The 54,375-nt window shown below is 68.4% G+C and carries 59 protein-coding genes (1 of these 59 only partly in view); 18 read left to right on the top strand and 41 right to left on the bottom strand.

The window, feature by feature from the left end:
- Window positions 1-383, top strand: partial view of a hypothetical protein gene (locus AC3WLN_RS11555; RefSeq protein ID WP_055958904.1) — the 3' portion only. 217 nt of this gene lie to the left of the window's left edge; the window shows 383 of its 600 coding nt (coding positions 218-600); the start codon falls outside the window, past its left edge; it ends in the stop codon at window positions 381-383.
- A gap of 50 nt (window positions 384-433) precedes the next feature.
- Here AC3WLN_RS11555 and AC3WLN_RS11550 read toward each other — a convergent pair whose 3' ends face one another.
- Window positions 434-775 (bottom strand): hypothetical protein, encoded by a 342-nt coding sequence (locus tag AC3WLN_RS11550; RefSeq protein WP_055958907.1) that lies wholly within the window; start codon window positions 773-775, stop codon window positions 434-436.
- A gap of 307 nt (window positions 776-1,082) precedes the next feature.
- On the opposite strand from AC3WLN_RS11550, the gene AC3WLN_RS11545 reads away from it, so the two are divergent.
- Window positions 1,083-1,418 carry a hypothetical protein gene (locus AC3WLN_RS11545; protein ID WP_055958910.1) on the top strand — a complete coding sequence of 112 codons (336 nt, stop codon included), beginning with the start codon at window positions 1,083-1,085 and terminating at the stop codon, window positions 1,416-1,418.
- Window positions 1,419-1,784: 366 nt separating this feature from the next.
- Here AC3WLN_RS11545 and AC3WLN_RS11540 read toward each other — a convergent pair whose 3' ends face one another.
- Window positions 1,785-3,221: a YncE family protein gene (locus AC3WLN_RS11540; protein ID WP_055958914.1), complete on the bottom strand. Its 1,437-nt coding sequence runs from the start codon at window positions 3,219-3,221 to the stop codon at window positions 1,785-1,787.
- Window positions 3,218-3,673 (bottom strand): CopM family metallochaperone, encoded by a 456-nt coding sequence (copM, locus tag AC3WLN_RS11535; protein WP_055958917.1) that lies wholly within the window; start codon window positions 3,671-3,673, stop codon window positions 3,218-3,220. The genes AC3WLN_RS11540 and copM overlap by 4 nt, the downstream gene beginning before the upstream one ends.
- 182 nt (window positions 3,674-3,855) lie before the next feature.
- Here copM and AC3WLN_RS11530 point away from each other — a divergent pair, with 182 nt between their 5' ends.
- From AC3WLN_RS11530 to AC3WLN_RS11510, 5 genes are read left to right on the top strand one after another with little or no spacing between them, the layout of a single operon-like run.
- Window positions 3,856-4,239 (top strand): COG4315 family predicted lipoprotein, encoded by a 384-nt coding sequence (locus tag AC3WLN_RS11530; protein WP_055958920.1) that lies wholly within the window; start codon window positions 3,856-3,858, stop codon window positions 4,237-4,239.
- A 13-nt stretch (window positions 4,240-4,252) separates the two neighbouring features.
- On the top strand, window positions 4,253-4,762 hold the full coding sequence (locus tag AC3WLN_RS11525) for an RNA polymerase sigma factor (protein WP_055958922.1): 510 nt from the start codon (window positions 4,253-4,255) through the stop codon (window positions 4,760-4,762).
- Window positions 4,759-5,568 carry an anti-sigma factor family protein gene (locus AC3WLN_RS11520; protein ID WP_492481276.1) on the top strand — a complete coding sequence of 270 codons (810 nt, stop codon included), beginning with the start codon at window positions 4,759-4,761 and terminating at the stop codon, window positions 5,566-5,568. The genes AC3WLN_RS11525 and AC3WLN_RS11520 overlap by 4 nt, the downstream gene beginning before the upstream one ends.
- On the top strand, window positions 5,565-6,455 hold the full coding sequence (locus AC3WLN_RS11515) for a LysR family transcriptional regulator (RefSeq protein WP_055958927.1): 891 nt from the start codon (window positions 5,565-5,567) through the stop codon (window positions 6,453-6,455). Before AC3WLN_RS11520 ends, AC3WLN_RS11515 begins: the two co-directional genes overlap by 4 nt.
- The gene (locus tag AC3WLN_RS11510; RefSeq protein ID WP_055958930.1) at window positions 6,452-6,823 is read left to right on the top strand and encodes a YidH family protein; all 372 of its coding nucleotides are present in this window, start codon (window positions 6,452-6,454) and stop codon (window positions 6,821-6,823) included. The genes AC3WLN_RS11515 and AC3WLN_RS11510 overlap by 4 nt, the downstream gene beginning before the upstream one ends.
- A 3-nt stretch (window positions 6,824-6,826) precedes the next feature.
- Here the strand turns inward: AC3WLN_RS11510 and AC3WLN_RS11505 are convergent, their stop codons facing one another.
- From AC3WLN_RS11505 to AC3WLN_RS11475, 7 genes are all read right to left on the bottom strand, one after another.
- Window positions 6,827-7,912 carry a molybdopterin-dependent oxidoreductase gene (locus AC3WLN_RS11505; RefSeq protein ID WP_055958933.1) on the bottom strand — a complete coding sequence of 362 codons (1,086 nt, stop codon included), beginning with the start codon at window positions 7,910-7,912 and terminating at the stop codon, window positions 6,827-6,829.
- Between the two features lie 90 nt (window positions 7,913-8,002).
- A complete protein-coding gene (locus AC3WLN_RS11500) occupies window positions 8,003-8,986 on the bottom strand; it encodes a beta-propeller fold lactonase family protein (protein WP_055958936.1) in 984 nt (327 codons plus the stop codon).
- A 185-nt stretch (window positions 8,987-9,171) separates the two neighbouring features.
- Entirely contained in the window at window positions 9,172-9,510 is a 339-nt protein-coding gene (locus AC3WLN_RS11495) for a c-type cytochrome (RefSeq protein WP_055958939.1), read from the bottom strand.
- Between the two features lie 11 nt (window positions 9,511-9,521).
- The gene (locus AC3WLN_RS11490) at window positions 9,522-10,745 is read right to left on the bottom strand and encodes a molybdopterin-dependent oxidoreductase (RefSeq protein WP_055958942.1); all 1,224 of its coding nucleotides are present in this window, start codon (window positions 10,743-10,745) and stop codon (window positions 9,522-9,524) included.
- A gap of 244 nt (window positions 10,746-10,989) precedes the next feature.
- Window positions 10,990-12,051, bottom strand: coding sequence for a YeiH family protein (locus AC3WLN_RS11485; RefSeq protein WP_055958946.1), 1,062 nt, complete (start codon window positions 12,049-12,051; stop codon window positions 10,990-10,992).
- Window positions 12,052-12,233: 182 nt separating this feature from the next.
- On the bottom strand, window positions 12,234-12,872 hold the full coding sequence (locus tag AC3WLN_RS11480; protein WP_055958948.1) for a 2,3-bisphosphoglycerate-dependent phosphoglycerate mutase: 639 nt from the start codon (window positions 12,870-12,872) through the stop codon (window positions 12,234-12,236).
- Between the two features lie 369 nt (window positions 12,873-13,241).
- A complete protein-coding gene (locus tag AC3WLN_RS11475) occupies window positions 13,242-13,397 on the bottom strand; it encodes a hypothetical protein (RefSeq protein WP_156375892.1) in 156 nt (51 codons plus the stop codon).
- Between the two features lie 338 nt (window positions 13,398-13,735).
- Here AC3WLN_RS11475 and AC3WLN_RS11470 point away from each other — a divergent pair, with 338 nt between their 5' ends.
- A complete protein-coding gene (locus AC3WLN_RS11470; protein ID WP_055958950.1) occupies window positions 13,736-16,342 on the top strand; it encodes an AAA family ATPase in 2,607 nt (868 codons plus the stop codon).
- Window positions 16,343-16,571: 229 nt separating this feature from the next.
- On the opposite strand, the gene AC3WLN_RS11465 is transcribed toward AC3WLN_RS11470, so the two are convergent.
- From AC3WLN_RS11465 to AC3WLN_RS11445, 5 genes are all read right to left on the bottom strand, one after another.
- On the bottom strand, window positions 16,572-16,817 hold the full coding sequence (locus AC3WLN_RS11465) for an SDR family oxidoreductase (RefSeq protein ID WP_055958954.1): 246 nt from the start codon (window positions 16,815-16,817) through the stop codon (window positions 16,572-16,574).
- A 257-nt stretch (window positions 16,818-17,074) separates the two neighbouring features.
- Window positions 17,075-17,818 (bottom strand): hypothetical protein, encoded by a 744-nt coding sequence (locus tag AC3WLN_RS11460; protein ID WP_146180524.1) that lies wholly within the window; start codon window positions 17,816-17,818, stop codon window positions 17,075-17,077.
- 168 nt (window positions 17,819-17,986) lie between these two features.
- Window positions 17,987-18,652 (bottom strand): hypothetical protein, encoded by a 666-nt coding sequence (locus AC3WLN_RS11455; RefSeq protein WP_056149076.1) that lies wholly within the window; start codon window positions 18,650-18,652, stop codon window positions 17,987-17,989.
- Complete coding sequence (locus AC3WLN_RS11450; RefSeq protein ID WP_082473294.1) at window positions 18,649-19,251, bottom strand: type II TA system antitoxin MqsA family protein; 603 nt, start codon at window positions 19,249-19,251, stop codon at window positions 18,649-18,651. Before AC3WLN_RS11450 ends, AC3WLN_RS11455 begins: the two co-directional genes overlap by 4 nt.
- Entirely contained in the window at window positions 19,248-19,565 is a 318-nt protein-coding gene (locus AC3WLN_RS11445) for a type II toxin-antitoxin system MqsR family toxin (protein WP_055958963.1), read from the bottom strand. The genes AC3WLN_RS11450 and AC3WLN_RS11445 overlap by 4 nt, the downstream gene beginning before the upstream one ends.
- Window positions 19,566-19,953: 388 nt before the next feature.
- Here AC3WLN_RS11445 and AC3WLN_RS11440 point away from each other — a divergent pair, with 388 nt between their 5' ends.
- The 3 genes from AC3WLN_RS11440 (at window position 19,954) to AC3WLN_RS11430 (ending at window position 25,056) form a co-directional block, all read left to right on the top strand.
- A complete protein-coding gene (locus AC3WLN_RS11440) occupies window positions 19,954-20,352 on the top strand; it encodes a hypothetical protein (RefSeq protein WP_243214755.1) in 399 nt (132 codons plus the stop codon).
- 139 nt (window positions 20,353-20,491) lie between these two features.
- Window positions 20,492-21,799: an efflux RND transporter periplasmic adaptor subunit gene (locus tag AC3WLN_RS11435; protein ID WP_055958966.1), complete on the top strand. Its 1,308-nt coding sequence runs from the start codon at window positions 20,492-20,494 to the stop codon at window positions 21,797-21,799.
- 11 nt (window positions 21,800-21,810) lie between these two features.
- On the top strand, window positions 21,811-25,056 hold the full coding sequence (locus AC3WLN_RS11430; protein WP_055958969.1) for an efflux RND transporter permease subunit: 3,246 nt from the start codon (window positions 21,811-21,813) through the stop codon (window positions 25,054-25,056).
- A gap of 222 nt (window positions 25,057-25,278) precedes the next feature.
- On the opposite strand, the gene AC3WLN_RS11425 is transcribed toward AC3WLN_RS11430, so the two are convergent.
- Window positions 25,279-25,680 carry a MerR family transcriptional regulator gene (locus AC3WLN_RS11425; protein ID WP_055958972.1) on the bottom strand — a complete coding sequence of 134 codons (402 nt, stop codon included), beginning with the start codon at window positions 25,678-25,680 and terminating at the stop codon, window positions 25,279-25,281.
- A 99-nt stretch (window positions 25,681-25,779) separates the two neighbouring features.
- On the opposite strand from AC3WLN_RS11425, the gene AC3WLN_RS11420 reads away from it, so the two are divergent.
- Window positions 25,780-27,963 (top strand): heavy metal translocating P-type ATPase, encoded by a 2,184-nt coding sequence (locus tag AC3WLN_RS11420; RefSeq protein ID WP_055958976.1) that lies wholly within the window; start codon window positions 25,780-25,782, stop codon window positions 27,961-27,963.
- A 232-nt stretch (window positions 27,964-28,195) separates the two neighbouring features.
- Entirely contained in the window at window positions 28,196-28,462 is a 267-nt protein-coding gene (locus AC3WLN_RS11415; RefSeq protein ID WP_055958979.1) for a hypothetical protein, read from the top strand.
- A 92-nt stretch (window positions 28,463-28,554) separates the two neighbouring features.
- Here AC3WLN_RS11415 and AC3WLN_RS11410 read toward each other — a convergent pair whose 3' ends face one another.
- Both AC3WLN_RS11410 and AC3WLN_RS11405 read right to left on the bottom strand, forming a co-directional pair.
- The gene (locus tag AC3WLN_RS11410) at window positions 28,555-29,298 is read right to left on the bottom strand and encodes a DUF4396 domain-containing protein (RefSeq protein ID WP_492481267.1); all 744 of its coding nucleotides are present in this window, start codon (window positions 29,296-29,298) and stop codon (window positions 28,555-28,557) included.
- 5 nt (window positions 29,299-29,303) lie between these two features.
- A complete protein-coding gene (locus AC3WLN_RS11405; RefSeq protein WP_055958985.1) occupies window positions 29,304-30,053 on the bottom strand; it encodes a MauE/DoxX family redox-associated membrane protein in 750 nt (249 codons plus the stop codon).
- 137 nt (window positions 30,054-30,190) lie between these two features.
- Between AC3WLN_RS11405 and cueR the strand changes: the two genes are divergently transcribed.
- Window positions 30,191-30,664 (top strand): Cu(I)-responsive transcriptional regulator, encoded by a 474-nt coding sequence (cueR, locus tag AC3WLN_RS11400; RefSeq protein WP_055958989.1) that lies wholly within the window; start codon window positions 30,191-30,193, stop codon window positions 30,662-30,664.
- Window positions 30,665-30,692: 28 nt separating this feature from the next.
- Here cueR and AC3WLN_RS11395 read toward each other — a convergent pair whose 3' ends face one another.
- The 7 genes from AC3WLN_RS11395 to AC3WLN_RS11365 form a co-directional block, all read right to left on the bottom strand.
- Window positions 30,693-31,025 carry a four-helix bundle copper-binding protein gene (locus tag AC3WLN_RS11395; RefSeq protein WP_055958992.1) on the bottom strand — a complete coding sequence of 111 codons (333 nt, stop codon included), beginning with the start codon at window positions 31,023-31,025 and terminating at the stop codon, window positions 30,693-30,695.
- A gap of 160 nt (window positions 31,026-31,185) precedes the next feature.
- A complete protein-coding gene (locus tag AC3WLN_RS11390) occupies window positions 31,186-34,362 on the bottom strand; it encodes an efflux RND transporter permease subunit (RefSeq protein ID WP_492481264.1) in 3,177 nt (1,058 codons plus the stop codon).
- Window positions 34,359-35,885: an efflux RND transporter periplasmic adaptor subunit gene (locus tag AC3WLN_RS11385; RefSeq protein ID WP_055958997.1), complete on the bottom strand. Its 1,527-nt coding sequence runs from the start codon at window positions 35,883-35,885 to the stop codon at window positions 34,359-34,361. The genes AC3WLN_RS11390 and AC3WLN_RS11385 overlap by 4 nt, the downstream gene beginning before the upstream one ends.
- On the bottom strand, window positions 35,882-36,286 hold the full coding sequence (locus AC3WLN_RS11380) for a FixH family protein (protein WP_055959001.1): 405 nt from the start codon (window positions 36,284-36,286) through the stop codon (window positions 35,882-35,884). The genes AC3WLN_RS11385 and AC3WLN_RS11380 overlap by 4 nt, the downstream gene beginning before the upstream one ends.
- A gap of 81 nt (window positions 36,287-36,367) precedes the next feature.
- Window positions 36,368-36,763, bottom strand: coding sequence for a hypothetical protein (locus AC3WLN_RS11375; RefSeq protein ID WP_055959004.1), 396 nt, complete (start codon window positions 36,761-36,763; stop codon window positions 36,368-36,370).
- A 286-nt stretch (window positions 36,764-37,049) separates the two neighbouring features.
- Entirely contained in the window at window positions 37,050-37,280 is a 231-nt protein-coding gene (locus AC3WLN_RS11370) for a GDCCVxC domain-containing (seleno)protein (RefSeq protein WP_055959007.1), read from the bottom strand.
- Window positions 37,281-37,288: 8 nt separating this feature from the next.
- Window positions 37,289-37,726, bottom strand: a complete 438-nt coding sequence (locus AC3WLN_RS11365) for a mercury transporter MerT (RefSeq protein WP_162238978.1) — start codon at window positions 37,724-37,726, stop codon at window positions 37,289-37,291.
- Window positions 37,727-37,770: 44 nt separating this feature from the next.
- Between AC3WLN_RS11365 and AC3WLN_RS11360 the strand changes: the two genes are divergently transcribed.
- Complete coding sequence (locus AC3WLN_RS11360; RefSeq protein ID WP_055959010.1) at window positions 37,771-38,184, top strand: MerR family transcriptional regulator; 414 nt, start codon at window positions 37,771-37,773, stop codon at window positions 38,182-38,184.
- A gap of 127 nt (window positions 38,185-38,311) precedes the next feature.
- Here AC3WLN_RS11360 and AC3WLN_RS11355 read toward each other — a convergent pair whose 3' ends face one another.
- The 6 genes from AC3WLN_RS11355 to AC3WLN_RS11330 form a co-directional block, all read right to left on the bottom strand.
- Complete coding sequence (locus AC3WLN_RS11355) at window positions 38,312-39,289, bottom strand: arsenic resistance protein (RefSeq protein WP_055959013.1); 978 nt, start codon at window positions 39,287-39,289, stop codon at window positions 38,312-38,314.
- Complete coding sequence (locus AC3WLN_RS11350; protein WP_055959016.1) at window positions 39,286-39,672, bottom strand: ArsR/SmtB family transcription factor; 387 nt, start codon at window positions 39,670-39,672, stop codon at window positions 39,286-39,288. Before AC3WLN_RS11350 ends, AC3WLN_RS11355 begins: the two co-directional genes overlap by 4 nt.
- A gap of 113 nt (window positions 39,673-39,785) precedes the next feature.
- Window positions 39,786-40,958, bottom strand: a complete 1,173-nt coding sequence (locus AC3WLN_RS11345; protein ID WP_055959019.1) for an MFS transporter — start codon at window positions 40,956-40,958, stop codon at window positions 39,786-39,788.
- 7 nt (window positions 40,959-40,965) lie between these two features.
- A complete protein-coding gene (locus AC3WLN_RS11340; protein WP_055959020.1) occupies window positions 40,966-42,261 on the bottom strand; it encodes an arsenic transporter in 1,296 nt (431 codons plus the stop codon).
- Window positions 42,262-42,297: 36 nt separating this feature from the next.
- Complete coding sequence (arsC, locus tag AC3WLN_RS11335; protein ID WP_055959023.1) at window positions 42,298-42,723, bottom strand: arsenate reductase (glutaredoxin); 426 nt, start codon at window positions 42,721-42,723, stop codon at window positions 42,298-42,300.
- Window positions 42,723-43,070, bottom strand: coding sequence for an ArsR/SmtB family transcription factor (locus tag AC3WLN_RS11330; RefSeq protein ID WP_055959026.1), 348 nt, complete (start codon window positions 43,068-43,070; stop codon window positions 42,723-42,725). Before AC3WLN_RS11330 ends, arsC begins: the two co-directional genes overlap by 1 nt.
- A 47-nt stretch (window positions 43,071-43,117) precedes the next feature.
- Here AC3WLN_RS11330 and arsH point away from each other — a divergent pair, with 47 nt between their 5' ends.
- Window positions 43,118-43,870: an arsenical resistance protein ArsH gene (arsH, locus tag AC3WLN_RS11325; protein WP_055959029.1), complete on the top strand. Its 753-nt coding sequence runs from the start codon at window positions 43,118-43,120 to the stop codon at window positions 43,868-43,870.
- Window positions 43,871-44,387: 517 nt separating this feature from the next.
- Here the strand turns inward: arsH and AC3WLN_RS11320 are convergent.
- The 3 genes from AC3WLN_RS11320 to AC3WLN_RS11310 all read right to left on the bottom strand — a co-directional run bounded on the left by AC3WLN_RS11320 (window position 44,388) and on the right by AC3WLN_RS11310 (window position 47,645).
- Entirely contained in the window at window positions 44,388-44,741 is a 354-nt protein-coding gene (locus tag AC3WLN_RS11320; protein WP_056251355.1) for a DUF4376 domain-containing protein, read from the bottom strand.
- Between the two features lie 599 nt (window positions 44,742-45,340).
- Window positions 45,341-46,579 carry a hypothetical protein gene (locus AC3WLN_RS11315; RefSeq protein ID WP_055959032.1) on the bottom strand — a complete coding sequence of 413 codons (1,239 nt, stop codon included), beginning with the start codon at window positions 46,577-46,579 and terminating at the stop codon, window positions 45,341-45,343.
- 802 nt (window positions 46,580-47,381) lie between these two features.
- Window positions 47,382-47,645 carry a helix-turn-helix transcriptional regulator gene (locus AC3WLN_RS11310; protein ID WP_146180523.1) on the bottom strand — a complete coding sequence of 88 codons (264 nt, stop codon included), beginning with the start codon at window positions 47,643-47,645 and terminating at the stop codon, window positions 47,382-47,384.
- A 205-nt stretch (window positions 47,646-47,850) separates the two neighbouring features.
- Here AC3WLN_RS11310 and AC3WLN_RS11305 point away from each other — a divergent pair, with 205 nt between their 5' ends.
- Entirely contained in the window at window positions 47,851-48,483 is a 633-nt protein-coding gene (locus AC3WLN_RS11305; protein ID WP_162238979.1) for a hypothetical protein, read from the top strand.
- Complete coding sequence (locus AC3WLN_RS11300) at window positions 48,480-49,346, top strand: phage antirepressor (RefSeq protein ID WP_055959042.1); 867 nt, start codon at window positions 48,480-48,482, stop codon at window positions 49,344-49,346. The genes AC3WLN_RS11305 and AC3WLN_RS11300 overlap by 4 nt, the downstream gene beginning before the upstream one ends.
- A 263-nt stretch (window positions 49,347-49,609) precedes the next feature.
- Here AC3WLN_RS11300 and AC3WLN_RS11295 read toward each other — a convergent pair whose 3' ends face one another.
- The 7 genes from AC3WLN_RS11295 to AC3WLN_RS11265 all read right to left on the bottom strand — a co-directional run bounded on the left by AC3WLN_RS11295 (window position 49,610) and on the right by AC3WLN_RS11265 (window position 54,158).
- Window positions 49,610-49,930, bottom strand: coding sequence for a hypothetical protein (locus AC3WLN_RS11295; RefSeq protein WP_055959045.1), 321 nt, complete (start codon window positions 49,928-49,930; stop codon window positions 49,610-49,612).
- Between the two features lie 2 nt (window positions 49,931-49,932).
- A complete protein-coding gene (locus AC3WLN_RS11290) occupies window positions 49,933-50,724 on the bottom strand; it encodes a metallophosphoesterase (protein ID WP_055959048.1) in 792 nt (263 codons plus the stop codon).
- Window positions 50,699-51,058 (bottom strand): hypothetical protein, encoded by a 360-nt coding sequence (locus AC3WLN_RS11285; RefSeq protein ID WP_055959052.1) that lies wholly within the window; start codon window positions 51,056-51,058, stop codon window positions 50,699-50,701. Before AC3WLN_RS11285 ends, AC3WLN_RS11290 begins: the two co-directional genes overlap by 26 nt.
- Window positions 51,045-51,644: a hypothetical protein gene (locus tag AC3WLN_RS11280; protein WP_055959056.1), complete on the bottom strand. Its 600-nt coding sequence runs from the start codon at window positions 51,642-51,644 to the stop codon at window positions 51,045-51,047. The genes AC3WLN_RS11285 and AC3WLN_RS11280 overlap by 14 nt, the downstream gene beginning before the upstream one ends.
- A 52-nt stretch (window positions 51,645-51,696) precedes the next feature.
- Window positions 51,697-51,963, bottom strand: coding sequence for a hypothetical protein (locus tag AC3WLN_RS11275; protein WP_056149081.1), 267 nt, complete (start codon window positions 51,961-51,963; stop codon window positions 51,697-51,699).
- Between the two features lie 27 nt (window positions 51,964-51,990).
- A complete protein-coding gene (locus AC3WLN_RS11270) occupies window positions 51,991-53,679 on the bottom strand; it encodes an AAA family ATPase (RefSeq protein ID WP_055959062.1) in 1,689 nt (562 codons plus the stop codon).
- A gap of 185 nt (window positions 53,680-53,864) precedes the next feature.
- On the bottom strand, window positions 53,865-54,158 hold the full coding sequence (locus AC3WLN_RS11265; protein ID WP_055959065.1) for a helix-turn-helix domain-containing protein: 294 nt from the start codon (window positions 54,156-54,158) through the stop codon (window positions 53,865-53,867).
- Window positions 54,159-54,375 lie beyond the last annotated feature (217 nt).

The raw sequence follows: 54,375 nt of genomic DNA, 5'->3' as shown, positions 1-54,375 counted from the left end.
AGCCCAGCGACGAGGCGATCCCCGCCCTGCCGCCGCTCATCGCCGCGTGGCTCGACAGGCTGACGCGCGAGCAACTTTTCGCGGCGTGGCGCGCGCCGGCGCGGATCCTGGAGCAGCATGTCCTTGGCGGTCCCGAAGGCCGCATGCGGTGCGAGCTCGGCCTCGTCACGCCCGCGGCGATCGTTGCGCTCCCGATCCAGACGGCGGCGGGCAAGGACGGCGCGGCCGGCAAGGGCGGATCGTCCTCGGGCGGCAACAGGAACAAGCCGGCGGCTGAGGCGGCGGCGCCCGCGCAGGAGATGGACCTCGTCGACAAGCTGGCCTTGGCAGGCCTCACGATGGAGGAGTGCTACGCGAGCGCCCCGGCTGGCCCCCGCCGCTGACGCCTCGGACCCTGCCGACGACCGAGCCCGCCGGATCGCCCCGGCGGGCTTTACTGTGCCCGGATGCGGCCGTCGCGGACGGCCTCGACGAGGCGAGCGAGGTTCGCCTCGGCCCGGTCGGCACGGGCGCGCTCGCCGTCGACGGCGCGCTCCAGGGTGGCGACCTCGGCGCGCGCGGCGGCGGTCTCGGCCTGCGCGGCAGCGAGTAGCCGGCGGACGCGGTGGAGCTCCCGGGCGACGGCCTCGACGGCGCCGAGGTCGGCGAGGTCGCGCTGGCGCTGGAACTCGCGCAGGCCGTCGAAGGCCCCCGCCACGGCGGAGTGCCCGAGGGCGAGGCCCTGCGCGACGCGGAAGGAGCTGTCGACGGTGAAGGAACGGGTCTCGTGGGACATCGGCTTCTCTCCGGGCGGGGCGATCTCACGACTCAATTCGCGCCTGGCCGGGACTCCCCGTCAACCCGAAGTCGAAGGGATCCACACGGCATGGTGAACGATCCGTTTCCGGGGGTGCTGCAGCACGCGTCCTGAGTGATTGCGGATTTCGCTCTTGATGAATCGCCGATGTGGAAAACTGAAACGCCCAAAAATATGCTGAGGAAATGCTGCGCTCAGCACGAGGTGCGCACGAGGGCGTGCCGAGAGGGTGTCGAGGGCGTGACATGTCATGGTGCCTTGCACCTCGTCACGGCATCATCCGCCCATGAGCACTCCCCGCCCCTCATTCTCGGCCGCCCGTGCACGCGAGGCCAACCGCGCCGCCAAGGCTGCCTCCCGCGCCCGGGCAGCGGAGGCGGGCGCGCCGGATCCGGCGACGCTCGACCGCGCGATCGCCGACGGGCTGGCGGTCGTCATTGCAGGCGCTCCCAAGGGGTACCGCCTCGCGAGCCCGATCGACGCGGGTGCGGTCATCCTAGCGGCGGCGGCCGCGCTCAAGGCACGCACAAAGCGGGGCCTAGCAGCCGGGAAGAACCCCGTCATCTACCGCCGGGAGGCCGTCTCAGCGGCCCTGGCGGCCCGTCTCGGGCTGGATCCCTGAAGCCTGAAAGTTCGCAATTTCCGCGTTACACTGGATAGGAGTAACGGGGGGAGGAGATGAGCTGGTCGAAAGCACTCGACTGACGCGTCGCCTCTTCGCGGCACCTTCCTCTACGCTGGAGAAGCTGCCGGTCGGGGCGTGTCCCGATCTAGTGGTCCGAACCTGACGCTTGGTACCCACCTGCGAAGTCGCAACTGGTGGGAAGCGGACCCTGACCCTTCGCCCTGAAGCGGACGTTCCGCCTCCGACCCAACTAGGTCATAGGAGCAATCTAACGGCGGCCTCGAAAGCAGACGTTGCAGCCGGACGCGCGCTGCGAACGCATGCTCTCGGATTCCCGCTTCCCGCGCTCGTGAGGCCGCCCGTTCAATCCACAGTCTGCATCTGGACGACGCCGCCGAGTTCACCGGGCTTGCCCGAGACCACCACGAGGTAGCGCCGGCTCGCGCCGGCATCCGTGCGGGTGATCTGGCGGATCGGGCCGATGGCGTTGACGATGGCCGCGCCGGCCGGGTTGGTCATGAAGGCGGCGAGCGGCTCCAGGCCGGCGGCCCCCTTCGGATCGGCGGCGAGCGCCAGGACGAACGGCGTCTTCGGCGCCAGTCCCGTGACCGCGGCCTGCAGGGTCTGCAGCACGCCCTGGTCGAACAGGGTCACCTGCGTCGCCGGCTTGCCATCGGTGCCTGCGAGCGTCAGCGCGCTGGTCTTGCCGGCTGCGCCCAGCGGCTGGAGGTTCTGCTTTCCGTCCCCCTCCGGCACGGCGTTCGGGACGTAGGCCACGCCCTGCGGCCCCTGGCCGATCGGAACCTCGGCGATCACGGTGTTCGATGCGGTGTCGATCACCGCCGCCTTGTCGGCGTTCTCTAGGCCGACATAGACGCGGCTGCCGTCGCCCGAGGGCCAGAGCCCGTGCGGCAGGGCGCCGGTCGGGATGGTGGCGACCTGGGTGAAGTCGTCGGTGCGGAACACCTTGACCTGGTTCAGGCCGCCGATCGTCACGTAGGCGAACTGGCCGGCCTTGGTCGAGACGATGTTGACGTGGTTGGTGATCGGCCCGGTCTCGATGGTCTTCAGCGGCGCGAAGGGCGGCGTCGCAGAGAACACCTGGGTCCGGCCGACATCCTTGAGGGTCAACCACACCTGCTTGCCGTCCGGTGTCGCGGCGATGTCGGGGCAGAACGGGCTCTCCTGCTTCACGCGCCCGACGATGGTGTGGGTCTTCGTGTCGATCACCACCGTCTCGGGGCTGAAGCTGGAGCAGACATAGCCGTAGGCGCCGTCCGGCGAGAAGATCGTCATGCCGGGCCCGTTCGGCACGGTGATCCGGCGCGTCTCCTTGGCGGTCGCGGCATCGAGTACGGCGATGTAGTCCTCGCCGCGCACGCTCACCCAGGCCTCCCGGCCGTCCGGCGTGAAGAAGGCCTCGTGCGGCGCGCGGCCGACATAGGCCGTGTGGCGGACCGTGTTGGTCGCCGTGTCGATGAAGCTCACGGAGTTCGAACCGATCGAGACCGCGAGCAGCGTCCTGTGGTCGGGCGAGAAGCCCATGCCGTGGACGAGGAGCTGGCCGCGATAGAGCGGGCTCAGGTTCATCGGCGTCGGGTCGCCGAGCCGGATCACGCCGAGCAGGACGTTGGCGGCGGGATCGACCACCGAGACCGTGTTGGAGAACTGGTCCGAGGTGTAGAACCGGTCCCTGCCGCTGACCGGCACGTCCGGTGCGGAGGCTGCGCCCGGGGCCTGCCCGGCGAGAGCCGAGCCGGAGAGCAGCGCGAGCGCGAGGAGGGTGAGGGCGGTCTTCATCGGCAGATCTCCGAAGGCATCTCGGCGGCAGGGGCCGTGCCATGGTGGTGAAGGTGGGCGGCTGCGGCGGACGAATCCGGCGCGGGAGGGAGATCGGCGAGCGCCCGGCGCATCACCGCGATCTCCTGGCCCTGTTCGACGATGATCCCCTGCGCGAGGCGGCGCAGGACCGGATCCTTGCCGTAGAGCAGCTCCGCCTGGGCCATCGCGATCGCGCCCTCGTGGTGCGGGATCATCATCGCGGCGAAGTCGCGGTCCGGATCGCCCGAGGGCGGGACCATCATGTCGGCATGCATCCGCGTCATCGACTGCGCCATCACCGCGTCGAAGGACGCGGAGACGACGGCCGGCGGCTCGGCAGCGGCCAGCGTCGGGGGCATCATCATCCGGCCGCCGACGAGGCCGCCGGCCATCACGGCGGCCGTGAGCGCAAATCCCAATGCTCCGCGCATGAGCCGTCCTCCCTGTTCGTTGTCGAGGGGAGAGATGCCGGGGAAACGGTTTTATTCCCTGGCCGGGGACGAATTCGCGGCCCTGCCGATGTGATCGATCTTTTCCAAATGTCAGTGGAATAGACGCGCCCGTTCGGCATCTCTCCCAATGCGGTCATGGTCGACCGCCGGAGACCTCACTCATGCGCACCATGCTGATCCGCGCCGCCTTTGCGGCCTTCGCCTTCTCCGCCGTCGCCGCCCAGGCCGCTGCGCCTGCGATGACGGCCGAGACTGCCAAGGGGCCGGCGCTCGTCGATGCCAAGAGCATGACCCTCTACACCTTCGACAAGGACATGGGCGGCAAGTCGATGTGCAACGGCCCCTGCGCCGCCAACTGGCCCGCCCTGATGGCGGCGCCCGGCTCGGCTGCTAGTGGCGACTGGACGATGGTGACGCGGGACGACGGCACGATGCAGTGGGCCTATAAGGGCAAGCCGCTCTACACCTTCGCCAAGGATACGAAGCCCGGCGACATCACCGGCGACGGATTCCTCAACGGTGCATGGCACATCGCCAAGCCCTGATCGGTAAAGCCTCGTGGACGAGATCGCTGCCCTCATCGAACCGCAGATCCCAGCGTTGCGGCGCTACGCCGTCGCGCTGTTACGGGACCGCGAAGCGGCGGACGACCTCGTCCAGGACACTTTGGAGCGGGCGTTGTCCGGCTGGTCCGGACGCCGCCGCGACGGCGACCTGCGGGCCTGGCTGTTCACGATCGAGCGCAACCTGTTCCTCGGCACTGTTCGACGCCGGGGCCGGCGCGGCGTCGATCTCGGCGCGGAGGCTTTGGAGCAGGTGCCTGATCCGGGTGCCGACCCCGAGACCGCTATGGGAGCCCGTGACGTGCTCACCGGGCTCGATGCGCTGCCCGAGGAGCAGCGCTCGGTGCTGCTGCTCGTCGCGGTTGAGGATCTGTCTTATGCGGAAGCGGCCCAGGTGCTCGGAGTACCGCTCGGCACGGTGATGTCGCGGTTAAGCCGAGCCCGGGAGCGGATGCGAAGTTTTCTGGAAACGGGCCGAACCGGCTTGTTGAGGAGGGTAAAATGAGCGGGGATCCGCGCCCGGTCGGCGAGGACGACCTGCACGGCCTGATCGACGGTCGTCTGGAACCGGAGCGGCAGGCGCTGGTCGAGGCATGGCTCAGGGGAAATCCCGCGCGGGCGGCCGAGGTCTCGGCGGATCGCGCCTTGCGCGAGCGCTTGCGTGCCCGCCTCGCGCCGATCGCCGAGGAGGCGATCCCGGCGCGGCTCAGGGTCGCCAATATCCGCTCGCGACATCGCCCGATAACCGGGCGCTGGCTTCCGGTCGCGGCTGCGGCCGTGCTCTGCCTCGCGGTCGGCGGTGCCGCCGGCTGGTTCGGCCATGCCGTGCGGCAGGTACCCACGGTCACGCTCGCGCGAACCGAGCCGGCGACCGACGACGCAGTGGCGGCCTTCCGCACCTACGTGGTCGAGGCGGTGCATCCGGTGGAGGTGCGCGCCGACGAGAAGCCGCACCTCGTGACGTGGCTCTCGAAGCGCCTCGGCCGGGCGGTGACCACCCCCGACCTCACGGCCTACGGCTTCCGCCTGATGGGCGGCCGGCTGCTGCCGGCGGGTTCCGAATCCGCCGCGATGATGATGTACGATGACGATCACGGCACCCGGCTGACGCTCTACAGCCGCGTGGGCGATGCGGATGGCCGCACGGTGTTCCGCTTCGCCCGCGAGGGCGATGTCGCTGCCTTCTCCTGGGTCGATGGCGGCATGTCCTACGTCGTGACGGGTCGCACCGACGAGGCGCGGCTGTTGACCGTCGCGCAGGCGGTTGACGCGCAGGTCCGTGGATTGCCGGTTCCGCCGCGGCAACCATGACCCTCGACCAACTCCGCATCTTCGTGGCCGTGGCGGAGCGGCAGCACGTGACCCGGGCTGCAGAGGCGCTGAACCTCGTCCAGTCGGCAGTCAGCACGGCGATCGCCAACATCGAGGGGCGGCACGCCACCAAGCTGTTTCACCGGGTCGGCCGCGGGATCGAGCTGACCGAGGCGGGACGCGTGTTCCTCGTCGAGGCCCGCGCCGTACTCGCCCGGGCCGAGGCCGCCGAACTGGTGCTCGCCGACCTCAGTGGCATGCGACGCGGGACGCTGGCCCTCTATGCCAGCCAGACCATCGCCAGCGACTGGCTGCCGCGCCACCTCGTCGCCTTCCGCCGGGCCTACCCTGAGATCGCCATCCGGTTGGCGGTGGGCAACACCACCGACGCCGCCGACGCGGTGCGCGCGGGGCAGGCCGAACTCGGCTTTGTCGAGGGGGCGCTGGACGACCCGACGCTCGCGAGCACGACCATCGCGCAGGACCAACTGGTCCTCGTGGTCGCCCCTGGCCATGCCTTCGCCGAGGCGACCCACCTCGAACCCGAAAACCTCGCCGGGGTCGATTGGGTGCTGCGCGAGGCGGGATCGGGAACCCGCTCGGCCTTCGAGGCGGCCCTGGGTGCGGCCGGCCTCGCAGCCGCCCAGCTTCGGGTCACGCTCGAACTGCCCTCTAACGAGGCGGTCCGCGCCGCCGTCGAGGCCGGGGGCGGGGCCGCCGTCCTGTCCGAGACCGTGGTCGCCGCCGCGCTTCGGGCCGGGACCCTGGTCCGGGCGGCGTTCGACTTACCGAGCCGGCCGTTCCGGGTGCTGCGCCACAAGGAGCGCTACCGCAGCCGGGCCGCCGACGCGCTTCTCGACCTGATCGCGACAGCGAATGCCGGATGAGCGAGCTCGCGAAACCCGTGCCCCCCGACGATCCCCGGGTGAGACTCGCCGAGGATCGGACGGTTCTAGCGGCCGAACGCACCTTCGTGGCGTGGCTTCGCACCGGGCTCGCGTTCCTAGGCGTCGGCCTCGCCGCGCAGCGCTTCCTGCGGGAGGTGCTCGCGGTCTGGCCGCTGAAGGTATTGTCGCTGACGCTGATCGGCTGCGCGCTCGCCTCATTCGCCGGCGCCGTGTGGCGGGACCGGGCGATCCGGGCACGGCTCGCCCATTCCGAGATCCCGATGATGCCGCGCCTCCTCACCGTCGGGATTGCGGCCCTGCTCATCGCGATCTCCGGCCTCGCGGCCACCGCCCTGCTCTGGGCGTGAGGGTCAGGCCACCGTCACTCGCACCCGGTGCCAGGCGGCGCTGAGGTAACCCTTGTAGTTCCAGGTGTCGTCGGGGGCGGCCGGCTGGGTCTGGCCGGCGGAATCCCAGGCCCGCACCGCGAGCTCGTGCTCGCCCGCGGTCAGTTCGCGCTCGATCTCCCAGAACGTCCAGGCGTAGGGCGCGTCGGCATCGCGCTTGATCCGGGCTTGCGCCCAGCTGCGGCCGCCATCCGTCGAGACGTCGACGCGGGCGACCGCGCGGTCGCTGGCGATGGCGTAGCCGCGGATCGCGTGCCGGCCGGCCTTCAACGCAGCGCCGCGGGCGGGCTCGCAGATCGCGCTGTTCAACGGCATCGCCTCGATGGTGATGCCGTGGGCCGGGTCGGCGGTCTCGGCCGTCACGTCGGGCGGAAACAGCTTGTAGTCGTCGGCCTGCATCGGGTTGTCGGAGGGCCGGTCCTGCACCGTGATCCGGGCGAGCCATTTCGGGCTGCGGATGCCGGCAAAGCCCGGCACCACCACGCGTAACGGATGGCCGTGCTCGGGGGCGAGAGGCTCGCCGTTCATCGCGAAGGCAAGCAGCGTCTCGGGCGCCAGCGCCTTGGCGAGCGGGATCGAGGCGCCGAAGCGCGTGTCCGTGTCCGCGATCCGGTCGTGGCTCTCGAAGGCGACGTGGCGCTCATCATCCGCTTTGATGCCGGCCGCGCGCAGCACGTCGGCGAGCCGCACGCCGGTCCATTCCGCATTACCGATGGCGCCGGGCGCCCACGGGTCGCCGGAGACCGGGGCCACCGCCAGCATGTCGGCCCGGCGGTTGCCGGCGCATTGCATCACCGCCGTCACGGTGACGGGCGCGAAGCGTTCTTTGAGATCGGCGAGGGAGAGGTCGAGGGGCGTCGCGACCATCCCGTCGACGGTCAGGCGGTAGCCGTCGGCGTCGAGGTCCGGGATGTCGCCGTGGCTGCGGACGTAGAAGTCGGCTTGATCAGTCAGGAAGGCGGCCCGCAGGCGATCGAGCGGCGGCTCGGCGTTGTAGGGCGTCTTTCCGTGGACGATGAGGCGGTCCTTGCGCTGGAACAGGCCGAGCATGGGGTCTTTGTCCTGCGTTCGCGACGTGTCGAGATCGAGAACGCGCCCGGCGCCGAAAGGCACCCCCCCCCCCCCCCCCCCCGCGACGCTTCACGGCTTCATCGTCGAAACCACCGCGTTCTTCGCGCGGTCGACCACGGCCACGCTGAGGTCGCGGTTGAGGACGTACGCGTGGGCGTTGTCACTGGAGAATGCGATCGCCTGGCGCGGCTCGTTCAGCCCGGTCACCGTGGCGACGACCTTGAGCGTGTCGGTGTCGATCACCGAGAGCGAGTTGTCCTTGAGGTTGCCCGAATAGACGAAGCGCCCGTCCGGGGTCAGCGCGGCACCGTAGGGGTCCTTGCCCACCGCGACTTCTGACGTGACCTTGCGGGCGGCGACATCGACCACACTGACGGTGTTGCGGCCGCTGTTGGCGGCAAACAGCGTCTTGCCGTCCTTGGTGATCGAGATGGCGCGCAGCTTGTCGAACCCGGCGATCTCGCTGGTGATCTTGTTGGTGGCGGTGTCGACCAACGTGATCTTGTCGCCGAGGAAGTTCGTCACGAACACGGTCTTGCCGTCCGGCGACAGCTTCACGCCTTGGCGCGGCTGCGCAAAGCCGGGGATCACGGCGACTGCGAGCATGGTCTTGGTGTCGAACACGGTCAGCGTGCTCGCGGCCTCGTTGTTGACGTAGAGCTTTGTCCCGTCGGCCGAGAGCACCGTGCCGAACGCACCGGGGCCCGCGGCAAGAACGCCGGCTTCTTTGCCGGTGCCGGTCTCGTAGACCGTGATCCGGCCCGTGCCGCTGTCGGAGACGTAGAAGCGGGCGCCGTCCGGCGCGAACACGATGTTGCGCGGCGTGACGAAGCCGTCGAGGCGGCGGAGCACCGTGCCCTTGGCGACGTCGTAGACGATGACGGCGCTCTCCTCGCTGTTCGACACCGCGGCGACCGTGCCGGCGGCGTTCAGGGCGAGCGCGTTGTTCTTGATTGCGCCGTCGAAGCCGGCGGCGAATCCAGGTTGGTTCTGGGTGAGGAGCAAGGCAGCTCCGGCGAGGAGGGCGCGGAGGCTGGTACGGACGTGGGTCATGAAGCGTGTCTCTCGGGCATGCGCCCTCGTTCGACGGCCTGGGGCCGGCCGTGCGGGCGAGTTCGAAATCGGATTGCGTCGTGCGGGACCGGTCAGGCCGTGCATCGCCTTAGGGAGATGCCAGCGAGGGCGGTCTATTCCCCGAGGCCGGCGAAAAAAGCACGGCGGCCTCGGGATTCGAGGGTTCAGGGCGTGGGCTTCAACGCCGTGAGGTAATCGACGATGGTCTGCACATCGGCCTGATCGACCGGCGCTTTGTAGACGTGGACCATCTTGTTCACGGTCTCGGTCCACTGCGCCTTCGTGAGCTTGGGCTGGGTCAGCACCATCCCGGCCGAGTGGCAGGCGAGGCAATTGTTATTGACCGCCTCGGCTCCCGGCCCGTCCGGAAAGATCCGGTCGGACGTCGGAAATTCGATCGATTGCGAACTGAAGCGCATCGGCTCGGGAGCAGGCGCCGCGAGCGCCACCAGGGGAGACAGGATGAGCGCGGCGATGAGGGCCGCAGGGCGAATTGTGTTCATGGCTGTTCTCCTCAAGCGGCCTGGAAGGACACGGTCTCGATGCCGTTCTGCATGAAGCCGTTGGCGTTCCAGACTCGGTCCATGCCTTGCGCGACGCCCTTGGTATTGGTGCAGCGGACCCTGACCGTGTGGGTCCCGGCGGCCAGCGCCGGCAGGCTGCCGTCGAAGCGGCGGAAGCTGTAGGGGCCCTCGTCGGCACCGAGTTGCGCCGGGAACCACGTCGCCCCGCCGTCGCCGGAGAACTCGACCGCCTTCACCCCACAATCGCCGCCGAACGCGATGCCGCGGATGGCCACCGGCGTTCCGGCCGCCACCTTGGCGCCGTCGGTCAGGTTGGTGACGAACGAGCGCGGCACCATCCTGTTAATCGGCACTGTCTTGAACCCTGTCTGCCCGGGCTTGATGTTAGCACCCGGCACGTCGGGAATACGGTAGGCGGTCTTCATCCAATATTGTTCGTCGGGCTTGTCCAGCACCTCGATGTCGGACAGCATCTTGACCCAGTAGGTTGAGTACCAGCCCGGCACCACGAGCCGGAGCGGGAAACCGTTGAGCAGCGGGAGCTGCTCGCCGTTCATCGCGTAGGCGATCATCACCTCACCATTGTTGGCGTGGTCGAGATCGAGGGACTTCTTGAAGTCCGGCGCGTCGTCGACCACGGGCTCGTCGAGGCCGTTGAAGCGCACCTGCACGGCACCGGCCTTCACCCCGGCCTTTTCGAGCACGTCCTTGAGGCGCACCCCGGTCCAGCGGGCGTTGCCCATTGAGCCGTTGGCCCATTGCGCGCCGGGCACCCGCGGCTCGAACAGCCCGCGTGAATTGCCCGAGCACTGGTTGACCGCGGCGATCTCGAAGCGCGGCAGGCCGGCGATGGCATCGAGGGAGAGCGAGAGTTCCTTCTCCACATGGCCGTGGACCTTGAGCCGGAAGGTGCCGGCATCGACCTCGGTCGGGATCGAGGCCCAGTGCCAGCGCACGTAGAAGCGGTCGTTGGGGGTGAACACGCCCGCGTCGAACACCGAGAACGGCGTCTCCAGCAGCGGCGGATGGGTGCGCTGGAGGATCATCTCGCCCTTGCCCGGAAAGGCGGTGGTCAGCGCCCGCTCGTCCGGGCCGCCGGGCAGCGGCAGCTTCACCGAGCCCGCGGCCCAGGCCGGCAACGCGGCGCCGAGGCTGCCGAGCCCGAGTCCACCCAGGACGAGGCGGCGGTTCGTCGGTCTGTCCAATCCGTGCATGGTCTCTCCCCTTGAAGAATGTCGGCGTCGATGCGTTCGAGCGCATCGGGCCTCGTGGCGATTCCTCGCGACAAGGGAGATGCTACGGAAAGCGATTTATTCCCTCCAACGGTCTTTCGCGATGCGAACGATCTCCCGGTGCGATGATTCGAGAATTTTCAATCTCCCGCTTAATCCGGATTTCTTCGGGGCATCGCGCCGGATGAAAACCTGGATCGGTGGTGGAGCCGGATCCACACCCGGATCAGACAAGGCCCAGCACGTGGATCAGGCCGAGGCTGACGGCGCCGAGCGCGAGGAGCGAGGCGACTACCGCCAGCGTCACCCGCGCCCCGGCCTTGGCGACGCTGCGCACGTCGACCCCGAGGCCGAGCGCCGCCATCGAGACCACGGTCAGCACGTTGGCGGTCTCCGACATCGGCGCGAGCGCGACCTGCGGGATCAGCCCGGCCGAGCGAAGTCCCGCGAGCGCGAGGAATGCGAGGATGAACCACGGCACCAGGCGGTGGATCGCGAGGCTGGCGCGGGCCGGGCGGTCGCCGGCTGTGACGCCGGGGGCGGCCTCGTCGGTCTTCTCGCCCAGCCGGCTCGCGCCGAGCGAGAGCACCAGGACGACCGGGCCGAGCATCAGCACCCGGACGAGCTTCACCAGGGTTCCGACCTGGACGCTGAGTGCCGCGACCGGCGCGGTGGCGGCGAGAACCTGCGGAACAGCGTAGACGGTGAGGCCGGCGAGCACCCCGTACTGCATCGGCGAGAGACCGAGCAGGGGCACCAGTAGCGGCAGCCCGAGCACCACCAGCACGCCTAGAACCGCGGTGAAGGCGATGGAGGCGGCGACGTCCTCGCCGTCGGCACCAATCACCGGCGCCGTGGCGGCGATGGCCGAGTTGCCGCAGATCGAGTTACCGCAGGCGACGAGGATCGCCATGCGCGGGTGCAGCCCGAGCGCCCGACCGATGCCGTAACTCGACAGGATCGCCACCGTGACGACGCCCGCGATGCCGAAGAGCAGACCCGGACCGGCCGCCAAGATCGTCGCGAGGCTGAGCGAGGCCCCGAGAAGAACAACCGCGATCTCCAGTACGGTCTTGGCCCCGAAGGCGATGCCGGGAAAGAAACGTTGCGACGGGGTCCAGGCCGTGCGGATCGCGCTGCCGAGCAGGATCGCCAGCACCAGGGCTTCGAGCCAGGCGCGACCGAACAGATGCGCCTCGACGGCCTCGAAGCCGACCGCTGCGGCGGTGACCGCCACGCAGAGGCCCAGTCCCGGAAGGATGGCTTTCGTGCCGGCCAAGGCGCCCATCGATCGAGGGTGGGAGAAAAGTCTGGGCATGGACATGGATGGCTCCGATGTGATGCCAGAGAATCCCATGTCCCTTTCATTCACTCCAACGGAATGATCAGATGTTTCCCATCAACGGAATAGATGAAAAGGGGCCCCTTCGCGGCTTGCGGAGATCCATTCTGGGGGGCCGACAAGCGCATTCACCCGTCAATCCAGCGTGCCTTGATCGTCGTGTCCGCGGCAAACTCATAGATCCTGACGGAGCCCGTCGCGAGTTCGAGGTGCTCGACCTCCGCCGGGTTGAGGTCTTCGAGCGCCATCACAAGCGCCCGCAGGCAATTACCGTGGGCGACGACCAGCACGTCCCCGCCCATGACCGCCGGTAGGATGGATCGGAGGTAGCAGGGCACGATGCGCGCGACAGTGTCGCGCAGGCTCTCACCATTCGGCGGCGCATCAGCGTAGGAGCGGCGCCAGGTCTCAATCCGCACCGCCCCCCAGCGCGCATCGGCGGTGGTCTTGTCGAGCCCGCTGAGGTCGCCGTAGTCTCGCTCGTCGAGCGCGGCGAAGCGTTGGGGGATTAATCCGGGTTGCCCGAGCGCATCGAGGATAAGCCGGCCGCTCACGACGGCCCGCGTCAGCGTCGAGGTGAAGGCAACAGAAAAGCGCCAGCGGCGCTCGGCCAAACGCCGGCCGGCTGCCTCGGCTTCCATCCGGCCCTGCTCGGTCAAGGGCGAGTCCAGCAATCCCGTGAACAGGCCGGATCGGTTGGCTACGCTCTGGCCATGCCGGACCAGCACGAGACGTCGCGTGACCGGGGCTTTGCAATCGTGAATCACGCTGTCTCCCGAGGCAGAGCACTTTCGCGCCGGTGGCATCGCCTCTGATGAAGTCGGCATCCGGCTTTAACAAAATTCGACCCTGAGATGAGTTGGACCGACCGTCCGGAGACGGTGATTCATCCTTGGTCCGCTTTAGAACGTCTTGCGACTGAAAGCAGCCAAGCTGCTTGCCACCCTTCTCGGACGTTCACGGATGAGTACCAAGCGTCAGGTTCCGACCACTAGTACGACTGTGTCACGAAGCCCATAACAGACTGCAGAACCTGCGTTTTTCTCTCGCTGCCGCGCCGAGAAAGAGTGAGCAATATCAGGAACATAGAAAATTTTGTGACACAGCAGTACTAGGTGCCCGGCCCTCAACTCGGTCTAGCCGTGGGAATCCTTTATCCCCTCGCGGTAGCTGAGGCGGCACGGCTTGGCCGAGGGAACGACCTTCTTCACCCGCTCGCAGAAGGCGTCCATCGTGCCGGCATGAGCGACGGCGAGTTGCTGGGCCGCGTCGTCGCGGGTCCGGTCGGCCATCGCCGCGCCCCGGGACGCGTCGTAGCTCTTGATGATGCGGTCGTTGCGGATGCCGAGGAGGCGGCGGGTGGCTGAGATGACCTGGGCGGCTTGGGCGCGGGCGACCTGATCGACGAAGTGTGGGTAGCGTGACGCTCTAAAAGAAGCCCTTTGACGCTCTAACGCCGCGCAGGAAGATGGACATGCGCTTGAGCCACGTGAACTTCTTCAACAAAGTGGACAAGGCCTATAGGCGGCGACCCGAGGACTAACGGGGCGGAGCCCGCGACGACGTCGGCGCCCCTTACAGATCCGTGGCCTGCTGCTAAGCTCGAACCCATGCGGGGGAATGGGTCTCGATGGCGGCGACGGGTTCGGTCTTCGAGATCATCCTACAATGGTCGAGGAATAAGCCTGACTGGCAGCGGGACGCTCTGCGTCGCATCGTGGCAAAGCGCACCCTCGACGCCGACGATCACCGCGAGCTTGCGCTACTCTGTAAGAGGGGATGCGGCTTCCCAGGGATCGAGGTGACCCCGTCGCCCTTTGGCGTCGAGCATGTTCCGTCCATGGCCACCACTAGCGAGAAGGTGGCGCTAACCTCGATCAGGGACGTCATGGGTGTCAATCGGCTGGCTCCCGGCCAGGAACTCCAGTTTCAACCCGATGGGATCACGATCGTCTACGGCGACAACGGGGTGGGGAAATCCGGGTACGCCCGCATCCTGAAGCGGGCGTGCCGCGCGCGTTCCCCCGGCGAGATCCTGCCGAACGCCTTCGGCGGCGGTGCCGATGCGGGATCCGCCACGATCGGATGCGTCGTATCGGGCGATCCGATCGCGCCGCTGGCCTGGACCGACGCGGGCTCTCCCCACGCCCTCCTTTCCAGCGTCAGCGTCTTCGACCGCGAATGCGGAATGGTCCATGTGCGCGAGAGGAACGAGGTCGCGTTCCGTCCGTTCGGGCTCGACATCCCCGATGAGCTCGCCGGCGTCTGCCAAGCGATCCGCACGGCGCTGACGGCGGAACAGGGGGCGCTTGAGCAGGCGCGGGATTCGGCGTTCACGGAACCCGCGTTCGGGTCTGGGACCCGGGTCGGGCGGCTTCTCGGCGCGCTCGCTCCGGGTACCGACCTCGGACCCCTGGAGAAGCTGTCGAACCTGTCAGCGGAGGAGCGCGCAAGGCTTCGCCGGCTTGAGGAGGACCTGGCCCGCGACCCGGTCCGGGCCTCGGGGGAGCAGCGCGAGCTGGCCCGGGCCGTACGCCGCCTCTCCGAGGAGCTTGATAGGGTCTTCGGGGCGGTGTCGGATGCGGAGCTCACGCAGCTTGCGGCGCTCGCCGGGACCGCCCGCTCCAAACGCTCCGCCGCCTCGCTCGCGGCCGAACGCGCCTTCGGCGGAAGCGCCCTGAAGGGGGTCGGGGAGGCGACCTGGCGAGCCCTATGGGACGCGGCGCGGCATTACTCGGAGCATGTCGCCTACGAGGGGCACGACTTCCCGCGGACGGACGCGGAAGCGGTCTGCGTGCTCTGCCACCAGCCGATCTCCGAAGGGACCGGGGATCTGAAGCTGACCTTTGAGGAGTTCGTGAAGGCCGACAGCGAGCGCGAGGCGCGGAAGGCCGAGGTGGCCTACGAGGAGGCCCTGGGGAAGCTGTCGGGTCTGTCGCTGCGGATGTCCGGGTTTCCGCTGCGCCGCCAGCTGTCGGTGACCCATCCGGATGTCGCCGCCGCGATCCTGCGCGGGCTGGCGACCGTCCGGCTTCGGCGATGGATCTGCACGCGGGCACTCGCCGACCGCGGCGCGGGTCCAATGCCCGTGGTTGCGGCCGGCATCATCGGCACGCTAACGACTCTTGCGGATGATACGCAGGCCTATGCCAAGGAGCTTCTGACGGCGGTCGATCCCGCCGGTCGGGTACGGCTGGTTGCGGAACGGGACGAGTTGCGTGACCGCGCACTCTTGGAGGCACTGCTGCCGAAGGCGAGGATCGAGGTGGCACGGCTGAGCGAGCTGGCGGGTTTGAAGGACTGCCTGTCCGAGATGGCGACGAATGCCATCACGACGCTCGGCAACACGATCGCCGACAAGGTCATCACGCCGAAGGTCCGCGATCGCTTTCAGGAAGAGATCCAGAAGCTGGCCGCCCACAGGGTGAGGGTCGACATCGTCCGTTCGGGCGGCAGGTACGGCTCCCCGCAGTACCAGGTCCGGCTGTTCGCCAACGAGAGGGCGAAGGTCGGCGAGATCCTGAGCGAGGGCGAGCAGACCTGCGTGGCCCTGGCCGCCTTCCTGACCGAGCTCGCTACCGCGGCTCATGGATCGACGCTGGTCTTCGACGATCCGGTCTCCTCGCTGGACCATCGGTGGCGGCGCAAGGTCGCCGAGCGGCTGGTCGAGGAAGGGGGCGTCCGGCAGATTATCGTCTTCACGCATGACCTCGTCTTCCTGAACGACCTGCATGCGCTGTCAATCGACGGCAGGATCCCGGTCTCCCTGATCTCGCTCACCCACACCTCTGTCGGCGCGGGCGTCGTGAACCAGGGACTGCCCTGGATCGGGGCTAAGGTCCGGGAGCGCCTCGACGCTCTTGAGAAGGACGCGCGGGCGGCCAAGGTCCTCTACGACGACAATCGGGATGATGAGTACGGGGCTGCGGCCTCCCACTTCTTCAGCAGGTTACGAAGTACGTGGGAACGGGCCCTTGAGGAGGTGGCCTTCAACTGTGTCATCCAAAGGCACCGCGACTACATCAGCACCAAGGACCTGAGAAAGGTGGCGAGCCTGACCGTTGCCAACGTCGAGGATTTCGCCGCCGGCTTCAAACGGTGCTGCGATCAGACGGAAGCCCACGATCCATCTCCCGGGCGGAACGCTGCTCCCCTGCGCCCAGACGAACTGCTCAAGGCCGTCGGGGACCTGAGGGCCTGGGTGGACCAGCTTCGTGAGCAGCAAAAGGGCGTTTGACGGCCTTCTGTCATCGTCGCCTGCCGCAGTAGGTGCCGCGGCCACCTGGTTGAGAGCGACGGCGCCCTCCGCCGCGGCAGCCTGGCCCTGCTCGCCCCCAACACCATGCAAGGCCCCTTTCTAATGATCGCCGAGCGGATCCCCGACGCGCTGACCACCTCGACCTTCGAGCGGGATGCCGACCGGAACATCGCAGGCTGCGACGAGCCCTGATGCGCCTTAACGGTTTTCACCTATCAATCGGATTTGGAGGTGCGGGCCCCGGCCTACCGCCGATAGGCATCGTGCCAGGAGTGGTCATCCCACCATCGACGAGAAGGGTGTCGCCGACGATGTAGTCGGACAGGTCGCAGGCCAGGAGCGCGATGGCCGCGGCGATGTCCTCGACCCGTCCGATGCGACCATACGGGATCTGCGACACCGCACTGCGGAGATTTTTACCCTGCATCTCGCCCGCGTTAATGCCGGTCCTCACGGCGGGTCGATGGCGTTCACGCGCACCCCGCGCGGGGCGAATTCCTGGGCGAGGGTGCACATCAGCGTCGTCGTGCCGCCCTTCGAGGCCGCGCAATTAACGTGATCGCCCCACGGGATGCAGTCGTGTGACCTGAAGGCTCCCGACGCGATGGGAACCAGCGTCGTCGGCTGACTTCCCGGCTATTGAGCCAGCCCCGGCTTCTGTTCACTTCCGGCCGTTTGTAGTTTGCACTGATCAGTGTAAAAGGCAATTTTTCAAATATCAAAAATCGCCTTTTCATCGTCTATCGAAGGTAATCGGGGGCTCCTAAGCAGTCTCAATCTTTCATGTCTTACATATGCTGCCCTTTCAATTTGTCCTCTGAGTGAACTTCGCATGATTTCACCGGGGACAGTTTCGAGAATATCTGAAATTGTTTGATCTTTTATTGGTAAGAACAAACTCTTTTTCAGAACGCTTTTATTGAGAGGTTCTTTCCCCCAATATGTTTTTAAATCACGAATGACAGGCTGGATTTGATCAAGCACGGCAGCCCCATGTAATCGCGTGAATTCTAAGTGATCCATATCTTGATCATCATCGTGCATCCGATTTATATCTCTCAAGCAACATGCAGGAAATCCGTTTACATATAGATTTGACTCTGGTCTTGACAGACTAAATCTGAGATCAGTTGATATTTCTTGACAGTCAACTATTCCGAATGCGACGGCCTTAACGAGTAGGTCAACATCTTCAGTAAGTCGCTTGGGTCCAATTTTTATGAAAGGTAGCTTCTGTTCTCGCTGATACATACAGGCTTGTACGAAGCCGACAGCATCCAAATCAAAATTATGCGCAGTGAAGATTGCGCGAATTCTGAGTTCGATGTCGGACGGCGCAAGCTGATTTATATCAGCAAATATTCGAGGTTTTTCTATTTCCTCGTGAAATATTTTGTAGAATTCCGTGCCTCCGATACCTATCATGCCATTATTATCTCTCGTTGAGAGGTTCACGTAGAGAATGCGTGATAATTAGTTCGTGATTGATATATACAAGTACAATACAATCCGATGATATAGATCGCGTGACAACGCTTATAGCTTCTTAGATGCGCTTTCATCAAAACCCCGTTACCAAGGTTACAGCAAATCGCCGCGGCACACCGAAACTGATGCCCGGGCTCAGGCCTTGAGCGCCTCGATGCTGTCGAGGAGGTCTGGGCCGCCGGTCCGGCGGGCGCTCCACTTGCGGAAGATCGCGAGGACACTGCGATCGGTGATGCCGTGGCGGGCTGGGTTGTTCTCGTCCAGGACGCGCCGGAGCCGGGCGGGGACGTCGCGGTGCCAGAACTTGGTATGGTTCGGGCCGACCTCGCGTCCGAGTTCCTGGTAGGCGCCGTTGCCCGCCCAGCGCAGGCCCTTGGCGCCGAGCAGGGTACCGATCTCGCTGGCGCGGAAGTCGAGCTTCCGGCCGATACTGCCCGCGGTACAGATGTAGACCACTGCGGACTCCGCGGAGACGGTGGGCAGGTCCGGGGCGGCGCCCTCGCCGCCGACGCGGGCGAAGGCCTCCTCCGCCTTGCCGGTCCGGACGCCGTGCATCTCGGTGACGAGGAGCTCGACGCCGCGGGTGAGCCGCTCAATGAGCTCGCCTTGCCGCTGGAGGCGCTCATCCTGTTCCCGGACACGCGCTAGATGCTCACCGCGCTCGGCGCGGAGGATCTCGTTCTGCTCCCGGAACTGTGCCGCGATGGTCTCTCCCACGTCGCGCCGGAAATCCTCCATATCCGCGAGGGGTTTCCTCGGCGGAAGGTGGTGGAGCACGCCCATGGGAGGCTTCTCGCTCATGCGGCGACGGCTTCCGGGTTCGCGTGGTTACCGTGGAAGGCGTCGAAGGCCGCGTCGGCAGCGAGGGCGGCGAAGCGCTCGTGGTCGATCTCGGTGCGCCGCCCGAGGGCGTCGCGCATGACGGCGTGGGCGCGCTTGCGATCGTCAAGCTCGATCTGGGCGAAGACGCCCTCGGCCTCCGGGTTTACGACCCCGGCCGCAAGCATCTCGCGGCGGGCGAGGTAGGGGTCCCGGGCTAGGGCGCGGATGTAGCGGTCGGCGACCTTGCTCTGAGGAACCTTGCCGCGCTCCCAGCGGGTCCAGGTCTTCGGGCCGGTGGAGAGGATCTGTTCCATGTCGGCCTGGCGGAGCTTGTACTTGAGGCGGATGGCGTTGAGCTCGGCGGCGGACAGGAGCCCGTCCATCTCTCGCACGGCGTTGGCGACGGCGAGCTCGTGCTCAGAGATCTGAGAGCCCTGATAGCTGACGTTCCCGCATTCGGCGCAGACCATGCGACGGTCCTGGATGGCGAGGCTCTTCCCCGACCGTTCGACCACGAAGGGCTCGACGCGCTCGCAGACCGCGATCGCCTCGCAGGCTTGGCAGGCCTCCATCGTCATCGATCGATATCCTTCTTGAATGAGGTGACGACCAGGACGTCAGCGCCGGTGACCAGCAGCTTCAGGAACATCCAGTCGGCGCAGTCGTCGACCCAGATCGAGTAGTAGTCCGACACGGTGGTCGGGTGGTGTCTTCGCGTCGGCTCGGACTTGCTGAAGTGCGCCTCGCCCAATTCCGTCTGGATGATCGCCCGCAGGTCGTCAGTGTCGAGCTTACGGGTCCTGAGCTCTTCGAGGACGGGAGAAAAGAACGAACAGGCCTCCTCGTCGGCGGCGAGCGCGCGGACCTTTGCCAGGGGATTGTGCGGCGCCATCCAGCCTCCAAGAGGTAGCACCATGCTACCCGAACTTCAACCGCGGCATTCTGCTGAGGCTGGCGGCCCGGCTCCCTTGGTTGATCCTCGGTAAGCGTGGCCTGGAGCGTTTTACGCATGGGCCGGTGCGCGGTTCCGTCCCTTCGTGGAAGGGGCCGCCCGTGCCTAACCCAGCTCCATCTTTGGCTTGTCGGACGATCGCCAGGACCGGTTCCAAAACTAGGTGCGCAGCATGTCCGATGCCCGGTCCCGCTCCTCGCCGACCTGCTCGGGCGGGCGGGAATCGCGACGCTACGGCGACCCAAGTCGCAGAGGGGGGCGACGTCTCCGCGGACGCACCCCCGAGCATGTCGGCATTCGGATAGGCGTCCTGGGACGCCCGTCCGGCATGTACGAGCGCCTCCGGATCGTCCATAAGGCAGTCATGAGCGCGGGATTCCCGATCAGGGCCTACGAGGCGTCGCGCGGCTGGTGGGCGACCGCCGTCCGCCTGCTGTCGTTCGTCCTCCTCCTGGCGCTCATGGCGCCCTGTGCGATTTCCTCCGCCGACGCCCATCGCCTTCCTGATCACGCGCCCGCGTTCGCCACGTCCTCGCATAAGGGTGCGCCGGACCAGCCCGACGGGTGCCCGGCCTGCCATGCGACCTGCGGCTGCCATCTGGCCATTTGCATCGAGGCGTCACCCGGGATTCCGATCGCCACCGCCGGACGCCCGTCCTATGCCACGGCCGACGTCACCGTAGCCTCGATCTCCGCCGGTCGCCTTCCAAGGCCCCCTCGCGCCTGAGGCGGCACCGCCACGGCTGTGGCGGATGCAGACCGGACATCCCAGCGGATGCCGGCTCCTTGAGCGAGCTTGACTTGATCCGGACCGTCGACCCAGCCCCAGGCGGTGACCGCGGTCCTATGCGAACGGCCTCCCTTCCATGCGTGCAATCATATCCGTGGCCCTCCTGGCCATAGGCGTCGCCATCGGCGGTGCCGTCCCCCGCGTGTCCGAGACCGTGCGGGGCGCGCTGGCCGCCGCCGGCCTGTCCTCCACCGCGGCCAAGACTCCGGCGACCAACGCGGCCGTGACCGGGGCGCAGGCCACCAAGGTCGACGGCGACCACAAACACGCCGAGGGCGAGGCGCACGGCCACGACGAGGCAAGCGAGGGCAAGATCAAGATGACGGCCGAGCAGGCCGCCGAGCAGGACATCAAGCTGGCGCATGTCGAGGGCGGCATCCTCTCGCGCCATCTCCTGGTGCCCGGCACCATCACCCAGGACGCCGACCGGATCGCCCGGGTGCCTGCGCGGGTCGCCGGGACAGTGGCGGAGATGCGCAAGCGTCTCGGCGAAGACGTCGCCAAGGGCGAGATCGTCGCCGTCCTGGACAGCCGCGAGGTCGCGGATGCCAAGAGCGACTTCCTCACCGCGACGGTCAAGGCGGATCTGGAAAAGACCAACTTCGACCGGCAGCAGGCCCTCTGGGACAAGAGGATCTCGGCGGAATCGGCCTTCCTCAACGCGAAGGCCGCCTACTCCGAGGCGGGCCTGCGGGTCGATCTCTCCCGCCAGAAGCTATCGGCCCTCGGGCTGAACGCGACCGAGGTCGCCGCCGCGGCCAAGAAGGACGAAACCACTCCGAACTTGTCGTCGCTTCGCCGCTTCGAGCTCAGGTCCCCCCTCGCAGGGCGGATCGTGGAGCGCAAGGTCGACGTCGGAACGAAGGTCGGCAGCGAGGGGGACCCGGCCGACGTCTATACCGTGGCCGACCTCTCCTCCCTCTGGATCGAGCTCCCCGTCCCCACCACCGAGCTGTCCAAGGTCCGCGAGGGCGCCAGGGTGACTATCGTCGGGAGCGAGGACGCTCCCCGCCCCGAGGGCAAGGTCGTCTTCGTCAGCCCGATCCTCAACCCGGAGACGCGCTCGGCCCGGGTCATCGTCGCCCTGCCGAACAAGGACATGTCCTGGCGCCCGGGCACCTTCGTCACGACCGAGATCGAGATCGCCCAGGACAAGGTCGTTGTGCGGCTGCCGAAGTCCGCCATCCAGACCATCGGTGGCGAGAAGGTGGTGTTCGTGCGGACCGAGGAGGGCTTCTCGAAGCGGGAGGTGACCCTCGGCAAGGCGGACGACGATGCCTACGAGGTCGTCGCCGGCCTGGAGCCCGGCGACGAGGTCGCGGTGGCCAACTCCTTCGTCCTGAAGGCCGAGCTCGGCAAGGCCGAAGCCGACCACGACCACTGAGGGCGGCCGCCATGATCTCGAAGATCCTCGACTTCTCCGTCCGCCAGCGTTGGCTCGTGGTGCTCCTGTCGCTGCTCGCGGCCGGGTTCGGCGTGTTCTCACTGACGAAGCTTCCCATCGACGCGGTGCCGGACATCACCAACAACCAGGTGCAGATCAACACCACGGCGCCCTCGCTCTCGCCGAACGACATCGAGCGCATCATCACGTACCAGGTCGAGACCGCGCTCGCAGGCATCAAGGGCCTGGAATACACCCGCTCGCTATCCCGGAACGGGTTCTCCCAGGTCACCGCCGTCTTCTCCGAGGCGACGAACATCTATTTCGCCCGCCAGCAGGTCGCCGAGCGCCTTCAGGAGGCCGAGGCGGCGATGCCGTCCGGGGTCGAGCCGCGCATGGGGCCGATCTCGACGGGCCTGGGCGAGATCTACATGTGGTCGGTGCACTACGCGAAACCTGCCGAGCGCAAGGTCTCGAAGCCCGGTAAACCCGGTTGGCAGCCGGACGGCAGCTACCTCACACCCGAGAGCCACAGGCTCTCGACGGAGCTCGAACGCACGGCCTACCTGCGCACGGTCCAGGACTGGATCATTCGCCCACAGGTGAGGACCGTCCCAGGTGTGGCCGGCGTCGACGGCATCGGCGGCTTCGAGAAGCAGTACCACGTCCAGCCCGACCCGATGAGGCTGACGGCCCTCGACCTGTCCTTCGCCGACATCGGCAGGGCGCTGGAGGCCAACAACGCCAACCAGGGCGCGCGCTACCTGGAGGACAACGGCGAGGGCTACGTCGTGCGCGCCGCCGGCCGCTTGGAGAGCATGGAGGACATCGGGTCGGTCGTCGTGACCACACGCGGCGGCGTGCCGGTCCGCATCTCCGACGTCGCCGAGGTGCGGATCGGGCGCGATCTGCGCACCGGGTCGGGCAGCGAGGACGGGCAGGAGGTCGTCATCGGCACCGCCCTGATGCTCATCGGCGAGAACAGCCGCACCGTCGCCGCCGCGGTCGACGCGCGCATGACCGGCATCCGGCGCACGCTCCCGCCCGGCGTCGAGGTCCAGACGGTCCTCAATCGCACGGTCCTGGTCGAGGCCACCATCCGAACGGTCGCCAAGAACCTGGCCGAGGGCGCCGCCCTCGTCGTGGTCATCCTGTTCCTGCTGCTCGGCAACATCCGCGCGGCCATCGTCACGGCCCTAGTCATCCCGGTGGCGATGCTGATGACCATGACGGGCATGGTCCAGGGGCGCATCAGCGCCAACCTGATGAGCCTCGGGGCCCTCGATTTCGGCCTTATCGTCGACGGGGCAGTCATCATCACCGAGAACGCCCTTCGCCACCTCGCCGAACGCCAAGGGGAACTCGGGCGAAAGCTCGACTTGGAGGAGCGCCTCGCCACCGTGCGGGCCTCGGCCGAGGAGATGATCAAGCCCTCCCTCTACGGGCAGGCCATCATCATCCTCGTCTACGTGCCGCTCCTCACCTTCACCGGGGTCGAGGGCAAGATGTTCGAGCCGATGGCGCTTACCGTCATCATCGCCCTGGTCGCGGCCTTCGTCCTGTCGCTCACCTTCGTCCCGGCGATGATCTCCATCGTCATCACCGGCAAGGTCACCGAGACCGACAACTTCTTCGTCCGGGCGATCAAGGCCGCCTACCGCCCGGTCCTGGGGGCCGCCCTGCGCGTGCCCATGCTTTTCGTCGCGGTCGCCCTGGTGCTGCTCGTCGGAGCCGGCGTCCTGTTCAGGGGTCTGGGGCAGGAGTTCATCCCGCAGCTCGACGAGAAGAGCATCGCGTTGAACGCCCAGCGCATCCCGTCGACGTCCCTGTCGCAATCGCAGGCGATGCAATTGAAGGTCGAGCAGGCCATCGGCCGGTTCCCCCAGGTCGCCTACGTCTTCTCGAAGACCGGCACCGCCGAGGTCGCCTCGGACCCGATGCCGCCGAGCTCGTCGGACACCTTCGTCATCCTGAAGCCGCAAGCCGAATGGCCGGACCCGGACCTGTCCAAGGCCGAGTTGCAGGAGAGCATCGAGAAGGCCCTCGGGGCGCTCGCGGGCAACGTCTACGAGTTCTCCCAGCCCATCCAGCTTCGCTTCAACGAGCTGTTGGCCGGCACCCGCGGCGACCTCGCCGTAAAGGTCTTCGGCGATGATCTGGGCGCGATGACCGCGGCCGCGAACCAGATCGCCGGCATCCTGCGCGGGGTCGAGGGCGCGGACGACGTGAAGGTCGAGCAGACGGCTGGGCTGCCGTTCCTGGAGATCGGGATCAACAAGGCCGAGGCGGCCCGCCTGGGCCTGAGCACGTCCGCGATCCAGGACGTCATCGGGGCGGCCATCGGGGGCCGCGAGGCGGGCGTCGTCTTCGAGGGCGACCGGCGCTTCCCCATCGTCGTGCGCCTCAACGACAAGGTGCGCGAGGACCGCGAGGCCCTGGAGAACATCCCGGTGCCGTTGCCTCCCGGACCGAACGGGCGCGCCGCGTCCGTGCTCCTGAAGCAGGTCGCGAGCTTCTCGGTGACGGAGGGCCCGAACCAGATCTCGCGCGAGAACGGCCGGCGCCGGGTCGTGGTCACCGCCAACGTCCGGGGCCGCGACATCGGCTCGCTCGTGGCCGAGGCGCAAGACAAGGTGGCCACGGGGGTCTCACTTCCGGCCGGCTACTACGTCACCTGGGGCGGGCAATTCGAGAACCTGGCTTCCGCCCGCCAGCGCCTGATGGTGGTCGTCCCGGTGTGCTTCTTCCTGATCTTCCTGCTGCTGTTCTCGGCCCTGAACTCGGCCCGGGACGCGCTCCTGGTGTTCAGCGCGGTTCCTTTGGCGCTGACCGGGGGCATCGCCGCCCTATGGCTGCGGGGCATGCCGTTCTCGGTGCCCGCGGCCGTCGGCTTCATCGCCCTGTCCGGGGTGGCGGTGCTCAACGGCTTGGTGATGCTGACCTACATCAAGCAGCTCATCGCCGAGGGACGGCCAAGGCGCGAGGCCATCATGGAGGGCGCCATGACCCGGCTCCGTCCAGTGGCGATGACCGCGCTGGTGGCATCTCTCGGGTTCGTACCGATGGCGCTGGCGACCGAGACCGGGGCAGAGATCCAGCGCCCCCTGGCGACGGTAGTCATCGGCGGCCTCATCTCGGCGACCCTTCTGACCCTCGTCGTCCTGCCGGCCCTCTATGCCAGGTTCGCCGGTGCGGTCGCCCCCGAGAGGAAGGATCGGCCCATGCCGGTCCAACCGCATCTCCGCGCCGCCGAGTAGGAGGGTCGGCATGAGCAAGAAGGTCGCCCGAACCATCGCTGACTGGGGCGGCGGCGGCTCACGTCGCCGACGCCGCGTCAGGCCCCACGTCCGTCGCGCGGCCGGCCGGGCGTTCGCCCTGGCCCTCATCGCCATCCCGGCCTGCGTCTACCTTCTGTACTGCCTCTGCAACATCGGCGGGAGGACGCACTTCCACCTGATGCCGACGAGGCCGATCCATCCTCAGGACGGATCCCCGTGGGGAGACAAAGCCTCAATGATGCGGCAGTCGGCGACGGACCCGCAGCCGCACTGACCGATGACGTCACGCAGCTCATGCGCCAACCGGGTCAGGTCGGCCAGCTTGCGCTCGACCTGCGCCAGGTGGGCGCGGGCGATGGTGTCGACCTCGGCGCAGGACCGGTCGCGGTCGTCGGCCATGGCGAGAAGCTCCCGGATCTGGTCGACCGTGAAGCCGAGGTCCCGTCCCCGCCGGATGAAGCTCAGGCGGCGCAGGTGCTCCGGACCGTAGAGACGGTAGTTGCCCGCCGACCTTTCCGGCGCCGGCAGGAGCTTCACCTTCTCGTACCACCGGACCGTCTCGACGCGGGTGTTCGTCGCCGCGGCCAGGTCGCCGATGGTCATGGGGGGTGCGTGCGCCATGGCCTTGACCCTGTAGTTCCTACAGGGTGCATGTAGGGCCTCAGACCCTTCGGCGCGAGGCCCGGGTCGACGGAGCTTGCCATGTCAGGGCTAGGAACATCGGGAGCGGTCCCCGCGGGCGCCGCGCTGCGCTACCGCGTGAAGGGCATGGATTGCCCGAGCTGCGCGACCAAGATCGAAACGGCGGTAACCCGCCTGCCCGGCGTCCGCGACGTGCGCGTGAACTACACGGCCCAGGTCCTCGACCTCGTGCTCGACGAGGGCTCGACGCCCAGGGCGGACCTGGAGAACCGGATCACGGGGCTCGGCTATGGCGTCGGGTCCCTGCCGATCGCGGCCGACCTCGCCCGCTCGCAGACGACGGGCATCGCGGCCCCGGCCATCGTCGAGGAGGAGGCGGAGACCCCCGCCTGGCGCAGCCGCAAGGGGCTTTTGGCGCTGGGCATCGCCGTCCTGTTCGCAAGCGGATTTCTCCTGCAGACGGTTCGGCCCGGGCTGGCCGGGGAATACGCCTACTGGCCCGGCGCGCTCCTGGGTCTCGCCTTCTACGGACGCCGCGCCATCGCCGCCGCCCGCAACGGCTCGCCCTTCTCCATCGAGATGCTGATGTCGGTCGCCACCATCGGGGCGCTCGCCATCCATGCCGCCGAGGAAGCGGCGGTGGTGGTCCTCCTCTTCACCGTTGGCGAGATGCTCGAAGGCTTTGCGGCCGGCCGGTCCCGGGCCGGCATCAAGGCCCTCGTGGGCCTGGTGCCGAAGACGGCGCGCCTGGTCGAGGGGGACGGCGCCGTGCGTGAGGTGGCGGCCGCCTCCCTGGTGATCGGCCAAACCGTGCTGGTGCGCCCGGGTGACCGCGTCCCTGCGGACGGCGAGGTCACGGACGGCACGTCGAGCCTCGACGAGTCCCCGATCACGGGGGAATCGGTGCCCCGGCCAAAGGAGGTCGGGGACGCCGTCTATGCCGGCAGCGTCAATGCGGACGGGGCCCTGCAGGTCAGGGTCGCCCGGATGCCGTCGGACAACACCGTCGCCCGCATCCTGCACATGGTGGAGGAGGCGCAGGCGTCGAAGTCGCCGACCGCCCGGTTCATCGACCGCTTCAGCGCCGTCTACACCCCGGTCGCCTTCGCGGTCGCCGCGCTGGCGACGCTTGGCCCGCCGCTGCTGCTCGGCGCCGACTGGGGCACCTGGATCTATCGCGGACTGGCGTTGCTCCTCATCGCCTGCCCCTGCGCCCTCGTGCTCTCGACCCCGGCCGCCATCGCCTCGGGTCTTGCCGCCGGAGCGCGGCGGGGACTGCTGGTGAAGGGCGGCGCCGCCCTGGAGACCATCGGACGGGTGCGTACCGTCGCGTTCGACAAGACGGGGACGCTCACGGCAGGGCGTCCAAGGGTCACCGACGTCCTCCGATTTGCCCCGGACATGACGGATCGCACCCTGCTCGGGCTCGCGGCGACGGTGGAGGCCGGATCGAGCCACCCCATCGCTCGTGCGATCCTCGAACGTACGGAGGCCGACGCCATCCCCCTGCGCCCCGTACGCGATGCCCGTGCGGTTCCCGGCAAGGCCGTCCAGGCCACGGTTGCGGGACGCACGGTCGCGGTGGCATCCCCGCGCCACGCCGCGACACTGGCCAGCCTCTCGCCGGAAGCGGAAGCAACGGTGCGGGCCCTTGAGGAAGCGGGCAAGACCGCCGTCGTCGTGGTTCGGGACGGAGAGGCGCTCGGCGTCGTGGCGGTCCGGGACGAGCCCAGACAGGATGCGGCCGCCGGCGTCGCGGCCCTGCGCCGGCTTGGGGTCGAATGCGTGATGCTGACCGGCGACAACCGGCGCACCGGCGAGGCCATCGCCAAGGGCCTGGGACTATCGGTCCGGGCCGACCTGCTGCCGGCCGACAAGCTCGCCGAGATCGGCGCGTTGAAGGAGGTCGGGCCGGTCGCGATGGTCGGCGACGGCATCAACGATGCCCCCGCGCTCGCCTCCGCCAGCGTCGGGATCGCGATGGGCGGCGGCACCGATGCGGCGCTGGAGACAGCCGATGCGGCCATCCTCAACGACCGGGTGACGGACGTGGCGGCGCTCGTGGCGCTCTCCCGGGCGACGCTCGGCAACATCCATCAGAACGTGGCCATCTCCCTCGGGCTGAAGGGCGTGTTCCTGGTGACGACACTCGCCGGCATCACCGGGCTATGGCCGGCCATTCTGGCGGATACCGGGGCGACCGTCCTGGTGACGGCCAACGCCCTTCGCCTGCTTCGGGCCTGAGACGACGGTTTCGTGCTGGCTACGCGCCGGTGCCATCGTTGTGACCGGAGGCCGGAAACCACGACGCCGAGTTTCCGGAAAAGCTTTCCTTATCCAAGGCGACCGGGAGACTGCGCACCCACGGAACCGTCTCAGAAGCGGAGCCGTTCCTCGTCGCTCCCGTACCGTCCGTGCCGGTCCCATGATCGGCTCGGGCGAGACCGAGCCACCAACAACCCACGAGGAAGCCCCCATGAGGAAGTCCCTTTTCGCCGTCGCTGCCCTGGCCGCGCTCGGCGCCATCGGCATCGCCGCCCCCGCGTCGGCAGCCCCGGGCATGGTCGGCGCCGTCGAGGCCCAGACCAGCATCGTCGACGTCCGCATGGACGGGATGCACGGCCACCGCGGCCATGGCCGCATGATGGGCCATCGTCACGGGCACGGCCACATGATGCGCCACCATCACCACCGCGGCCACATGATGCGCCACGGTCATGGTCATCGCCACCACCGCATGTGATCGTCCAGGGGCCCTTCGGGGCCCCTTATTCCTTCTCTATTAAAACGACGGACCTCAAGGCAGGCAGGTCGCGCGGCCTGGCGGAAGCGAGCTTACATCCGCTCCTTGATGCTGGAGCCGACGAGCCACCAGTTCACCGGGTAGCTGGTCATGAATCCCGCGACCACGGCGACCTGCATGGCGAACCAGAACTCAACTGAGTTCACCGGCGCCCGTTGACCGGCAAGGTGCGGGAACACGGCGAACTGCGCGAGCGCCATGAAGCCGTACATGCCGACCTGCCAGGCGATCAGCGACAAGGTGTCGGCCTTGAGCGCGGCGACGATGCCCCGGCCCGGGGAGAGCCCGCGCATCGGCACGATGGCGTAATACTGGAACACGATCCCAAGCCCGAAGGCGAAGACGAAGTCCAGCGCCCAGACCGCGTACATCTTCTCCTCGAACAGCGACTGCCAGCCGAACCAGACCGCCACCACCGGCGCCAGGAAGGCGAGCCACTCGGCGGCGACGTCGCCCAGCATGCAGCCGCTCCCGCAGTGGAGCGCGCCCTTGCCCACCATCACCGGGAACGGCGTTTGCGTCATGTTCGGCGGCTTCTCGTCCCGCTCCATCGCGCGGTGTTGCGCCTCCATGGTCGCGAGGCGGCCATAGCGAAAGTAGGCCCAGACCACGACCACCGTGCCGAACAAGGCGCTGACCGGCCAGACCACGTTCATCACGGTCATGTGCTGCGGATGCCGAATGACCTGCACCGACAGCAGCAACGAGCAGGCGGCCCCGAGCAGCAGGGCCAGGATCGAGAGCGCGTGGAGCCAGGCGGGGAACGTCGTGGCCATGCCGCTCAATGCCCCATCGCCAGCATCCAGACGGCCATGGCGACCATCATCACATTCTCGGTCAACGAGACGAAGCCGAGCGGCACCTTGCTCGATCCGCCGACGCAGGCGCACTTGATCTCGCGCTTGTCGACGTAGACCGCCTTGAACACCGAGACCGCGCCGATGGTGCCGATGAACAGGGCCACGGGGATCGACAGCCAGTTAAGGGCGCCGGCCACCATCAGGACGCCGGCGATGCCCTCCAGGAACGGGTAGGCGTAGGCGTAGCGCACCCAGCGCTTGGCCAGCAGGTCGTAGCCGAGGAACATCGACGAGAAGGTCTCGACGTCCTGCAGCTTGAGGAGGGCGAGGACGCACATGCTGAAGGCGATGTACCACTCGCCCGCCCGGACCGTCAGGGGCGTGCCGTACACGGCGTAGCTCGCCGCGAGCGCCATCAGCGCGGTCATCGAGAACACCGCCACCACCGGCGTGTAGGTCGTCGCGTTCGGGTCGTTGGCGGCCTGGCCGAAATGCCGCCTGAGGTCGTCGAAACCCCCGACGCGCTCGCCGTTGATGAAGGTCTGGGGCGTCGACTTGACCGCATGCTCGGCCTTGAAGCGGTCGGTCTCCTCGCGGGTGGTCAGCCAATGGTCCTCCACCTGGAAGCCCTGGCGTTCGAGGAGGTCCTTCGCCTTGAGGCCGTAGGGGCACGTGTGCTGCGGCATCATCATGCGGTACAGGACGGCCTTGCGGGACGCGGTGGCTTGCATCGGAAACTCCGTGGGTTGTCGGGGCGCGATGCCGTCCGGGCCTCGAAGTGGAAGCAGGGTGCGGGCAGCGGCCGATTGGGCTTGCGGACCTTCCTGCACCTTCCCATCATAGGAAGGTCAACGGAGGGACTCTCACGATGAACATTGGCGAGGCGAGCCGGGCCTCCGGGGTCTCGGCCAAGATGATCCGGCACTACGAGAGCATCGGGCTCGTGCCCCCGGCGGACCGGCGCGACAGCGGCTATCGCGATTATGGCACCGCCGACCTGCACCGGCTCGGCTTCATCCGGCACGCCCGGGACCTGGGCTTCTCGCTGGACCGCATCCGGGTGCTGCTCGGGCTCTGGAGCGACCCTGCCCGCAGCAACGCCGAGGTGAAGGCCATCGCGAGGGCCCACGTGAAGGAGCTCGAACAGCGGGCCCGCCAACTCAACGAGATGGCGAACGCCCTCCGGTCCCTGGCCGACGCCTGCGATGGCGACGGCCGGCCGGACTGCCCGATCATCGCCAGCCTGGAGACCGGGGCGAACGTCCCGCCCTGCCATCCGGGCGCCTCCCCGGGGGCGATGCCGCCCCCCGCACCGCGCCGGAAGGCCGTGGCCGGTCGCTGAGTCCGAACCGGCCCCGGCGGCGCTTCGGTCAGGCAGCCATCTTCCGGCAGCTCTCGGCGCAGCGGCGGCACTGCTCGACGCAATGCTGCATGTCGCCGACCTGCTCGCAGCTTCGGGCACAATCCTCGCAGACGTCGGCGCACTCGGCGCAGGTGTGCTTGTGATGCCTCGTCCCGATCAGCATGAAGTGCGCCGACGTCCGGCACATCTCGGCGCAGGCCAGCATCAGGCGGAAGTGCTCGGGCTCGACGTGCTTGCCGCCGGCCGGCAGGCAGCGGTTCGAGGCCATGCCGAGGCAGGTCTGGTAGCAGCGAAGACATTCGTCGATGCAGGACTGCATCTCGCTCGACATATTGCTCATGTGAAGCTCCTTGATGTTAGACAAAAAGAAACGAGCGTCAGCACTGGATGACAGTACCCCTCCAGTATTGCCTTGCTCATTCTGTCAACTCAGACGGCTATAGTTCGTTCTAATAAATTCCTTCTCTCATGCCCGGGATACTCAATCCGTCCGCAAGCGCCTACTCCGCCGCCTCGCGGTAAGCGGGTCGTTCGGCCGGGGCGACGCTCGCCGGCGTCTCGGCGGCCGCGGACAGACCCCATCCCTTCACGAGGGCGTAGACCGCCGGGATGACGACCAGCGTCAGCACGGTCGAGGACACCATCCCGCCGATCATCGGCACGGCGATGCGCTGCATCACTTCGGAGCCGGCGCCCGTGCTCCACAGGATCGGGATCAGGCCGGCCATGATGGCGGTCACGGTCATCATCTTCGGGCGAACCCGCTCGACCGCACCGACCATGATCGCCCGCCGCAGGTCCTCGCGGTTCAGGGGCCGCCCCTCGCGTGCGCAGGCGGCCCGGACCTCGTCGAGCGCGTGGTCGAGGTAGACCAGCATGATCACCCCTGTCTCGGCGGCGACGCCGGCGAGCGCGATGAAGCCCACCGCCACGGCCACCGACATGTTGAAGCCCATCCACCACATCAGCCAGATGCCGCCGACCAGGGCGAACGGCAGCGACAGCATGACGATGAGCGTCTCGGTCAGGCGCCGGAAGTTGATGAACAGCAGCAGGAACACGACGAGCAGCGTCAGCGGCACCACGACCTTCAGGCGCGCCTCGGCCCGCTCCAGGTATTCGTACTGCCCGCTCCACTGCAGGGTCGTGCCCTGTGGGAGCTTGACCTCGTCCACCACGGCCTTGCGCGCCTCGGCCACGTAGCCGCCGAGGTCGCGCCCATTGATGTCGACGAAGATGTAGACCGCAAGCTGTCCGTTCTCCGTGCGGATCGAGGTCGGGCCCCGGGTGAGTTCGACCTTGGCGACCTCGCGCAACGGCACCGTGCCCCCAGCCGGGAGTGGCACCTGCACCTCGTCGGCGATGGCCCGCGGATCGGACCGGAAGGCCCGGGGGTAGCGGACGTTGACGGTGTAGCGTTCGCGTCCCTCGACGGTGTTCGTCACGCTCTGGCCGCCAAGCGCCGTCGCGATGACGTCCTGCACGTCCCCGACCATCAGCCCGTAGCGCCCGAGCGCCTCCCGGTCCGGCGTGATGTCGAGGAAGTAGCCGCCGATGACCCGCTCGGCGTAGGCGCTCGACGTGCCCGGCACGTTGCGCACCACCGCCTCGACCTGGCGAGCGACCCCTTCCATCTCCTTAAGGTCGGTGCCCAGCACCTTGATGCCGACGGGCGTGCGAATGCCGGTCGAGAGCATGTCGATGCGGGCGCGGATCGGCTGCGTCCATGCATTCGACACGCCCGGGAACTGCAGGGCCTTGTCCATCTCGGCCTTGAGGCTCGCCAGCGTCACGCCGGGGCGCCACTCGGACGGCGGCTTCAGCGCGATGACCGTCTCGAACATCTCCATCGGCGCCGGGTCGGTCGCGGTGTTGGCGCGGCCCGCCTTGCCGTAGACCGAGGCTACCTCCGGGAAGGATTTTATGATGCGGTCCTGGGTCGCGAGGAGCTCGCCGGCCTTGGTCACCGACAGGCCCGGCAGGGTCGTCGGCATGTACATCAGCGTGCCCTCGTTGAGGTCGGGCATGAACTCCGAGCCGAGCTGACGGGCCGGCCACACGGTCGCCGCCAGCACCCCGAGGGCGAGCAGGACAGTCAGCACCCGCGCCCGCAGGACGCCCGCGATGAGCGGCCGGTAGAGCCAGATCAGGAGCCGGTTCAGCGGGTTCCTGTGCTCCGGGATGATCCGGCCCCGCACGAACAGCACCATCAGCGCGGGGACCAAGGTCACCGACAGGATCGCGGCTGCCGCCATGGCGAAGGTCTTGGTGAAGGCCAGCGGCCCGAACAGCCGGCCTTCCTGGCTCTCCAGTGTGAAGATCGGCAGGAAGCTGACCGTGATGATGAGGAGCGAGAAGAACAGGGATGGGCCGACCTCGGACGCCGCCTCCACCAGGATCTCCGTCCGCGGCTTGCCTGGCGGCGCCCGTTCCAGGTGCTTGTGGGCGTTCTCGATCATCACGATGGCGGCGTCGATCATGGCGCCGACCGCGATGGCGATGCCGCCCAGGCTCATGATGTTGGCGCCGAGACCCAGGGCTCGCATGCCGACGAACGCCATCAGGATCCCGACCGGCAGCATCAGGATGGCGACGAGCGCGCTCCTCACATGCAGCAGGAACACGACGCACACGAGCGAGACGACGACGCTCTCCTCGACCAGCGTGTGCCGCAGGGTGTCGATGGCCGCGTCGATGAGCTGGGAGCGGTCGTAGACCGGCAGGATCTCGGTGCCCGCGGGCAGGCTTTTCGCCACCTCCGCAAGCTTCGCCTTCACGCCCTCGATGACGTTCAGCGCGTTCGCGCCGAAGCGCTGCAGGACGATGCCGCCGGCGACCTCGCCCTCGCCGTTCATCTCGGTGATGCCCCGACGCTCGTCCGGTCCGAGCTCGACCCGGGCGACGTCCCGGACCCGCAGCGGCGTGCCGCCGGAAGTCTTGAGGACGATGTTCTCGATGTCGGCGACGCCCCTCAGGTAGCCGCGACCGCGGACCATGAACTCGAACTCGGAGAGCTCGACCGTGCGGCCGCCGACGTCGGCGTTGCTCGACCGGATTGCGTCCCGGAGCTTGTTGAGGGAGATGCCCTGGGCACGAAGCCGGTTCGGGTCGACCACGACGTTGTACTGCTTGACGAAGCCGCCGACGCCGGCGACCTCGGCGACGCCCTCTGCCCGCGAGGCCCCGAACCGGATCACCCAGTCCTGCAGGGAGCGAAGCTCGGCGAGCGTCCGTTCCTTTGCGACGACGACGTACTGGTAGACCCAACCCACGCCCGTGGCGTCGGGGCCGAGTGTCGGGGTTACCCCGGCCGGCAGGCGGCTCGCCGCGGCGTTGAGGTATTCGAGCACCCGCGAGCGGCCCCAGTACGGGTCGGTGCCGTCCTCGAAGATGACGTAGACGAACGACACGCCGAAGAACGAGAAGCCGCGCACCACCTTCGCCTTCGGCACCGTCAACATGGCGGTGGTCAGCGGGTAGGTGACCTGATCCTCCACGACCTGTGGCGCCTGGCCCGGGTACTCCGTGTAGACGATGGCCTGCACGTCCGAGAGGTCGGGGATGGCGTCGAGCGGCAGGGTGCGCAGCGACATCACCCCGACCGCGACGGCGAACACGGTCCCAACCAGCACCAGGACGAGGTTACGTGCCGACCAGCCAATGAGGCGCGCGATCATGGCGTGCCTCCCGCGTCGGCGGCCAGCCGGTCGTCCTTGGGCGGCGCCATGCCCTGGAGGGCCGCCTTCAGGTTGCTCTCGGCGTCGATGAGGAAGTTCGCGGAGGTCACGACGCGGTCGCCGGCCGAGATGCCGTCGCGGATCTCGGTGTAGCCGGTGCCGCGCACGCCGACCTTGACCTCCTTCGGCTCGAAACGGCCTTCCCCGCGGTCGAGGAGCACCACCTGCCGCTCGCCGGTGTCGATGACGGCGTCGTCCGGCACCGCGACCACGGGCTTGGTGTCGCCGGTCGCGACCTCGACGTCGGCATACATGTCGGGCAGCAAGGTGCCGTCGGGGTTCGGGAGCTCGATGCGCACCCGCGTGGCCCGGGTCTCCGGGTTCACCTGCGGATAGATCGTCCCGACCTTGCCGGAGTAGATGCGCCCCGGGGCCGAGCGCAGGCGGATCGTGGCGGCTTGCCCGACGCGGACGTTGGAAAGGTCGCGCTCGGGCACGTCGGCGAGCACCCACATCGTCGCGATGTCGCCGATGCGGAACAGGGTATCGCCGGCCGCGGCCTTCATGCCCTCGATGGCGGTCCGTTGCAGGACGATGCCGTCCCGGGGCGACGACCAGGTGATGGCCATCGGCACGTTCCGGGTCCGCTCCATCTCGTCGATCACCGCCTCGGAGACGTTCAGGTTCCGCAGGCGCCGCCTCGCGCCGTCGAAGCCCGGGTTGGCGATGAGCTGGGCCGCCGCCGCGTTGATCTCGGGCGAGTAGACGTGGACCAGCGCCTGGCCCTTGCGGACGCGGTCGCCGGTGGTGACGTTCTCGACATGGTCGACGTAGGCGTCCGACCGGGTCGCGATGACCGTCACCCGCCGCTCGTCGAGGGCGACCGTGCCGGGCACCCGGACGGGCTGCGCCACCACCCGGCGCTCGATGACCTCGGTCCGCACGCCGGTGCGCTGCACCTTGCCGGGCGAGACGGTGACGACGTTGCCGTCGCTGTCCTCACCCTCGTAGACGGGGATGTAGTCCATCCCCATCGAATCCTTCTTGGGCGTGGCCGAGGTGTCCGGCAGCCCCATCGGGTTGCGGTAGTAGCGGATGCGGCGGGCGCCCGCGGCGGGCTTCGCGTCCCCGGCCTTCCCCATGTCCTGGGCGGCCAAGTCATGCCCGGCCATCCCCTGGCCGGCCATGTCGGCAGGCATGGCCTCGCCGTCGTCCGAAGCGTCGAAGCGCACGTCCTCGCTGGCGTGGACCGCGCGGAACTCCCGGCCATCCGCGGTCGCCATCGGCGACAGCGAGTAGACCGGCTTCCCGTCCGGGTCCTGGTAGTAGACCACCGGTCCGGCCGCCTTCGTGGGGGCCGTAGCCTGCGCGGCCGGCATGGGGGCCGGAGACCACCGGGCGAGCTCCGTCCGGGCGCGCTCGGCGAGCGCCGGCACGGGGTTCTCCCCATGCCCCGCGACATAGCCGGCGCCCCCCGCCGCGAGTGCGGCGAGGGTCCCGGCGAACCAGGCCGCGCGGCTCACTTGACGGCCTTGAAGACCAGCTTGTCCTCGACCGTGCCGGTCTCGCCCTGGACCTTGGCCCCGAGCGACAGGCGCCAGCCGCCGGCCATCGTGAGCTTCGCCTTGAAGCGATAGACGCCCGGCTCGGTCGTGGGGAGCTGCTCGATCTTCGAGGTCATCTCGTCCATGCTGTCGGGCGCCATGTCGATGCGCTTGGCGAAGATCACGGCGTCGGGAACCGGCTTGCCGCTGCGCTTATCGAGAAGGCGCACCGACAGGACAGCCTCGCCGACCTTGGCCTCCTGCTGCAAGAGCTCGAAGCGGTAGTCCTTGATGTCGGCAAGCGCCGGGAACGCGGTCGCCGACAGGGCGGCACCGAGCAGCGCCGCCGAGACGGCGCGCGGAAAAGGCTTCTGGGTCACGGGTGTTGTCTCCTGAACGCGATGGCGGGCCGCGCGTGGACGCGCGGCGTCATGCCGGCGCTCACGCCGGCGGCATCGGGTTCAGGCTCGGGGAGGCTCGGTGGGCGGCCCTTGCGAGAGGCTGTCGAAGGACGCGATGACGGCCCAGGTGGGTCCCTCGAAGCGGGCGACGCGACCCGGAAGTCCGAGGGCGACCGGAAGTCCGGTGGCGACCTTAGCCAGGCAAAGCGCCATCAGGGGGCAGCCCTTCGAGCAGTCGGGCATGTCCGGCCGCTCCTTGGGGCAGCACGGCATCTCGTCCATGGCCATCCCGGCCATGCCGTCCATGGCCTCGTCGGACATCGCCATGGCGTGACCGTGAACGCCCGTCGGCGCGCGCATGCCTGCGGCAGCCGCGGATGCGGTCACCGGCGCAAGGGCGAGGCTGAGGACCGCCAGGAGCGGGAGCAGCCTGCGAAGGGCGAGCCAGAAGGTCACCGTCCGACGATGCCACATCACAGACCGGCAAGGAAGGGACGGGACTACCGGACGCGCCAAGGGGATACGACGAGCGCGAGTTTCGCGATGACGGGCACGGGACGGAAGACGTAGGTGTCGCGCGACGACCGGACGCCCCGCGCCCGGGGACCCGGAGCCATGCACCCGAGGCTACCGGACGCGCTCCATCGAGCGTCGGATCGTGACCGGGAGAGGACGGATCGTCCAGCACGGCACCATGCCCGGACCGGGACCAAGCGGGTATGCCTCCTGTCCGGTCCGCAGCTCAGGAGGACCCCGAGCAGCAGGATGCGGACCCGCCGTTCTCGCGGGCTTCCTGGATGGGCGGACAGGGGACCTCGCCGAAGGAGCAGAAGACGCAGCAGTCGCCCGCCTTCGGGCGCAGGAGCGTGCCGCAGCCGGTGCACTCGTAGAAGAACTGGCAGGCGTCGGTCGGCATCGTCTCCGTCGCTCGATGACCGCAGTGCGGGCAGGTCAGGGTGGACCGAAGCTGCATCGTCCGCCTCACCGCATCGCCTTGAGCACGACAGGCTCAAGGTATGGTTCCCACGCGAGCGCCAAACCGACCAGCACCGTCCCAAGTCCCAGAAGGCCAGGGGTACGCCATGACGGCCCCATGCGAGCACATGGTTCGGCCATGTCGCATGCCGTCGCCCGGTAACGGAAGAACAGCGCCCAACCCATGAGGAGGGCCAGGGCGGCCCCGCCAAGCAGGATCGGCCGGATGCTAGCCAACATGGCCAATCCTCCGAAAACCGCCCCTGTCGCGCCGAGACCGGCAAGCGCCACCGGGAGGGCGCAGCAGGACGAGGCCGCCAGGGCACCCAGCCCGGCGACCGTGCCCAGCCCGGCGAACCAGCTTCCCGAGGGAATCGGCAGGCCGTCCCGCGGACGTGAGGCGGGTCTTGCGGGAGGCGCCATGGATGGTGTGTCGATCATCATCGTGCCACCCTGCATCCCGTAGCCACTACGGGATCAAGCGAAAAATGGCGAAGGGTGCGCGAGGTCTCTCCATAGGGCAGATCGCGGCGGCGGCCGGGATCAACCTGGAGACCGTCCGCTACTACGAGCGCATCGGGCTCATGCCGCCGCCGGCTCGCACGGAGGGCGGTCACAGGGCCTACGATCCTGCCCATGTCCGGCGCCTGGCGTTCATCCGTCAGGCTCGCGCATTGGGCTTCGGGATCGAGGACATCCGGACCCTGCTGGCGTTGGCCGCGCCCGGGCACCGGTCCTGTGGCGAGGTCCGGGACGTCGCAGCCGCCCACCTTGCCGAGGTCCGCGCCAAGCTCGCCCGTCTCGCGCGGCTTGAGCGCATCCTGAGCGACACCGTGGAGCGGTGCAGCGGCGCCCCGACGCCGGCCTGCCCGGTTCTCGATATGCTCGATGCACCGATGTGAAAGCCGGCCCATCCGACACCCAGCAGTGGAACGGGACCGCCGGTCGTCCTTGTCTTGGTCCCAAGAGGCCGGAAGCGGGTGGCGATGCGGGGTCACGCAGCCGCTCGTCCGTGGAACGACCGTCGACCTAGGCGTCGACCGGCGAGGATGCCGGGGCGCCGAACCTTGGCATGAGGCGGACGTAGATGAGTTCGCTGAGGAGCTCGACCAGCGTCTGCGTGACGATGACGGCGGGCAGGAGTGGCACGGCACCCGGAACCGCAAACGCCAGCGGCAGGACCACCAGGGAGTTTCGCGTGGCGGCGCTGAAGGCCAGCGTGCGGACGGTGGGGGCATCCAGGCGGAACGCGCGCCCGACCGCCCAACCCAGCAGCGGAGCCGCCACGGCGAAGACGACGTAGACGGGGACCACCCGCGGGGCGTCGTCCAGGGCGGGCCCGAGCTGGGGCAGGACGGACGCGATCACCACGAACAGGACGAGGGCCGTTGCCGGCACCGGCAGAAGCCCGAGCCCGGCGGCGATCCGCTGGCCGGTGCGGCTGCGTGCGGCCCAGATCTGCACGGCCGCAGCAAGTCCGAGGGGAACCGCGATGAGCCAGACGAAGGCGTGCACGAACGGACCGACCTGGACGAACCTGGCGGCGTCCTCGCCGAGGAAGACGTTGAGGTAGACCGGCAGCAGCAGCATCTGCGCGATCAGCAGCGCCGGGGTGGAGGCCAGCAGCACCTTGGCGTCCGCGCGGCCGAGGTGGGCGAAGGTGACAACGTAGTCGATGCACGGCGTGAGCAGGACCATGAGCACGCCCAGCCGCAGCATCGGATTGGCGGGCAGGAACTGGATCAGGCAGGCCACCAGGATCGGCAGCGCGACGAAGTTCGTGGCGAGGAGCGCCGCCAGGAAACGGACCCGCGTAAAGGCTTTCCCCAACTCGGGCAGGGGTACCTGGAGGAAGGTGACGAACAGCATCAACGCCAGGGCCGGGTTGATCCCGACGTCCAGGGCCGTGGTTCCGGGGACCAACAGCGCAACGACGACGGCCAGGCCGATGGCGGCGAAGTAGATCGGGATCTGGCGGCCTTCGAGGATGTCGCGCAAGGTGGTCATGCTTCCTCGCAGGCGATCCTGGGGGCTTGCTCGACCCGCTGGGGCCGTCCGGTGCATTTGGCGAACAGGTCGATGGCGCGGTCGCAGACCTCGCAGTGACCCTCGCAGCAATCGCGCATGAGGAAGGCGACGAGGTCGGACAGGGCCGGGAAGATCGCGCTGTAGATGATCGAGCGACCTTCGCGGCGGCTCTCGACGAGGCCGGCGTTCTCCAGGTGGTTGAGGTGGAACGAGATGCGCGGCGCCGAGGCACCTGCGATGGCCTCGGTGATGGCACCGGCGGCCATGCCCTTCGCCCCGGCGGTCACCAGCATGCGGATGATGCGTAGGCGGGTTTCCTGCGCGATGGCCGCGAAGCCGTCGAGCGCTTGCTTTTCCTGCACGACACTTAAACCGTTATGGAATCGTTTAAGCGTCAGTAGGCTCACGACGGGTCGGAGGCAAGGACCGGATCTGGACCGGATCACGGCGGACGTCCCAGGCAGCCTCCGCTTTCCTAGCTTCGCGGCCGGACACGCCAGAGCGATAGGGCAAGCGCAACGTTCGCCACGGCGAGCACGCTGAGCAGTGCATAGGTCGCGTCCGCGCCCGCGTGGGTCAGGACCAAGGCTCCGACGGAGGGTGCAAGCGCTTGGGCCACCAGCCCCGGGCGGGCGAGGCGGCCGACGAGCGCGGCGTAGCGTTCGGGACCGAACAGGGCCAGGGGCACCGTACCCCGTGCAATCGAGTAGATCCCGTTGCCGGCCCCGTAGAGGACCAGCGCCAGCCCGACCAAGGGTAGGCCGGCCGTCAGCATCGCGATCCCGAGGACCACCAGGACCATGGCGGCGGTCAGGGTCCAGAGGGGATGGTGCCGACCCTTGCCGGCCATCTCGACGATGCGCGCACCCACCTGTGCCGGTCCGATCAGGGCACCATAGGCGACGGCCGAGGTGAGAGCCACGCCACGGGCCTGGAGCAGGGTGATGAGGTGCACCGAGACCATGGCCATCACCGTGCCGCCGAGGGTCAGCACCCCTGCCATGAGGAGGAAGGCACGACGCTCCCGGCCATCGAGCCGGACGCCGGGGATCGCGCCTTCGGATCGCGTGACCGGATGCGCGGGGGGCCGGGGGATCGCGAGCAGGACGAGCGGCAGCGTGACCGAGAGGTGCAGCCCGGCATAGGCGAGGCAGGTCCCGCGCCAGCCGACCCGCTCGATCAGGAAGGCCGAGAGCGGCCAGCACACCGTGCTGGCGAAGCCGCCCCACAGGGTCAGGGTCGTGATGGCGGGCCTTGCCTCGGCGCCGTAGAGGCGCCCGAGCGTGGCGAAGGCGGGGTCGTACAGGCCGGTGCCCATGCCGAGGCCGACGAGGAGCCAGGCCGCGAGGTAAGCCGTGAGGTTCGGGGCAAGGGCAAGGCCCATGAGGCCCAGCGCCAGCGCGATGGCGGCGAAGGCCAGCACCGGCCGCCCGCCATGCTCCCCGATGAAGGCTCCCACCCGCGGCGAGACGAGGCCTGCGACGAGGAGGCCAAGGGACAGCCCTCCGATAACCCAGCCGAGGGGCCATCCCGTATCCTTCGACATCGGCGCGGCCAGCACCGACAGGAGGTAGAACGAGGAGCCCCAGGTCAGGATCTGGATCACGCCCAGGGCCGAGATCACGGGCCATCGGCGCGCCGGGGCCATCGGATCGCTACCGGGCCCCGAGAACGGGTAGCCAGACCGCCAAGGCCGCCAGGGTGACCAAGAGGACCGGTGGCGTGATGACCAGGCCCACCCGCATGTACTGGCCCCAGGTGATACGCTGGCCCTTGGTGTCGAGGACGTGGAGCCAGAGCAGGGTCGCCAGGCTGCCGATGGGCGTGAACTTCGGGCCGAGGTCGCAACCGATGACGTTGGCGTACACCATCAGCTCGCGCATCAGGGGCGACAGGTCCGGGGCCTGCTGGATGGAGAGCGCGCCGACGAGCACGCTCGGCATGTTGTTCATCACCGACGACAGGATCGCGGCGGCGACCCCCGTGCCGAGGGTGGCGACGAACGGACCGAAGCCCGAGAGCCGCACGAGGCCTTGCGCCAGGTAATCGGTCAGGCCGGCGTTCTTCAGGCCGTAGACTACGAGGTACATGCCGAGGCTGAACAGGACGATCTGCCAGGGGGCACCCGCGAGCACCTTGCGGATCGGGATGACGCGGCTTCGGTTCGCCAGCGCCAGCAGGACCAGTGCGCCGGCGCAGGTGACCACCGAGACCGGCACGCCGAACGGGGCCGTCATGAAGTAGGCCACCAGCAGCAGGGCGAGGAGCGGGAAGGCCGCCTTGAAGACAAGCGGATCCTTGATCGCGTGGCGCGGCGGTTCGAGCTCGGTCACCGGGTACGTGGTTGGCAGGTCGCTCCGGTAGAACAACCACAGCACCACCAGGGTCGCGGCCAGCGAGACGAGGTTCACCGGGACCATCACGGCGGCGTAGCGGCTGAAGGTGATGTCGAAGAAGTTCGCCGAGACGATGTTGACGAGGTTGGAGATCACCAGCGGCAGGCTGGTCGAATCCGCCACGAACCCGCAGGCGACGATGAAGGCCAGGGCCGCCGCCGGCTTGAAGTCGAGGCGCAGCAGGATGGCGAGCACGATGGGGGTGAGCAGCAGGGCCGCCCCGTCGTTGGCGAACACCGCCGCGATGGCGGCACCGAGGAGGATCACCAGCGGGAACAGCAGGTGCCCCCGGCCGCCGCCCCACCGGGCGATGTGGAGCGCCGCCCAGTGGAAGAAGCCGGCCTCGTCGAGCAGGAGCGAGATGATGATGAGGGCCACGAAGGTGAAGGTGGCGTCCCAGACGATGTGCCAGACCACCGGGATGTCCCCGGGATGGATGACCCCGGTGCCCAGTGCCACGGCGGCCCCGATCAGGGCGCTCCACCCGATGCCGAAATCCCGCGGCTGCCAGATGACGAAGACGAGGGTGACCACGAAGATGGCGAGCGCGAGCATCGGGACTGTTTCTTGTTCTTGGGGGTGTGGGTGGGGTCAGGCGGTAGCGACGCGGCGCCCGTGCTCGTCGACGACGCGCTCGCCATCCTCCTTGACGAACTCGCCCTGTTGGGCGGGAAGGAGGTCGAGGACCGCCTCGGAGGGCCTGCATAGGGCAACACCCAGTGGGGTGACGACCAAGGGGCGGTTCAGCAGGATCGGATGCTCGCCGATGGCATCCAGAAGCTGATCGTCCGTCAGGCTCGGGTCCGAGAGGCCGAGCTCGCCGAAGGGCGTTCCCTTCTCACGGAGCAGATCACGGACCTTCACGCCCGCCCGCTCGGCAAGCTGGCGCACCAGGGTCCGGTTTGGGGGCGTCTTCAGGTACTCGACCACGTGCGGCTCGATGCCGGCGTTGCGGATGAGGGCTAGGGTATTGCGGGACGTGCCGCAATCCGGGTTGTGGTAGATCACGACGTCCATCAGGTGGTCTCCGTGCAACAGGCGGCAAGGGCAGCGACAGCCGGGGCGCAGACCTCAGGGCGTCCCTGGCAGCAGTCGCGCATCAGGAACTGGATGAGCTCGGACAGGTCCGGGTAGGCGGCGCTGTAGATGATCGAGCGCCCCTCGCGCCGGGACGTGACCAGCCCGGAATGCGAGAGCTCCTTCAGGTGGAACGACAGGTTAGTGCCCGACACGCCGACCGCCTCGGCGAGCGTCCCGGCCGCCGTGCCGTCAGGGCCGGCGGTGACGAGCTGGCGCACGATACGCAGGCGATGCTCCTGGCCGAGGGCCGCGAAGGCCGCCACGGCTTGCCGTTCGTCCATCATGATGTCAATATCTCAACCATCGTTGAAACGTAGAGGAATGAAACGTCTTGGACAAGCCCCTGCAGCCCTTCGCCGATGGAATGCCGAACCTAAGCGAGGGGCATTTCGTGGTCCCGACGACCGACGCCCTGCACGTGAAGACACCGTTCACCCACGCCCCGCGCTTCCTGATCCTGTACGGATCGCTCCGTGAGCGCTCGTTCAGCCGCCTCCTCGCCTACGAGGCCGCGCGCCTGTTGGAGGCGATGGGCGGCGAGGTGCGGATCTACGACGCGCACGGCCTGCCGCTGCCCGACGACGCCACTGCCGATCACCCGAAGGTCCGGGAACTCCGAAACCTCTCGATCTGGTCGGAGGGCCACGTCTGGGTCAGCCCCGAGCGACACGGCGCCATGACCGGGGTCATCAAGAGCCAGATCGACTGGCTGCCGCTCTCGGAGGGTTCGGTGCGCCCGACGCAGGGGCGGACGCTCGCCGTGATGCAGGTCTCCGGCGGCTCGCAGTCGTTCAACGCGGTCAACAGCCTCCGCGTGCTCGGTCGCTGGATGCGGATGATCACCATCCCGAACCAGTCCTCGGTCCCGATGGCGTACAAGGAGTTCGACGAGGCCGGCCGGATGAAGCCGGGTCCGCTCTACGACCGGGTGGTCGATGTCTGCGAGGAGCTGATGAAGTTCACGCTCCTCACCCGCGAGCGATCCGACTACCTCGTCGACCGGTATTCGGAACGCAAGGAGCGCGAGCCCGAAAGGCTCAAGGCCGTCGCCGTCGACATCGGGTTCGTGAAGCGACCCTCCTGATCTGCACGTCCACGCCGACCTCTTCTACGCCATCGCCTCGCCCGGTAGGATAGCGATCCCTATTTCAAGGGCTCCACGACCGTAAGCACAAGAGTCTGAGCGCTGGGGCATGTCGGCCGCCACGATGGCGACCACGGGGGCCGTCTCGTCGGGGCGCCGACGATCGCGACGTGGACGGATCCTTCGCCAACGTCGACGGCGGTCAGCTTCACTAGGCTCAGCTGGAGCTTCCGCATGCCGCCTCGGTCAGCGAGGGGGACCGGACGGAGTGGAGCGTCCCCGAGACGTAGACGAGGTCGCCGACGTCCGTGCCCGGCGCGTCGGCCTCGGCGATGGAGGCGATCGGCTCCGCAGTCAGGAGCAGAAATTTCGCTAGGCATCACGTCCTCCTTGGCCTTGCGCCGAACGAACCCCGCCCAGGTCCGGACGGTCCCGTGCGTCGCTGTCTCCAGCACCGCCACTTCGGAGAGGGTCGACGCGGTCAGGGGGCGAGCGAGGATGGCCAGGAGTGGGATGGTCACGACGCCGCCTTCAAGACGATCGCGTCGACGTCGGCGAAGGCGCCGTCGACCTCCGCGGTGGTGATGGCGCCGGCGCCGATGCCGGCAGCGACCTGGTTGTAGACCGCCAGACAGACGCCAATATGCCTCCGGATCTGCAGGCTCAGCACCTTCAAGCGGTCGTTCGTGAGGGGCCGATCTACCCCGTCGGCGAACGTCCACGGGTCGCTGTCCTTCCGGGCGTCGAGCAGCGTCGCGGTGACCTCGCTTAGCGTGCGCGTCAGGGCCCGCTCGTTGACGGCGACCGCCCAGCCGTCCCACGTTGTGCCGCCCGCCTCGGCCGCTAGGTGCGCCTCGTATGCGTAGGCCAGGACAGCGGCCGCGTCGGGCGGAGCCGGAGCGTTCGGATCGAGCCAGGAGCCATCGGCCTGTTGGGCCTACCTGAGCCACAGCCAGGCGCCGACCGCGTCGCAGATGACGTCGAGGGAGAGACTAACCATGTAAGATAGCGTGGACCGGGGGCGTTAAGGGGGTGAACGTCACGTGGGGCCCTGAAACATAACACCCCCCGACCCCGGGGGCCGGAGGGTGCGCTCAGGATGTGGTGCATCGCGAGGACGACGGATACGTCGACAGTCTAGAATATACCCCACCGAACAGCATCGGACAAGCAAAAGAGGGCGAATAACGACGGTCTAGCAAGGGGTAAGCGGCGGTTCTAGACTTGGAACGACGGCGGTCCAGTAGGGGGTAGAGCCATTCCTACGACCCCCCCCGAGCGTCGACGGCCAGCCACATCCAGGGAGGGCGGCGCAGAGCGTCACGGTAGTGAGCTACACCGGGGAACGGGGCAGGCGGCAGCGACGGGGAAGGTAGCAGGGGGACGACGGCGGGATGACGACCTGCGGGGAACCAGGAGGCCCGGGCCCAAGGGTACAACGGGGGCCCAGGGGCCCATATGTGGAACCAATTACCCGATTATCGTTGAGGGAGAACGGGTTACAGCGCCGAGAACGCCCGTCAGGATTTCGTCCATCTTGGCCTCCATCCACGGGCCCTTGGAGGCCGGTACGATGAAGCTATCGTGGACGGGCAGGCAGGGGATGGACGCCTTCTCGCAGGCCTTGAGGACATCCACCGCCATGGCGCTGTCTACGGCCATGCAGCGGATCCCACGGTCTGCAGCGATGTCTGCGGCGATGGGGGTGTTCCGCGCCACGACGGCCTTGAGCAGGCCGCGGGTGTAGTCCCAGCCGTGCTCCCAGTCGTCCTTGTCCATAATGGCCGCCGCTGCCGCGTTCATGGTCTTCGCGTTCAAGGCGACGTTGAGGGCGAGCTTGCCCTCGTCACGGGGGAATGTCCCCGTGACGTAGGGATCGTGGCGCAAGACGTGACCACGGGCTGCGTAGAGGATCCGCGGATGGAGGGTGGCGAAGTCCGGCTCGAAGGCCGCCTCGCCGTTGATGAGGAGCTCCCGGCGGCGTCCCTTGGGGAGGTTCTGCCACCATCCGTAGAGCCGGCCATGGCGGTCCCAACGGCCACGGCCGAACACGCGGTAAACCTCGGGGCTCGGGGTCGGGACGACGCTGGCCCACGTCCCCTTCTCCTTGCGGTCGTTGCGGGCTCGGACAACGCGCGTGGCGTGCTCCCACCCGTTGCCCGTCGGCATCGTGACCGAGACCTTGCCGAGGTAGGCATTGATGCGGTCGAGCTCGGCCTCCAGGCGTCGCGTCTGACGTGTCGGGTCGTAGCCGATGACGTCGCCGGCCTCGTCCTTGAGGATGAGGCGGCAGCGACGCGTCTCGTACTCGAAGGGCGCGTCGCGGAAGGCGTGGACGAGGTCGGGGGTCGCACGCAGGCGGCTCTGCATCCCGGTGGAGAGGTGGTCGCCAGGGCGGGCCCGGACCTCCTCGATCAGCCCGAGCTCGACGAGTTCAGCCACGGCGGCGAGCACGCGGTCGTAGGTGTAGGGCAGGCCCATGTACCGCGATTGACCGGCGTAGAACGCCTTGCGGCGCGAGTAGCTGACCCAGCGATCCTCGCCGGGCGCCATGTCGGCCGCGATGCACGCGGCCGCGAGGACGCTGCGCCTGGCGACGTCCTGCCTGCGATCGGGGATGTCGGGGATGCCGGCGGCCGAGAGGATGTTCTCCGGGATGCGCCAGTGGAAATCGAGGGCGCGGTCGCGCGCCTGTGCCGTGTTGAGCATGTCGTATCCATCGACACGTCAGGCACCACACCGCCGTGTCGGGACCGATGATCCGCTCGACATTAGCCTTAGTCTATGGGTATGTGCTTTGGAGATCCGCTGATATACTTCGCGAGACCAGTAGTTCAACCGCCCCGACGGGGTGCATGATCTCACGGGGGTAAAGCATCGATTTCAGCCTCGCCCACGGCCTAACTTCGAGGCACCGGAGGATTCAGCCAACGAGCCCCGTGGACGGCTCCACGGGGCTCTAATGCGGTCGAAAATTTATTTGTGCTCGCATGCGGCCGTCGCCTGATGCCGTGAGGACATATCGAATCCGCGAACAGCTTGGTGAGCTGGTGGCTCGAACTCCTAACCCGATCGGGGTCTACCCGACGACCTCGCGGCGGCCCTGGAGCGGGCCCTGTCGGCCGTGAAGCACATCGACGCCGGTAGGATCGGAGCCGAGGCGTGATGCCCAGTGACCAGGCGTTCCTACTCACCTTCGCAGGCCTGCTGCGAGTCGGCATCCTCGCCGACCCTGTCCCGACCTACCGGGCATGCCGATCGGCTTGCGCCGCCCTTGGGGACGCATTCGTGCCCGTTGACTACACCTGACCGATTCGCGCGGTCCGCTTAGTCCACGAGGAGGATTGGGAGAGTCGGCTGAGGGTCACCCCAACCGCGGCCGCCGTGCGGGCAACGCTGGCGAGCGAGGGCGTGGAGAGCGTCCTGGCACGGTGGGGCGGGCGCTACCGAGGCAAACTCATCGCGGCAGCGAACCGCGCCGCGCGCAGGTCACCGCCCGCCAGACATCCCCTTACGTGGCCGGGATCGGGGGCACGTCCGGAGGCGTCGCCTGCGTGTAGGTGACGGTCTGCACCGTGTAGTCGGGCGTGCCTGAGAAGCTGATGCCCAAGCCGGCGTAAAACCCCATCACGGAGTGGAGCGCGCTCAGGGACGACTTCCTCATCTCGACGGCGACCATGGTCCTCTGGGACAGGCCGACGCGTCGGGAAATTTCGTCCTGCGTCAGGCCGACGAGGGTCCGCGCGGCGCGCAGCTGCATTGGGGAGGGATACACGACGAGGCACTCCGAGCCGGATTCGATGGAAGGCCATTATCACCAAAGCGCCCGAAACGTGCAATGACGGCACATCGACTCGCGTTCTCAGAAGAAGGTGATATCCTCCGATTCGTGCCGACATCGCCGGATCCACTGGCGAAAAAAAATGGCCCCGGAGGCGCGCGAACGCCGCCGAGGCCTGGTCAGCCACAGGAGCATCCCCGTGACCGAACCGTGCACCCACCTTACCACCACGACCGCCCCGAACGGTAGCCTCGCCGCGTCCCTCGCCCAGGGAATTTCGCAGTACGCCGAGCGCTTCGAGGAGGCCTCGGTCCTTGAGATCGCGGCGGCCATGAGCGTCGAGGATCCCCACGCGGCGCGGTCGTTCCTCCTGGAGCGCACTGCCGAGCCGGCGTTCCCGATGCTGCGCAGGAGCGTCCTCGGTACGATCGAGCTCCGGATCGAGGCCGCCAAAGCCGCTGCGCGTGACCGCCTCCTCCTGGTGACCGGCGACGACGCGCCGGGCGGGAAGAGCGACAAGGCGCGCGAGGCGATCTTCCGCCGGGACCCGGGCGCATTTCTGCCAGGCGCCGAGGTCAGCAAAGTCCGCCCGTTCGCCCGGGCCTTCTGGCACGTCCTGATCGACGGGAAGGACGTGCCCTGCGTCTACGTCTGCCGGGCCGCCGTCGTGAGCGACCTGCACGACATGGTCGAATGCCTGGCCGAGAACAGACAGTACGAGCGGGGCATCGTCATCGGTGCGCCCGAGACCGCGCGGGACATCGCCGGCCTACTGCCCCCGAACATCGCCTTCGTGGCCGTACCCCTCGCCACCGACGGGAGGCGCGCGTGAACGCCATCGTCCGCATCCCGGCCGCGCCGGCGATCTCGATCTTCCGCTTCGACAACCACGACATCCGCGTCGTGGAGATCGACGGGCTGCCCTGGTTCGTCGGCGCCGACGTCTGCAAGGCCGCCCGCCTCTCGAACCCGTCCGTCTCGCTCAAGGCGCTCGACGAGGACGAGAGGGCTAAGATCTTCTTAGGGCATCCCCAGGGCGAGGTCCTGGTCATCACCGAGGGCGGTCTCTACACCCTGCTGATGCGCAGCCAGCGTGCCCTCGTGAAGGGCGCGACGGCATGGCGGTTCCGTCGGTGGGCGATGAACGAGGTCCTCCCCGAGATCCGGCGGACCGATTCCTACGCCGTGGCACCCGCCCCGACGCCGGTCGCGATCCCCGAGGACCTCGACGATAACAGGGTGCTGAGGAGGATGCTCCTGGCCCGGATGGATCGGGAGGACGCCCTCGTCGAGCGCCTCGTCATCACAGACCAGGAGCTCATCGACACCTCTCGCCAGCTCACCGCCTCGCAGCGGCAGGTACAGCGGGCCCGGCCGGCGGTGGAGTGCGTCGAGCGGTTCGCCGAGAGCGAGGGGCTCTACAGCCTCCAGGCCGGTGGCAAGGCCCTCGGGCAAAAGCCGAACAAGTTCATCGCTTGGCTGAAGGAGCGCGGCGACCTGTTGGATCTGAACAGGTCGAACCTCCCCCGGCAGGACCTCATCGACCGTGCCCCGTTCCGCGTCCGGATCGAGGAGTACGGCGGCAAGCCCCGTGCGACGCCGAAGATGACGTCGAAGGGCATCCTCCACTACGGACGCGAGCTCTGCGTCTCCGTCGACTGGCGGGCCGCACGGGAGCCCGACCTGTTCGACTGACACCACTCAGACTCTGAGTGGTGACGAGGGGCCCGGGTGACCGGGCCCCTTTTTCGTGCCTGAAATCTTGTGCAGCGAAATGGGAGCGAAGGCCGGTTCGCTATCATTGGCAACCCGGCCCGGGCACGCCTGCGCACGGTTTCGGCACGCTCTCAGCATATTTTCGCGCGTTTCAGTCCGCGCGATCGGCGTTACACCGAGAGCGGAATCCGGCCTCGCTCGTGGGGCGCGCTGCAGCACCCCCGATCCAGGCGCTCGGCGGCCTACGGGCACGGCTCCCCTTCGAGCCGCCGCCGGTACCGGACGCCGTCGTGCAGTAGGACGCTGCTGGGCAGGAGGACGAGCTCCGCGTCGTAGGGGACGACGCTGCCCCCGTTGCCGTAGCACTGGCGGGACGTCACCCGGCCGCCGGCTATCCGGGCGCCGTGGCACTCCATCAGGTCGATGCCGACGACCCCGGCCTCGGGACCGACGACGATCGCGGGGACGTCGGCCCCCTCGGGGCAGTAGAGGCCCGGGGCGGGCTGGAAGGCATCCGCCTCGACGGGGCCGGCGAGCAGGGCGAAGATGGCGAGCGCACGCACGGTCAGATCTCCACGATGAGGGCGGGGTCGAACGCCGGGTTTTCGCCATGCCGGCCGCGTGGGTTCGCCAGCACGCGCGTCCCGCCGACGACGTAGTCAGCGGACCGATGGATGTGGCCGTGGATCCACAGGGCGGGTGCGTCCGGACCTTCGAGGACGCGCGTAAGGTCGGTCGCGTACGCCGCGTCGATCGCCTGCAGGGGGCCCTGCCTCCCGAGCGACGCGGGGTGGGGGGCGTGATGCGTGACGACGACCGTCGGGCCGTCCCACGTCTCCGCAAGCGCGCGCTCGATCCGCCCAAGCTGGGCGACGTGCTCGGCGGCGGCGGCGCTCGGCCTGAAGGCGTTCGTCTCGCCCGAGGCCGTACGGACCTTGACCTTCCGATGGTCTCGCATCCCCCCGTTGCGGTCACCACAGGAGGCCATCGTCGGAGCCCGCCATGCCTCGCCAAGCAAGGCGTAGTCCGTCCAGACCGTGGCGCCGATGATCCGTACGCCCTCGATGGCCAGGACCTCCCCGACGGCGAGCAGGTGGATGCCCGCGGCCGCAGCGGCCTCGCGCCCGCGTTCGAGCTCGCTCTGCCAGCGGCTCCCGTAAAAATCATGATTCCCGGGCACGTAGACGACATGCCGGACGTACGGCGCGACGCACGCCGCGAGCCAGGGCAGGCTGCGCTTCGTCAAGCCATCGGCGACGTCGCCGGCCACGATCGCCACGTCGCACACCGGCACGGCCGGGGCCTCCCAGCAGTCGGCATCGTCGTGCACGTCAGAGAAAATCCATGCCCTTGTCATCCCAACCTCCCTCAATCCACGCGGACCCGTCCGCCTCGAACCACGCCATCGACGCCCGGGTAACCAGGAGGCCGTTCGTCCTAAATCCGGGACACCAGAGGCCGTACCGGAGCCTCACCGCCGAGGGCGGCCGCGCCCCCTCGGCCACCGTGCCCGTGGCCCATGCGTGGACGTCCCGGGCCCCCGTCCGCAGGCACCGCTGGCGCCCCGCCTCCGACGCTCGGAGGACGACGTCGGCAAGCACGATCGCCGGCACGTGGCCGACGACCCTGCCCCGCTCGCGCACGCTCCAGGCGCGGCGGGTCAGGTTCCGGTAGACGTCATGCCTTGCCATTGGCGTGGAGATCGCAGCACGTCTTCGCCCACCCGCCCTTGCGGATACGGCCGGGGGCCCCGCAGGTCTCACAGACATAGGCCGACAGGTGCTCCACGCAGTCAACTATAGTCGAGACTTCATTGCGCGTTGCCTTCCTAGTCTTGCCTTCGATTGAGTAATGCCAGCGGGCCTGCGCGAACTTCTCCTTCGTTTGTTCGGTCCGGAATCCCGTCGCCCCAGCCTCGGAGACCAGGCTCGCGCCCGCCTCCCACAGCCAGCGCCAGCCGCCGCCCGAGTACGGCCCCCCGGGTTCGAACGTTGTCGGGTAGCGCCCGCGCAGCGTGGCGTCCCAATCGTCCGGGACGACCGCGCGGCCGGTCTGCCAGCGCAGGGCGAGGACGCGCGCCAGGACGCGGAGGACGTCCTGCGCGGGGGGCGGCGGGACGAAGCGGCCGTCGTCCTGACGGGGCAGCGGGGAGCCACCCGTCCACGTGACGAGGGGACCGTGGGCGCTCGGGCTGACGCCCGTGGGGACGACGTCGACGTGGCCTACGTGCCGGCACACGGCGTCGTCAGCGATCGTGCGGAATTCGTCGATGAGCATGGGGGTCTCCTGGGGGCTGAGGGGTGAGCAGAGGGGGGACCGCGCGCCGATTTCACGCGCGGACCTCGCGGGGTTCACGGCGGTCGTCCGGGTTCGCAGGCAGCGCGTCGGCGAGGGCGAGCAGGCCCTGGCAGAGGTAGCGGGCCTCCGATGGCGGGAAGGCCCCGCGGGCGTAGGCACAGCTCGCCAGGTGGAGGACGGACAGGCCGGTGACGGCGAGCTCGTCGCGTAGTTCGTCCTGCTCGTGGCGGGCTCGCATTTGGGTGATCGCCGCCTCCAGGACGATGATCGAGGCGCGGCTCGGGTGTGCGTCGGTCATGGGATCTCTCCTTCAGGGGGTGGGGTGTCAGTGGCGACGGGCGAGGGTCTCGCGGCCGTCGAGAAGCGTCGTCACGGCGCGGCGGAGCGGGCGGAGCGAGCCCCCCTTCCACACGCGGCCAAGGAGGTGGAGCTCGTCGCCGTCGAGATCGGGGAGCCAGCCGGAGTCGAGGCCTCGCTCGTCGCGGATTTCGCTGACGAGGTTGGCCGCCGCGACCGGCAGGTCCTCGGCCCTGGGAAGGCCGACGTGCACGACGCGGAAGCGGTCCAGGAGGGGGCCGGGGACGCCTCCCGTCCCGTTGGCCGTCGCCAGGAACTGGGTGCCGCTCAGATCGGCGTTCGTTTCCAGATAGACCTCGTGGAAGGCGCGGCTCCCTGCCGGCTCCAGCAGGGCGATCAGGGAGTCCGTGAGGCGCCCGTTCTCCGACCTCGTGCCCGCCTTCTCGATCTCGTCGATGATGATGACGGGGTTGGCGACGCGGAGCCGCTGGATCGTCTGCAACGGGACGCTTGCGCGCCCCGTGCTCCACTGGCGCGACGTCCCGCCGAACGCAGCGTCGGCGACGCCGGCGGCGTTGTAGAGGACGCACGGGATCCCGGCCGCCTGGCAGAACGCCTGCAGGTAGCTCGTCTTCCCGCTGCCGGGCGGGCTCACCGCGAGAGTGTTCCGCAGCCGGGCTACACCTCCGTTGGCGAGGTCCCGCAGCAGCAGCGCGGTGAGATCCCTGAACCACGGGAACCGCGCATCGAGCAGCTTGCCGACGGCCACGACGTCGACGCCGTGGACGAGCGGGAGGGCCTCGCCGGCGAGCGCGTTGAACTCCGCGCGCGGCGTCGATCCCCGCGTCGACCGGGACGACCCCGAGGTCTCTGACCCGGGCAGGTGGTCCAATGCCCCCTTGGCCAGGACGACGAGCGTCGGGGCGGGGCGCGCCGCCCGGTCCCGCCACCCGCCGTCGCCGAGGGGCCAGTCCAGCTGAGCCAGCGCCGCCAGGTCGTCGGCCTGCTCGTCGACCCACGCCCTCGCGCTGCCGCCGGCGCCGCCGGCGCCGCCGCGCAGCAGATCTTCCTCGACCCCGATCTGCCTGTGCGCAGCCGCGACGATCGCGGCCGTCTCGCCGAGCTTGAGCGCCAGCCCATCGTAGGGAGCGAGCAGCGACGCTTGCTGATCGGAGACGTACTCGGACTCCTGCAGGTCCACCGTCGCGTCGGTGGAGTACCGGATACCGTTCCGCAGGGCGAGCCAGGCAGCCGCATGGTTGCCGTTCGCCAACGAGGCGTGGAACAGGCGCAGGCAGATGCTGGCGCAGTAGGCCGCGGCCTTGGCGTTCCCCAGGGCCGCCTGGGCGAACAAGAGGTCGTCCGCCAGATGCGCCGCGGCGTCCTGCCCAGCGTCCGAAACGCCATCGGCGTTGGCGTGCTCGCGGAGCGCGTCGTCTGCCTTCTGCAGGGACGCGATCGTCACGTCCCGCCGCGTCCGCCCGAGGGTCCTGACGAGCGCCGCCGGGAGCTGAGGCTCCTCGGCTAGGAACGCGGCGATCGCCAGGCCCGCGTCGCGGCGGGCGTCGTACCCGACGAACTCGGCGCCGTAGCCCTTCTTTCGCGGTCCGAGGGAAGCCTCGGGCTGACGGGGCCCCGTCAGCGCGGTGGAGTCGAGGAGCGTGGCACGGGCGGCCTGGACGGCAGCGGCGCGCGCCCGGGAGGCGTCGTCGGTCATGGGAGGTCTCGCTGGAAAGGAGTGCACGCGGGGCGCGCCGAGCAGGGCTCAGGCGGCGGGGCGGTGCATCCGTTTCGAGCGAGGGAAGGTCATGGCGAGAACTCCGGTGTGACCCCTATGTGCACCAGGCCGGTCCAATGTGCAAGGGATGTGCATTCGTTGCGGACTGGGTCGCGTTCCTAGGGTTAACCAAGCCCTAGCGCGGCCTTCAGGGCCGGGCTGCGGTCGGCCTCCTCGTCCTGCGCCAGGAGGTCGTCCAGCGACGGCCGGCCCTGGTTGTACGTCGACAGCCGCAGGTCGAGCCCGAGGGCGTGCAGGCACCTCATCACCCGGTGCATGCTCGGCTCGTAGCTGTCTCCCCGTTCGAAGGCCGAGAGCCACGACACGCTCACGTCCGCCTTCGCGGCGAGCTGGCGCTGCGAGAGCCGGCGGTGGCGGCGGGCGAGGGCAAGCTCCTCGCCGAGGTTGAAGATGCTCATGACCCGGAGCCTACCGCATCAGCATGCAAGGCACCTACCCGCGACTCAGTCGGCTGCGCGATTTTTTGGACACCGTCCAGTGGAAATCGGCGATCCATGGCAGACTCTCATCTGCACGGATTCGATGGGGGAAATGGAATGGCGCACCAGGCACAGGCTACCGAGGAACTGAGGGTCCGCCTCCAGCGGCGGTTCCCCAACGAGCCCCGGTGGGCCC

The organism is Methylobacterium sp. FW306-05-D (genome assembly GCF_058782155.1).
The sequence above is the reverse complement of the archived record's forward strand: the minus strand, read 5'-3'. Positions and strand labels throughout refer to the sequence as shown.

Coding starts and splice junctions, on each gene's coding strand:
- AC3WLN_RS11550 (WP_055958907.1), bottom strand. CDS start 775: ATGTCCCACGAGACCCGTTCCTTCACCGTCGACAGCTCCTTCCGCGTC.
- AC3WLN_RS11545 (WP_055958910.1), top strand. CDS start 1,083: ATGAGCACTCCCCGCCCCTCATTCTCGGCCGCCCGTGCACGCGAGGCC.
- AC3WLN_RS11540 (WP_055958914.1), bottom strand. CDS start 3,221: ATGAAGACCGCCCTCACCCTCCTCGCGCTCGCGCTGCTCTCCGGCTCG.
- copM (WP_055958917.1), bottom strand. CDS start 3,673: ATGCGCGGAGCATTGGGATTTGCGCTCACGGCCGCCGTGATGGCCGGC.
- AC3WLN_RS11530 (WP_055958920.1), top strand. CDS start 3,856: ATGCGCACCATGCTGATCCGCGCCGCCTTTGCGGCCTTCGCCTTCTCC.
- AC3WLN_RS11520 (WP_492481276.1), top strand. CDS start 4,759: ATGAGCGGGGATCCGCGCCCGGTCGGCGAGGACGACCTGCACGGCCTG.
- AC3WLN_RS11515 (WP_055958927.1), top strand. CDS start 5,565: ATGACCCTCGACCAACTCCGCATCTTCGTGGCCGTGGCGGAGCGGCAG.
- AC3WLN_RS11510 (WP_055958930.1), top strand. CDS start 6,452: ATGAGCGAGCTCGCGAAACCCGTGCCCCCCGACGATCCCCGGGTGAGA.
- AC3WLN_RS11505 (WP_055958933.1), bottom strand. CDS start 7,912: ATGCTCGGCCTGTTCCAGCGCAAGGACCGCCTCATCGTCCACGGAAAG.
- AC3WLN_RS11500 (WP_055958936.1), bottom strand. CDS start 8,986: ATGACCCACGTCCGTACCAGCCTCCGCGCCCTCCTCGCCGGAGCTGCC.
- AC3WLN_RS11495 (WP_055958939.1), bottom strand. CDS start 9,510: ATGAACACAATTCGCCCTGCGGCCCTCATCGCCGCGCTCATCCTGTCT.
- AC3WLN_RS11490 (WP_055958942.1), bottom strand. CDS start 10,745: ATGCACGGATTGGACAGACCGACGAACCGCCGCCTCGTCCTGGGTGGA.
- AC3WLN_RS11485 (WP_055958946.1), bottom strand. CDS start 12,051: ATGGGCGCCTTGGCCGGCACGAAAGCCATCCTTCCGGGACTGGGCCTC.
- AC3WLN_RS11475 (WP_156375892.1), bottom strand. CDS start 13,397: ATGGCCGACCGGACCCGCGACGACGCGGCCCAGCAACTCGCCGTCGCT.
- AC3WLN_RS11470 (WP_055958950.1), top strand. CDS start 13,736: ATGGCGGCGACGGGTTCGGTCTTCGAGATCATCCTACAATGGTCGAGG.
- AC3WLN_RS11455 (WP_056149076.1), bottom strand. CDS start 18,652: ATGAGCGAGAAGCCTCCCATGGGCGTGCTCCACCACCTTCCGCCGAGG.
- AC3WLN_RS11450 (WP_082473294.1), bottom strand. CDS start 19,251: ATGACGATGGAGGCCTGCCAAGCCTGCGAGGCGATCGCGGTCTGCGAG.
- AC3WLN_RS11445 (WP_055958963.1), bottom strand. CDS start 19,565: ATGGCGCCGCACAATCCCCTGGCAAAGGTCCGCGCGCTCGCCGCCGAC.
- AC3WLN_RS11440 (WP_243214755.1), top strand. CDS start 19,954: ATGTACGAGCGCCTCCGGATCGTCCATAAGGCAGTCATGAGCGCGGGA.
- AC3WLN_RS11435 (WP_055958966.1), top strand. CDS start 20,492: ATGCGTGCAATCATATCCGTGGCCCTCCTGGCCATAGGCGTCGCCATC.
- AC3WLN_RS11430 (WP_055958969.1), top strand. CDS start 21,811: ATGATCTCGAAGATCCTCGACTTCTCCGTCCGCCAGCGTTGGCTCGTG.
- AC3WLN_RS11425 (WP_055958972.1), bottom strand. CDS start 25,680: ATGACCATCGGCGACCTGGCCGCGGCGACGAACACCCGCGTCGAGACG.
- AC3WLN_RS11420 (WP_055958976.1), top strand. CDS start 25,780: ATGTCAGGGCTAGGAACATCGGGAGCGGTCCCCGCGGGCGCCGCGCTG.
- AC3WLN_RS11415 (WP_055958979.1), top strand. CDS start 28,196: ATGAGGAAGTCCCTTTTCGCCGTCGCTGCCCTGGCCGCGCTCGGCGCC.
- AC3WLN_RS11410 (WP_492481267.1), bottom strand. CDS start 29,298: ATGGCCACGACGTTCCCCGCCTGGCTCCACGCGCTCTCGATCCTGGCC.
- AC3WLN_RS11405 (WP_055958985.1), bottom strand. CDS start 30,053: ATGCAAGCCACCGCGTCCCGCAAGGCCGTCCTGTACCGCATGATGATG.
- cueR (WP_055958989.1), top strand. CDS start 30,191: ATGAACATTGGCGAGGCGAGCCGGGCCTCCGGGGTCTCGGCCAAGATG.
- AC3WLN_RS11395 (WP_055958992.1), bottom strand. CDS start 31,025: ATGAGCAATATGTCGAGCGAGATGCAGTCCTGCATCGACGAATGTCTT.
- AC3WLN_RS11390 (WP_492481264.1), bottom strand. CDS start 34,362: ATGATCGCGCGCCTCATTGGCTGGTCGGCACGTAACCTCGTCCTGGTG.
- AC3WLN_RS11370 (WP_055959007.1), bottom strand. CDS start 37,280: ATGCAGCTTCGGTCCACCCTGACCTGCCCGCACTGCGGTCATCGAGCG.
- AC3WLN_RS11365 (WP_162238978.1), bottom strand. CDS start 37,726: ATGATGATCGACACACCATCCATGGCGCCTCCCGCAAGACCCGCCTCA.
- AC3WLN_RS11360 (WP_055959010.1), top strand. CDS start 37,771: ATGGCGAAGGGTGCGCGAGGTCTCTCCATAGGGCAGATCGCGGCGGCG.
- AC3WLN_RS11355 (WP_055959013.1), bottom strand. CDS start 39,289: ATGACCACCTTGCGCGACATCCTCGAAGGCCGCCAGATCCCGATCTAC.
- AC3WLN_RS11345 (WP_055959019.1), bottom strand. CDS start 40,958: ATGGCCCCGGCGCGCCGATGGCCCGTGATCTCGGCCCTGGGCGTGATC.
- AC3WLN_RS11340 (WP_055959020.1), bottom strand. CDS start 42,261: ATGCTCGCGCTCGCCATCTTCGTGGTCACCCTCGTCTTCGTCATCTGG.
- arsC (WP_055959023.1), bottom strand. CDS start 42,723: ATGGACGTCGTGATCTACCACAACCCGGATTGCGGCACGTCCCGCAAT.
- AC3WLN_RS11330 (WP_055959026.1), bottom strand. CDS start 43,070: ATGATGGACGAACGGCAAGCCGTGGCGGCCTTCGCGGCCCTCGGCCAG.
- AC3WLN_RS11315 (WP_055959032.1), bottom strand. CDS start 46,579: ATGCTCAACACGGCACAGGCGCGCGACCGCGCCCTCGATTTCCACTGG.
- AC3WLN_RS11290 (WP_055959048.1), bottom strand. CDS start 50,724: ATGACAAGGGCATGGATTTTCTCTGACGTGCACGACGATGCCGACTGC.
- AC3WLN_RS11285 (WP_055959052.1), bottom strand. CDS start 51,058: ATGGCAAGGCATGACGTCTACCGGAACCTGACCCGCCGCGCCTGGAGC.
- AC3WLN_RS11280 (WP_055959056.1), bottom strand. CDS start 51,644: ATGCTCATCGACGAATTCCGCACGATCGCTGACGACGCCGTGTGCCGG.
- AC3WLN_RS11275 (WP_056149081.1), bottom strand. CDS start 51,963: ATGACCGACGCACACCCGAGCCGCGCCTCGATCATCGTCCTGGAGGCG.
- AC3WLN_RS11270 (WP_055959062.1), bottom strand. CDS start 53,679: ATGACCGACGACGCCTCCCGGGCGCGCGCCGCTGCCGTCCAGGCCGCC.
- AC3WLN_RS11265 (WP_055959065.1), bottom strand. CDS start 54,158: ATGAGCATCTTCAACCTCGGCGAGGAGCTTGCCCTCGCCCGCCGCCAC.